42 protein-coding genes and 1 pseudogene (1 of these 43 running past the window's edge) are annotated in these 57,671 nt (G+C 62.8%); 8 read left to right on the top strand and 35 right to left on the bottom strand.

What is annotated here, in order from left to right:
• The 10 genes from G9U53_RS30990 to G9U53_RS30945 form a co-directional block, all read right to left on the bottom strand.
• Nucleotides 1–1,073, bottom strand: partial view of a glutamate synthase subunit beta gene (locus G9U53_RS30990; RefSeq protein WP_165639865.1) — the 5' portion only. Its footprint begins 430 nt before the window's first position; 1,073 of the gene's 1,503 nt are visible here — the first part of the coding sequence; the start codon lies at nt 1,071–1,073; its stop codon lies off the left edge, out of view.
• The gene (gene gltB, locus G9U53_RS30985) at nt 1,066–5,565 is read right to left on the bottom strand and encodes a glutamate synthase large subunit (RefSeq protein ID WP_165639864.1); all 4,500 of its coding nucleotides are present in this window, start codon (nt 5,563–5,565) and stop codon (nt 1,066–1,068) included. Before gltB ends, G9U53_RS30990 begins: the two co-directional genes overlap by 8 nt.
• Nucleotides 5,566–5,698: 133 nt before the next feature.
• On the bottom strand, nt 5,699–6,511 hold the full coding sequence (locus G9U53_RS30980) for a TM2 domain-containing protein (protein ID WP_165639873.1): 813 nt from the start codon (nt 6,509–6,511) through the stop codon (nt 5,699–5,701).
• 126 nt (nt 6,512–6,637) lie between these two features.
• Nucleotides 6,638–7,063, bottom strand: a complete 426-nt coding sequence (locus G9U53_RS30975; protein WP_030536756.1) for a TM2 domain-containing protein — start codon at nt 7,061–7,063, stop codon at nt 6,638–6,640.
• Nucleotides 7,060–8,133 carry a prolipoprotein diacylglyceryl transferase gene (gene lgt, locus G9U53_RS30970; protein WP_180279703.1) on the bottom strand — a complete coding sequence of 358 codons (1,074 nt, stop codon included), beginning with the start codon at nt 8,131–8,133 and terminating at the stop codon, nt 7,060–7,062. Before lgt ends, G9U53_RS30975 begins: the two co-directional genes overlap by 4 nt.
• The gene (gene trpA / locus G9U53_RS30965; protein WP_003944010.1) at nt 8,130–8,933 is read right to left on the bottom strand and encodes a tryptophan synthase subunit alpha; all 804 of its coding nucleotides are present in this window, start codon (nt 8,931–8,933) and stop codon (nt 8,130–8,132) included. The genes lgt and trpA overlap by 4 nt, the downstream gene beginning before the upstream one ends.
• The gene (gene trpB, locus G9U53_RS30960; protein WP_165639863.1) at nt 8,930–10,279 is read right to left on the bottom strand and encodes a tryptophan synthase subunit beta; all 1,350 of its coding nucleotides are present in this window, start codon (nt 10,277–10,279) and stop codon (nt 8,930–8,932) included. Before trpB ends, trpA begins: the two co-directional genes overlap by 4 nt.
• Nucleotides 10,280–10,353: 74 nt before the next feature.
• On the bottom strand, nt 10,354–11,163 hold the full coding sequence (gene trpC / locus G9U53_RS30955; protein WP_003944016.1) for an indole-3-glycerol phosphate synthase TrpC: 810 nt from the start codon (nt 11,161–11,163) through the stop codon (nt 10,354–10,356).
• Nucleotides 11,164–11,288: 125 nt separating this feature from the next.
• A complete protein-coding gene (locus G9U53_RS30950; protein WP_234552487.1) occupies nt 11,289–11,879 on the bottom strand; it encodes a TIGR02234 family membrane protein in 591 nt (196 codons plus the stop codon).
• 110 nt (nt 11,880–11,989) lie between these two features.
• The gene (locus G9U53_RS30945) at nt 11,990–13,576 is read right to left on the bottom strand and encodes an anthranilate synthase component I (RefSeq protein ID WP_007728697.1); all 1,587 of its coding nucleotides are present in this window, start codon (nt 13,574–13,576) and stop codon (nt 11,990–11,992) included.
• A gap of 57 nt (nt 13,577–13,633) precedes the next feature.
• On the opposite strand from G9U53_RS30945, the gene G9U53_RS30940 reads away from it, so the two are divergent.
• A complete protein-coding gene (locus G9U53_RS30940) occupies nt 13,634–14,092 on the top strand; it encodes a peroxiredoxin (RefSeq protein WP_007728696.1) in 459 nt (152 codons plus the stop codon).
• A 40-nt stretch (nt 14,093–14,132) separates the two neighbouring features.
• Here G9U53_RS30940 and G9U53_RS30935 read toward each other — a convergent pair whose 3' ends face one another.
• Nucleotides 14,133–14,915: a class III extradiol ring-cleavage dioxygenase gene (locus G9U53_RS30935; RefSeq protein WP_003944012.1), complete on the bottom strand. Its 783-nt coding sequence runs from the start codon at nt 14,913–14,915 to the stop codon at nt 14,133–14,135.
• 174 nt (nt 14,916–15,089) lie between these two features.
• On the opposite strand from G9U53_RS30935, the gene G9U53_RS30930 reads away from it, so the two are divergent.
• Nucleotides 15,090–15,599, top strand: a complete 510-nt coding sequence (locus tag G9U53_RS30930; protein ID WP_030536759.1) for a MarR family transcriptional regulator — start codon at nt 15,090–15,092, stop codon at nt 15,597–15,599.
• Nucleotides 15,600–15,627: 28 nt separating this feature from the next.
• Here the strand turns inward: G9U53_RS30930 and G9U53_RS30925 are convergent, their stop codons facing one another.
• Entirely contained in the window at nt 15,628–17,166 is a 1,539-nt protein-coding gene (locus G9U53_RS30925) for an FAD-binding protein (RefSeq protein WP_064689623.1), read from the bottom strand.
• 197 nt (nt 17,167–17,363) lie between these two features.
• On the opposite strand from G9U53_RS30925, the gene G9U53_RS30920 reads away from it, so the two are divergent.
• Nucleotides 17,364–17,954, top strand: coding sequence for a TetR family transcriptional regulator (locus tag G9U53_RS30920; RefSeq protein ID WP_003943994.1), 591 nt, complete (start codon nt 17,364–17,366; stop codon nt 17,952–17,954).
• Here G9U53_RS30920 and G9U53_RS30915 read toward each other — a convergent pair.
• From G9U53_RS30915 to G9U53_RS30820, 20 genes are all read right to left on the bottom strand, one after another.
• Nucleotides 17,951–18,409, bottom strand: coding sequence for a hypothetical protein (locus G9U53_RS30915; protein ID WP_207624740.1), 459 nt, complete (start codon nt 18,407–18,409; stop codon nt 17,951–17,953). The two genes, G9U53_RS30920 and G9U53_RS30915, sit on opposite strands and share 4 nt — an antisense overlap.
• A 5-nt stretch (nt 18,410–18,414) precedes the next feature.
• Nucleotides 18,415–18,951 carry a hypothetical protein gene (locus G9U53_RS30910; RefSeq protein ID WP_233405721.1) on the bottom strand — a complete coding sequence of 179 codons (537 nt, stop codon included), beginning with the start codon at nt 18,949–18,951 and terminating at the stop codon, nt 18,415–18,417.
• Entirely contained in the window at nt 18,918–20,237 is a 1,320-nt protein-coding gene (locus G9U53_RS30905) for an MlaD family protein (protein ID WP_042450461.1), read from the bottom strand. Before G9U53_RS30905 ends, G9U53_RS30910 begins: the two co-directional genes overlap by 34 nt.
• A complete protein-coding gene (locus G9U53_RS30900) occupies nt 20,234–21,367 on the bottom strand; it encodes an MCE family protein (protein WP_207624737.1) in 1,134 nt (377 codons plus the stop codon). The genes G9U53_RS30905 and G9U53_RS30900 overlap by 4 nt, the downstream gene beginning before the upstream one ends.
• Nucleotides 21,364–22,626 carry an MCE family protein gene (locus G9U53_RS30895; protein ID WP_165639861.1) on the bottom strand — a complete coding sequence of 421 codons (1,263 nt, stop codon included), beginning with the start codon at nt 22,624–22,626 and terminating at the stop codon, nt 21,364–21,366. The genes G9U53_RS30900 and G9U53_RS30895 overlap by 4 nt, the downstream gene beginning before the upstream one ends.
• A complete protein-coding gene (locus G9U53_RS30890; protein WP_050794052.1) occupies nt 22,626–23,639 on the bottom strand; it encodes an MCE family protein in 1,014 nt (337 codons plus the stop codon). The genes G9U53_RS30895 and G9U53_RS30890 overlap by 1 nt, the downstream gene beginning before the upstream one ends.
• A gap of 5 nt (nt 23,640–23,644) precedes the next feature.
• A complete protein-coding gene (locus tag G9U53_RS30885; RefSeq protein WP_165639860.1) occupies nt 23,645–24,667 on the bottom strand; it encodes an MlaD family protein in 1,023 nt (340 codons plus the stop codon).
• Nucleotides 24,664–25,833: an MCE family protein gene (locus tag G9U53_RS30880; RefSeq protein WP_064689619.1), complete on the bottom strand. Its 1,170-nt coding sequence runs from the start codon at nt 25,831–25,833 to the stop codon at nt 24,664–24,666. Before G9U53_RS30880 ends, G9U53_RS30885 begins: the two co-directional genes overlap by 4 nt.
• Before the next feature lie 9 nt (nt 25,834–25,842).
• A complete protein-coding gene (locus tag G9U53_RS30875; protein WP_003944051.1) occupies nt 25,843–26,715 on the bottom strand; it encodes an ABC transporter permease in 873 nt (290 codons plus the stop codon).
• The gene (locus G9U53_RS30870) at nt 26,712–27,425 is read right to left on the bottom strand and encodes an ABC transporter permease (protein ID WP_231915201.1); all 714 of its coding nucleotides are present in this window, start codon (nt 27,423–27,425) and stop codon (nt 26,712–26,714) included. Before G9U53_RS30870 ends, G9U53_RS30875 begins: the two co-directional genes overlap by 4 nt.
• Nucleotides 27,426–27,486: 61 nt before the next feature.
• Entirely contained in the window at nt 27,487–28,740 is a 1,254-nt protein-coding gene (locus G9U53_RS30865) for a cytochrome P450 (RefSeq protein WP_030536770.1), read from the bottom strand.
• A gap of 53 nt (nt 28,741–28,793) precedes the next feature.
• Nucleotides 28,794–30,431, bottom strand: a complete 1,638-nt coding sequence (locus G9U53_RS30860; protein ID WP_165639859.1) for an acyl-CoA synthetase — start codon at nt 30,429–30,431, stop codon at nt 28,794–28,796.
• Between the two features lie 26 nt (nt 30,432–30,457).
• A complete protein-coding gene (locus G9U53_RS30855) occupies nt 30,458–31,705 on the bottom strand; it encodes a hypothetical protein (protein WP_003944063.1) in 1,248 nt (415 codons plus the stop codon).
• A gap of 5 nt (nt 31,706–31,710) precedes the next feature.
• Entirely contained in the window at nt 31,711–32,262 is a 552-nt protein-coding gene (locus tag G9U53_RS30850; RefSeq protein ID WP_007728648.1) for a hypothetical protein, read from the bottom strand.
• A gap of 37 nt (nt 32,263–32,299) precedes the next feature.
• A complete protein-coding gene (locus G9U53_RS30845; RefSeq protein WP_020907945.1) occupies nt 32,300–32,491 on the bottom strand; it encodes a ferredoxin in 192 nt (63 codons plus the stop codon).
• Between the two features lie 2 nt (nt 32,492–32,493).
• The gene (locus G9U53_RS30840; protein ID WP_054782105.1) at nt 32,494–33,888 is read right to left on the bottom strand and encodes a cytochrome P450; all 1,395 of its coding nucleotides are present in this window, start codon (nt 33,886–33,888) and stop codon (nt 32,494–32,496) included.
• Nucleotides 33,885–34,691 carry an SDR family oxidoreductase gene (locus G9U53_RS30835; RefSeq protein WP_003944110.1) on the bottom strand — a complete coding sequence of 269 codons (807 nt, stop codon included), beginning with the start codon at nt 34,689–34,691 and terminating at the stop codon, nt 33,885–33,887. The genes G9U53_RS30840 and G9U53_RS30835 overlap by 4 nt, the downstream gene beginning before the upstream one ends.
• Nucleotides 34,691–35,896 carry a cytochrome P450 gene (locus G9U53_RS30830; protein ID WP_165639858.1) on the bottom strand — a complete coding sequence of 402 codons (1,206 nt, stop codon included), beginning with the start codon at nt 35,894–35,896 and terminating at the stop codon, nt 34,691–34,693. Before G9U53_RS30830 ends, G9U53_RS30835 begins: the two co-directional genes overlap by 1 nt.
• The gene (locus G9U53_RS30825) at nt 35,893–36,459 is read right to left on the bottom strand and encodes a TetR/AcrR family transcriptional regulator (RefSeq protein ID WP_024487471.1); all 567 of its coding nucleotides are present in this window, start codon (nt 36,457–36,459) and stop codon (nt 35,893–35,895) included. The genes G9U53_RS30830 and G9U53_RS30825 overlap by 4 nt, the downstream gene beginning before the upstream one ends.
• A 136-nt stretch (nt 36,460–36,595) precedes the next feature.
• Nucleotides 36,596–37,453: a mycofactocin-coupled SDR family oxidoreductase gene (locus G9U53_RS30820; protein ID WP_047272231.1), complete on the bottom strand. Its 858-nt coding sequence runs from the start codon at nt 37,451–37,453 to the stop codon at nt 36,596–36,598.
• Nucleotides 37,454–37,670: 217 nt separating this feature from the next.
• On the opposite strand from G9U53_RS30820, the gene G9U53_RS30815 reads away from it, so the two are divergent.
• The 5 genes from G9U53_RS30815 (at nt 37,671) to G9U53_RS30795 (ending at nt 42,878) form a co-directional block, all read left to right on the top strand.
• A complete protein-coding gene (locus G9U53_RS30815) occupies nt 37,671–39,137 on the top strand; it encodes an aldehyde dehydrogenase (protein WP_007728641.1) in 1,467 nt (488 codons plus the stop codon).
• 47 nt (nt 39,138–39,184) lie between these two features.
• On the top strand, nt 39,185–39,934 hold the full coding sequence (locus tag G9U53_RS30810; RefSeq protein ID WP_007728639.1) for an SDR family oxidoreductase: 750 nt from the start codon (nt 39,185–39,187) through the stop codon (nt 39,932–39,934).
• On the top strand, nt 39,931–40,866 hold the full coding sequence (locus tag G9U53_RS30805) for an NAD(P)-dependent oxidoreductase (RefSeq protein ID WP_064112562.1): 936 nt from the start codon (nt 39,931–39,933) through the stop codon (nt 40,864–40,866). The genes G9U53_RS30810 and G9U53_RS30805 overlap by 4 nt, the downstream gene beginning before the upstream one ends.
• 14 nt (nt 40,867–40,880) lie before the next feature.
• Nucleotides 40,881–41,324, top strand: a complete 444-nt coding sequence (locus G9U53_RS30800; RefSeq protein WP_042450544.1) for a carboxymuconolactone decarboxylase family protein — start codon at nt 40,881–40,883, stop codon at nt 41,322–41,324.
• 87 nt (nt 41,325–41,411) lie between these two features.
• Nucleotides 41,412–42,878 (top strand): FAD-dependent oxidoreductase, encoded by a 1,467-nt coding sequence (locus G9U53_RS30795; protein ID WP_165639857.1) that lies wholly within the window; start codon nt 41,412–41,414, stop codon nt 42,876–42,878.
• A gap of 10 nt (nt 42,879–42,888) precedes the next feature.
• Here the strand turns inward: G9U53_RS30795 and G9U53_RS30790 are convergent, their stop codons facing one another.
• The 3 genes and pseudogenes from G9U53_RS30790 to G9U53_RS30780 form a co-directional block, all read right to left on the bottom strand.
• The gene (locus tag G9U53_RS30790; RefSeq protein ID WP_003944042.1) at nt 42,889–43,710 is read right to left on the bottom strand and encodes a GNAT family N-acetyltransferase; all 822 of its coding nucleotides are present in this window, start codon (nt 43,708–43,710) and stop codon (nt 42,889–42,891) included.
• 102 nt (nt 43,711–43,812) lie between these two features.
• Nucleotides 43,813–44,835, bottom strand: a complete 1,023-nt coding sequence (locus G9U53_RS30785; protein ID WP_003944025.1) for an alpha/beta hydrolase family protein — start codon at nt 44,833–44,835, stop codon at nt 43,813–43,815.
• Nucleotides 44,836–44,921: 86 nt separating this feature from the next.
• A pseudogene (locus G9U53_RS30780) lies at nt 44,922–57,551 on the bottom strand (amino acid adenylation domain-containing protein); the annotation flags it as partial.
• Nucleotides 57,552–57,671: the final 120 nt, after the last annotated feature.

Genomic DNA, 57,671 nt, shown 5'->3' with positions numbered 1-57,671 from the left:
CGTTTGTCACTGCCCTCCTCGTCCGCCGGCGAGGTGCGCAGGACCCGCGGCCACAACGGCCATGGGTCGCGATCTCGATCGCGGCGTGCCGGAGGTGGGACGTGGTAGTCCAATTCCGTCACCGAGAGCGCACCCTGGCGATGCACCGTGCCGAGGCAGTCGGCGGCCGTGTCGCCGCCACCGATGATCACGACGTTCTTACCTCGCGCCGAGATGCTCGACGCACCATCACCCTCGCATTCGCAGTTGGCCGCCCGCAGGTACGTCATCGCAGGATGGATTCCGCGAAGACTACGACCCGGTACGTCGGTGTCTCTGGCACGATCAGCCCCGACCGCCAGGACTACCGCCTCGAAATCCGTCAGGAGGTCGTGCGCGCTCACGTTCACTCCGACGGCGCAGTCAGTGACGAATCGGGTCCCCTCGGCGGTAAGTTGGTCCAGCCGCCGGTCGATGAGGGCCTTGGGCAACTTGAATTCAGGAATTCCGTAGCGAAGCAGTCCCCCGATCCGATCGCTCCGCTCGAACACCGTGACACTGTGTCCGGCTCGTGTCAGTTGTTGAGCCGCGGCCAGTCCCGCCGGTCCCGAACCGACAACCGCAACACGGTTTCCGCTGTGAACTACCGCAGCCTGCGGCCCCAACCAACCCGACTCCCAGGCGTTGTCGACAATCGCCTGTTCGATGCGCTTGATGGTGACACCCCCCGACGTGTGCTCGTCGTCGAGTGCGAGAACGCACGCCGTTTCGCACGGTGCGGGGCACAGATGTCCGGTGAACTCGGGGAAATTGTTGGTGGAATGCAGATTCTCCGAGGCTTCGGACCACCGTCCACGCCGAACCAGGTCGTTCCATTCCGGAATGAGATTGCCGAGCGGACACCCTACGTCGGCCGAATGGCAGTACGGCACAGCGCAGTCCATGCAACGCGAGGCCTGTGCAGATACGTCTCGATTTCGCACGACGGGATCCAGCGACTCGTATACCGACGCGCAGTCGCCGACACGCACATCGGGCGGTCTGGTCGGTGCGTCGGATCGTTTCACGGTGAGGAACCCGCGTGCGTCAGGCATGAGCCGGCTCCACCAGTTCGTTCTCTTCCACGACCTTCCGGTAGTCGACAGGCAAGACTTTGGTGAATCTCGGACTCTGGCCAACCCAGTCGTCGAGAAGTTTCGCAGCCACCGGCGAGCCGGTCGCAGCCAAATGCTCGCCGAGAATGTCGACCAGCTGACGACAGTCTTCCGCCGAAGGCCGCTCCAGCACGACCATGTCGCGGTTGACCTTCTCTGCCTTCACATCGAGTACGAAGGCAATTCCGCCCGACATTCCCGCAGCAAGGTTCCTACCAGTTGGGCCGATGATGACGACGCGACCCCCGGTCATGTACTCACACGCATGGTCGCCGACGCCTTCCACCACAGCGACCGCACCCGAGTTTCGCACCGCGAATCGTTCCCCGACACGCCCCCTGGCATAGAGCGCACCGCTCGTAGCGCCGTACAGCAGCGTATTGCCGGCAATCACCTGCTCCTCGGCCACGAAGGGTGCGTCCTCACTCGGCCGAAGCACAATTCGTCCACCCGAGAGCCCCTTTCCCACGTAATCGTTTGCATCGCCGACAACGACCAGCGAGATGCCCGGTGGCAGGAACGCACCGAGTGACTGGCCTGCCGTTCCACGGAGCACGACGTCGATGGTGCCTTGAGGTAGCCCGACGGCGCCGTAGCGTCTGGTCACCTCTGCGCCCAGCCTCGTTCCCACCGCCCGATCCGTATTGTGTACTGGCAGTTCGATATGCACGGGTCGAGCGTCCTCGAGTGAGTTCGCGGCGCACTCGATCAGGGTGCGTTCGAGTTCGCTCGAAACAGGTACACACGGCGGGTAGGCCGCGCCGGTCGGCGCGGCCGGAACGTCGAAGAGTGGTGAGAGGTCCAACGTGCGGCTCTTCCAATGCGCCACCGCCGGAGACATTTCCAATACGTCTGCGTGCCCCAGCGCATCGTCGATACTTCGAAACCCCAGTTCTGCCAACAACCGTCGTACGTCGGCGGCGATGAAGCGAAAGAAGTTCTCGACGTACTCGGGCCGGCCGGTGAATCGCTCGCGCAGTTCGGGATTCTGCGTCGCTACTCCGACGGGGCAGGTGTCGAGGTGACATACCCGCATCATGACGCACCCGGCCGCGATGAGTGGCGCCGTGGAAAACCCGTACTCCTGCGCCCCCAGCAACGCGGCGACGACGACGTCCCGCGCCGTGCGCAAACCCCCGTCACACTGGACGACGATCCGATCGCGTAACCCGTTGAGCACCAGGGTCTGCTGAGTTTCGGCCAGCCCGATCTCCCACGGCGTACCCGCGTGGTGGATGGACGAGAGTGCCGCAGCACCCGTCCCACCGTCGTGACCGGAGATCAGCACCACGTCGGCGTGCGCTTTGGCCACACCTGCCGCAACAGTCCCGACTCCGACTGCGCTGACCAATTTCACGTGTATCCGCGCACGATCGTTTGCGCATCTGAGGTCATAGATCAATTGGGCGAGATCCTCGATCGAATAGATGTCGTGGTGCGGGGGCGGAGAAATGAGCCCGACCCCAGGCGTCGAGTACCGGGTTTCCGCGATCCACGGGTACACCTTGGACCCCGGAAGCTGCCCTCCTTCACCGGGCTTGGCACCTTGGGCCATCTTGATCTGAATGTCGGTGGCATTGACCAGGTAATCGCTGGTCACCCCGAAGCGCCCACTCGCGACCTGCTTGACTGCGCTTCGACGCTTGTCGTCACGCAACCGCTCCGGCGACTCTCCGCCCTCACCGGTGTTGGAACGCCCGCCGAGAGCATTCATCGCAACCGCCATCGTCTCGTGCGCCTCCGCAGAGAGGGAACCGTAGCTCATCGCACCGGTGTTGAATCGAGCGAGAATCATCTCGATGGGTTCGACCTGATCGAGCGGAATCGGCGGACGAACCTCACACCGAAATCGAAACAATCCCCGCGGTGTTCCGCCCTGCGCGCTCAGTCGATCGACTTCATCGCTGTAGCGGCGAAAGATTTCACTTCGCCCCGTCCGGGTCGCATGCTGAAGGAAGAACACGGATTCGGGTGTGAACACATGCAATTCACCATCGCGGCGATACCGGTACTGTCCGCTGTCGGTCAACTGACGATTGTCGAACTGACGATGCTGCACTGCGGACGACGAGAACGCAGCCGTGTGGCGCATCAGAACTTCGCGCGCGACTTCGGTGATACCGATCCCGCCGATCCGGCTCCGTGTGTTGCAGAAGTATTCGTCGACCAACTCTCGACCCAAGCCCACGGCCTCGAATACCTGTGCGCCCGTGTAGGAGTGAACCGTAGCGATTCCCATCTTCGACATCACTTTGAGCACGCCGAAATTTGTTGCTCTCAGGTAGTTGTCCGCCGCAGTCTTCGGATCTATCCCGGGAAGTTCGTCCTGCTCGCTGAGGGCTTGGACAGATTCGAGAGCAAGATACGGGTGGACAGCCGCCGCACCGTAGCCGATCAGCAGCGCGATGTGATGAACTTCGCGCGCGTCACCCGAGTCGACGACAAGGGAAACCTTGGTCCGCAGGCCATGACGAACCAGATCGTGGTGCACGGCTGATACTGCGAGCAATGACGGAATGGGAGCCTGCTCAGGGCCTGATCCACGGTCGGAGATCACCAGAATCTCGATTCCGGCTGCGGCGGCTGTTCGGGCGGACTCACGAAGCCTCTCGACGCCTTCGGTGAGACTGCCCCTCGGATCGAAACCTGCGCGAAGGACAGCGCTTCTCGGAGTTCTTGCGCCGTATAGTTCGGCGACCTTCGCCATCTTCCCCGGTCCGATCACCGGTTTGTCGAGAACAATCCTTCGGCACGACAGCGCCGACGCTTCGAACAAGTTCTGCTCAGCGCCGAGGGTGACACCAAGCGTAGTGACGACTTCCTCGCGAATCGCGTCCAAAGGCGGGTTGGTCACCTGAGCAAAGAGCTGAATAAAGTAGTCGTACAACAGCTTCGGCCGATCCGAAAGAACGGCGAGAGGCGTGTCGACACCCATCGATCCCAACGGCTCCGATCCTGAGCTTGCCATCGGGACAAGAATGTCCCGCACGTCCTCGGCGTGGTATCCGAAGAGCAACTGCCGTTGCAACAGCGGAGCCGGATCGCCTCGGGCAGGCGCAGTCTCGGGGATTTCCTCGAGGTCGACCAATCCCCCGTCGACCCAGTCCCGGTAGGGGGCTGTGCTCGCGAGTTCGGACTTGATCTCCGCATCGGAAACGATCCGATGGCGAGCGGTGTCCACGAGAAACATGCGTCCCGGTTCGAGGCGCCCCTTCTCCAACACCTCGGACGTGGGAGCGTCGAACACACCGCTCTCACTGGCCAACACGATACGGTCGTTCTTCATCCGCCACCATCGCCCTGGGCGAAGACCGTTGCGATCCAACACGGCCCCGACAACAATGCCGTCGCTGAACGTCACGGACGCCGGACCGTCCCACGGTTCCATCAGACAACCGTGAAATTGGTAGAAGGCCTTTATCTCGTCGGGCATCGAAGAATCGTTCTCCCAGGCTCCGGGAATCATCATCGCGATGGCGTGTTGCACACTGCGGCCCCCGAGCGTCAAAAACTCCAGTACTTCGTCGAACGACGAAGAGTCGGATCCTCCCGGGGTGCAGATCGGAAACAGGCGATCGATGTCCCCACCTAAAAGTGTGCTCCGCAGCATCGGCTCGCGAGCGCGCATCCAATTCCTGTTTCCCACAATCGTATTGATCTCGCCGTTGTGGGCGATGCAGCGATACGGCTGAGCGAGTGGCCACGACGGAAATGTGTTCGTGGAATATCGACTGTGCACGACTGCCAACGCAGTTCGCATTCGGTCGTCGCGTAGGTCGGTGAAGTAACCGGGTAACTGCGTCGGCGTCAGCATGCCCTTGTACACGATGGTTCGGGCGGACAACGAGGGGAAATACACTGCAGTGTTGGCACAGTGAATCCGCTCGACCTGTCTCCTGAGCGCAAACACTCGTCTGTCCAAGGCAATTCCGCCCACACTACGATCTCGCGACTCGGCGCACGTCACAAAACACTGACTGACGTACGGAGCGCACTGCGCGGCAACGGTTCCGACGCAGTCTCGGTCGACCGGCACCTCTCGCCACCCGATAATCCGCAGTCCTTCTGCCGCTGCGTACCGGTGTATCCGAACTACCGCGCGCCAACGTGCTTCCTGATCCACCGGGAGAAAGCAGTTTCCGGCCGCGTAGGTGTTCTCACCCATCGCGTTGGGTGGTGGAAGCTCGAACCCGGTCACCGCGTCGAAGAACTCCGTCGGCAGCTGAATCAGAATGCCCGCGCCGTCTCCGCTGTTGGATTCGCGCCCAACTGCGCCGCGATGGGAGAGATTGCCCAGGACCGCGAGCGCATCGTCGACAATGGAATGCAGGTGGCGTCCAGAGGTGTCTGCTACCACGGCTACACCACACGAATCGGTTTCCTGATCGGGGTCGTACAGGCCCCGAGGTTCAGGTATTCGAGAAAACAGCACTCGGCGACCTCCACGCGGACATGCAGCCGACGTGCGCTAGTTTATCAGCCCATAACCGCAGGTCGCGAGAGCAAAACGGTGACCCCCTGATACCGAGGCATCAGGGGGTCACACTTGCCGACGGTCGTTTCGATCAGCTACGCAAAGGGCGGTTGTACTGATCGCGCACACTGCCGGTCAACATCATGATTCCGTCGATGAGCGGCCAGATGCCACCGATTCCACACGTCAACCAAGTGACCGCGATCTGTGCGACAGCCATGCCGGGCTGGTTGAGATAAAAACGTCCTGCACCGAATCCGCCGAGCAGAATGCCCAGCAATCCGGCAGTCGTCTTCGACTTGTCCGAGTACGGTTCACCGGTCATCGGGTCACGTCCGTATGGTGCGGACGGGTCGACCAGGCCGTAGCCAGGCTGAGGATAACCCTGAGCTTGTGGGTACCCCTGAGGCTGACCGTAACCCGGCTGTGAGTATCCCGGCTGGGGGTAGCCCTGCGGCGGAGCCGCGTAGGGATTCGGAGTCTGATCTGCCGGTGCACCGTAGACGGGACCGTCCGTCGGGGTTTGGGTCGGGCTCGAGTAGTCAGGCGCCGGATAGTTCTGGGCGGCGTAACTTTCCTGCGACGTGTACGGCGCTGTCGGCTGATTCGGGGTGGAATCAGAATCGGCAGCGGGAAACGCTGTGGTCGATTCGGTTCCGGTCGGCGGCGGGTAGATGGGGTGGTTTCCCCACCCCGGACCGTTTCCGACTCCCGAATACGTGTCCCAGCCTGGACCGGTGCCGGTGGTCTCCGTCGACGGCGTCTTTTCGGTGGGTGCCGAGGTTTCCGTCAACGACGCATCCGCCGTCGCGTCGTAGTCGAACGGCGACCCGAACTGCGGTGGAACCGGCGGCTGTGATCCAGACGAGTCCCCCGACTCGGAAGGTTCCGGATTCTTGTTCAAGTTAGGCAACGTACTTTCCTTCGATTCGACGACGGTACGTAATAGCTTTTGTTATCGGACTTCGAGAAGGTTCGACCTTCTCGAGGCCAGTCCCCCACACATGTTTCCTCGGTTCGCGCTCGCGACTCATCCTCGCAATGGCCGGCGAGCACCGTCCCGCGCATTGCCCGAAAGTATCACGATGCCGTCGACGAACGCCCAGATCCAGATTCCGATCGCAAATGGAATTCCGATGAGGAACGCCGACATGAACAGCGCGAAGAACATGCCGAGCAGTTGGCACAATCCGATGCCGACACTTCCGATATAGAGGCGCCCGACTCCACAGATTCCGAAGAAGCCCAGCAAGATCTGCAACAGTCCAGCGGTGGCCTTCGACTTGTCGGAATACGGTTCCCCGGTTACCGGGTGCCGACCGTACGGGGCGTAGGGATCTCCGAACCCGTACATCGATGGAGGCGGCAATGGCTGCTGATATCCGTACGGATTGGGCGCGCCGTAGACCGGTCCCTGATCCTCGGGGAATCCCCCCTGCGAATAGGGACCTGTCACGGCTTGTCTTTCTTCGACAGCTTCACCGCGTCCGACGACTCATCCGACGCTGCCGTGGAGGCGCTTGCCTCACTGGAAGCGGATTCAGCAGCATCGGATTCAGAATCTTCAGCGTCGGCGACTTTCGCGTCGGCCTTCGCCGAATCAGTTTCGGTAACTGGCGCCGCGACTCCTGCTTCGCCGGCAGCTACCGCAGCGACGTAGTCCTTCGACTTCAAATCAGCCGGATCCTCACGACCCTTCTTCGCCAGGAAGAAGTAGGCCAGTGCGGCGAAGAACACGATCCCCGAAGTGAATGTGTTGACGCGAATGCCGGCGATCTCGTAGGCGAAATCGTCGCGCATCAGTTCGACGACGAACCGGCCCAGGCAATAGCCCGCGACGTACAGAGCAAACAGGCGTCCGTGGCCGATCTTGAATCGGCGGTCGACGAGGACCAGCAGGATCACGATCAGGACGTTCCACACAGCTTCGTAGAGGAACGTCGGGTGAACGACCCGAATGACTTCTCCGTTGGAGACACCTGCCAGTTGATCGAGCTGGCCGGAAGAGTTCACACGCTCGAAGATCTCGAGGCCCCATGGGACGGTGGTCTCGCGACCGTACAACTCCTGGTTGAAGTAGTTGCCGATACGACCGATGGCCTGCGCGAGCAAGATTCCGGGCGCAATCGCATCACCGAGCGCGGACACCGGAATGCCGCGTCGACGGCAGCCGATCCACGCACCGATGCCGCCGAGGAACACTGCTCCCCAGATTCCGAGGCCTCCCTGCCACACCTTGAGTGCGTCGAGTGGCTGACCGTTCTCGCCGAAATAGGCGGGCCAGTCGGTCAAAACGTGGTAGAGCCTGCCACCGATCAGACCGAAGGGAACGGCCCAGATCGCGATGTCGAGAACGGTCCCCTTCTCGCCGCCGCGGGCGACCCAACGACGATCTCCCCACACGATCGCGACGATGATGCCGAGGATGATGAAGAGCGCGTAGGCGCGAAGCGCCACCGGTCCGACGTACCAGACGCCTTGGGGCGGGCTGGGGATATAGGCCAGCAGGTCCACAGTTGAGGTCACGACGCCACGGTAGCCGAGCGGACGCCCTCGGCGAGTTCTTCGGTGAGCGAGCGAACCGCTCCCAGGCCGTTCTCGACCGCGGAGACCAGAGCCGAGCCGACGATGACGGCATCGGCGTATGCCGCGATTTCGGCAGCCTGTGCGCCGGAGCGAACTCCCAATCCGACGCCGACGGGAATGTCGGAATGCGCGCGGATTCGTGCGGTCAGTTCCGGAGCCATCGAAGACACGGCGTCGCGAGCGCCGGTGACACCCATCGTCGAGGCCGCGTAGATGAATCCACTACTCGCATCGAGTGTCATCGCGAGTCGTTCTTCCGTCGAGGACGGAGCGACAAGGAAGATCCGGTCGAGGTGGTGCTCCTCGGATGCTTCCATCCAGGCGCCGGCTTCTTCCGGAATGAGGTTGGGGGTGATCAGTCCGAGCCCGCCGGCGGAAGCGAGGTCTCGTGCGAACTTGTCGACGCCGTACTGCAGTACCGGGTTCCAGTACGTCATCACGACGGCCTTGCCGCCGACCGAACTGATCTGCTCGATCACGGTGAAGATGTCGCGAAGGCGAACGCCGTTGGTGAGTGCAGTTTCGGCTGCACGCTGGATGGTCGGACCGTCCATGACCGGATCGGAATACGCGACACCGACTTCGATGATGTCGCAGCCACCGTCGACCATCGCCTTGAACACGTCGATCGATTCGGGAACGGTCGGATAACCGGCAGGCAGGTAACCGACGAGGGCGGCACGCTTGTCAGCCTTGCAGGCGGCAAAGGTGGGTGCGAGGCGTGATGGTCGTTCGCTCACTTGTCCGAGCCTTCCGTGTTGTCGTTCTCGTCTGCTGCATCATCCGGAGCGGCTGCCTGACCTGGGGCGCCGTCGAAAAGACCGAACCAGCTTGCGGCGGTGTCCATGTCCTTGTCACCGCGACCGGAGAGATTGACGACGATGATCGCGCCCTCACCGAGTTCTTTGCCCAGTCGGAGTGCGCCGGCGACGGCGTGGGCCGATTCGATGGCCGGGATGATGCCCTCGCGGCGCGAGAGCAGCAGCAGCGCATCCATGGCTTCACTGTCGGTGACGGGTTCGTAGGTCGCACGCCCGATATCGCTCAGGTAAGCGTGCTCGGGTCCGACGCCCGGGTAGTCCAGACCAGCAGAGATCGAGTGCGATTCGATGGTCTGACCGTCTTCGTCCTGGAGGAGGTAGGAGTAGGCACCCTGGAATGCACCAGGGGTACCGCCGGCGAACGTTGCTGCATGCCTTCCGGTTTCGACACCGTCGCCGGCCGCTTCGTAGCCAACCAGCCGTACCGACAGATCGTCGATGAACGGGTGGAAGATTCCGATTGCGTTGGAGCCGCCTCCGACGCAGGCTGTGACTGCATCGGGCAGGCGGCCGGTCAGTGCCTGAACCTGGACGCGTGTTTCGAGGCCGACCACTCGCTGGAAGTCCCGAACGATGGTGGGGAACGGGTGCGGGCCTGCCGCGGTACCGAAGCAGTAATAGGTGTTGTCCGCGTGGGAAACCCAGTCGCGCAAGGCTTCGTTGATCGCGTCCTTGAGCGTGCGCGAACCGGTCTCGACCGAAACGACCTCCGCGCCGAGCAGGCGCATGCGTGCGACGTTCAGTGCTTGACGTTCGGTGTCGACAGCACCCATGTAGATGACGCACTCGAGACCGAGCAGTGCACAGGCGGTTGCCGATGCCACACCGTGCTGGCCCGCTCCGGTCTCGGCGATGATGCGGGTCTTGCCCATACGCTTTGCCAGCAGAACCTGACCGAGAACGTTGTTGATCTTGTGAGAACCGGTGTGGTTCAGATCTTCACGCTTGAGAAGGATGCGCGCACCGCCGGCGAACTCGCTCATTCGCGTTGCCTCGAAAATCGGCGACGGGCGCCCGGTGTAATCGCGCTGCAAGCGGTCGAGTTCGTTCAAGAACGTGTCGTCCGCTCGAGCCTTTTCGTACTCCGCAGTGACTTCGTCGATAACCGCCATGAGGGCTTCCGGCACATGCCGTCCGCCGTAGACGCCGAAATGGCCTCCGGCGTCGGGATCGTGGGAGCGCTCGGTGAGTCCCGCGCTGGCCGGCGGCAGATTGCCGCCCTTGAATATTGCACCGGAGCCTGGTTCCTGAGTACGTGAAGTCACCCCACCAGTCTGCCCCAACGGTGTCGCTGGTCACCGCCCGGGTGCATCAAAGCACGCCGGGCGGGTGAAGCGATTTATCGAGACGGTTTGGGGCAGGACGGGTGCGCACCTGCATTGACCAGATCTGCGACGGCCTTGCGAGGGTCGCCGCTGGTCACGAGGCCTTCACCGACGAGCACTGCGTCGGCGCCCGCCCCGGCGTACGCCAACAGATCGGCAGTTCCGCGAACACCGGACTCGGCAATCTTGATCGTCTCGGTCGGAAGACCGGGAGCGATGCGACCGAAGGTGTTCTTGTCCACCTCGAGAGTCTTGAGATTGCGGGCGTTCACACCGATCACCTTGGCGCCGGCTTCGAGCGCGCGGTTGGCTTCTTCCTCCGTGTGCACCTCGACGAGGGCAGTCATTCCCAGAGATTCGGTGCGATCGATCAACGAGGCGAGCGCCTGCTGCTCGAGTGCCGCGACGATCAGCAAGATGACGTCGGCGCCGTGAGCGCGAGCCTCGTGAATCTGGTACGGCCCCACGATGAAGTCCTTGCGGAGCACCGGAATGGTGACCGCTTTACGGACTGCGTCCAGGTCGGCCAACGAGCCGTGAAAACGGCGCTCTTCGGTGAGAACACTGATGATGCGTGCGCCACCGGCTTGGTACGCCGCGGCAAGCTCAGCGGGATCGGCAATGTCGGCCAACGCACCCTTTGACGGGCTCGCTCGCTTGACCTCGGCGATGACGCCGATGCTCGATTCCAGAAGTGCTGCTGCAGCATCGAGTGCAGGCGGTGCAGCGGCCGCAGCAGCCTTGACTGCAGCGAAGTCGAGTACGGCTTCGCGGGCGGCGACATCAGCGCGCACCCCGTCGAGAATCGAGTCGAGTACGGTCATCGTGGCCCGAATCCTTTCTGGGCAAGAGCCCGATGTGAGATACGTCATCAGGGTGGTCTCAGCCTAGTGGGACGAAATTTTGCTACTCCGTCGGGGTACCCACGCAGGTGAGGGTTCAGTCTTACTCAGTGGGACGACCCCGGTTTCGCGCCGTTGTCTCCCCCAACTCCGTCGTCCCCGTCAGTCGCTGTCGGGTCCTCTCCGGCGTCGAGCGCATCCCACAACATCCGTTGTGTCACAGGCTCGTCCGATGCGGGTTTGTCTCCCTGACCGAGCTTGGCTGCGGCCTCGCGGCGCGCGGCAGGGTTGTCGTATTTCGACGACAACCCGCCTCGCACTGGAGGTTTGCGCATCAGAAGTGCCGCCGCGCCGAGCGCCGCCACCGCTCCGACCAACGCAAGCAAGGCAGGCAATACCGAAACAGTCGTCGAGAGATCTTCCGGGTGACCGGACAACTCGGCCAAGTCCACCGCTCGGTCCGCAGAGGCTCCGGACACCAACAACTGCACTGCCGGAACCGCTACCGCGACGGCGACGAGGGCAACCAACAGTCCGACTACCCGAAGTGCCCAACCTCGCACCGCAAACGACGCCGCGATCGCCGCCAGAAGCGCGAGCGCGAGCGGAGTCATCGCCGCCGCCCAGGTGCTGCCGTCGAGATCCGTCGTCCTCTCCAGCGTCTTGCCGTCGCTCGAGGTCAGATGAACCCACGTCATTCGTGAGCTGCCCCACAGAGCTGCTGCCGACAACGCCAGCAGAAGCGTTCTCGGCACGGCGGTGCCACGAGAAACGCTTGTAGGCTCCGCTGCACTCGACTCGTTCTCACTCACTGATCGTCACCTCCGATGGTGCGCAGGGTGTGCGCCGACGCAATCGCGCTCAGCACTGCCATCGCCTTGTTGCGGGCCTCGGTGTCCTCGTAGACCGGATCCGAGTCGGCGACGACGCCGGCGCCCGCCTGGACGTATCCGATCCCGTCCTTGATCAATGCCGTTCGGATCGCGATCGCGGTGTCGGCGTCGCCGGCGAAGTCGAGGTAGCCGACGATGCCGCCGTAGATACCGCGCCTGGTCGGTTCCAGTTCTTCGATCAGCTGCATCGCTCGGACCTTGGGTGCCCCCGAGAGGGTTCCAGCGGGGAAGCATGCGGTGACGGCGTCGAGAGCGTGCTTTCCCTCGGCCAGATGTCCGGTGACCGTCGATACGAGATGCATCACGTGGCTGTACCGCTCGATGTGCCGGTAGTCGTGCACCTTCACCGTGCCCGGGCGACAGACACGACCCAGATCGTTTCGCCCCAGATCGACGAGCATGAGGTGCTCGGAGTTTTCCTTCTCGTCGGCGAGGAGATCTTTCTCGAGCAGGATGTCGTCCTCCTCTGTGGCACCGCGCCATCTGGTTCCAGCGATCGGGTGTGTTGTCGCGACGCCCTCGGCGACGGTTACCAGTGCCTCAGGGCTCGAACCGACGATCGAAAACGCCGTCTCTCCATCACCGTTCGGCACGTTGAGCAGATACATGTACGGGCTGGGGTTCGACGCTCGCAGCATCCGGTACACGTCGATCGGTGCTGCAGTGCAATCGATCTCGAATCGCTGCGAGAGAACTACCTGGAATGCCTCGCCCGCTTCGATGTCGCCGATCAACTTTTCGACATCGACACCGAAGCTCTCGGTGGTGCGCTGACGACGGTAGTTCGGAGTCGCTTTCGAAAATGTCGACACCGTCGATTTCGCCGGCGCCGCGAGAGCACGAGTCATCGCGTCCAACCTTGCGACTGCGTCGTCGTACGCCGTGTCGACGCGCTCGTCCGTGCCGTCCCAGTTGACGGCATTGGCGATGAGGGTGATCGCCCCTTCGTGGTGATCGACTGCGGCGATGTCGGCGGCAAGCAGCATGACCATCTCGGGGATCTGCAGGTCGTCGACCGCGGAGTCACCCAATCTCTCGAGGCGCCGCACCGCGTCGTAGCCGAGGAATCCGACCATTCCGCCAGTCAGCGGGGGCAGGTCGGGCAGCCGCTCCGAACGAAGCAGCTCGAGGGTGGCACCGAGCGCGTCGATCGGGTCGCCGCCGGCCGGAGCGCCGGCCGGAACGTTGCCGTACCAGGCCGCCTCTCCGTCCACGACGGTCAGTGCAGCCGGACTTCCGACGCCGATGAACGACCACCGCGACCACGAACGACCGTTCTCGGCCGACTCGAGCAAGAAGGTGCCTGGACGATTGCCGGCCAACTTCTCGTATGCCGAGAGCGGAGTTTCGGAGTCCGCCAACACTTTCCGAGTGACCGGAACGACCCGGTGCTCAGCTGCGAGGGCACGGAACTGCTCCCGGGTGGTGGTGGAATCGGACGCGTCACCGACGATCGCGGTGTCGGACGACCGTGCGGACATGGAGGTGGGCTCGCCGTGCATGCCTCCATCATCCCAGGCTCCCCCACACGGTCGTCGTGCGCGGGTAACCTCGGCCGAATGAAACCAGGCCAACTCGCTCCCGATTTCTCACTGCCCGACCAGGACGGGACTCCGCGCTCGCTGACGAGCCTGCTCGAGAACGGACCCCTGGTCCTCTTCTTCTACCCGGCAGCCTCGACGCCGGTGTGCACCGCCGAGGCGTGCCACTTCCGTGACCTCGGCAGCGAATTCGCCGCGGTGGGCGCTTCGCGAGCGGGCATCAGCACCGATACGGTCGAAGCTCAGTCCACCTTTGCCACCGCACAATCCTTCGACTACCCCCTACTCGCCGACACCGACGGCAAGGTAGCCGAACAGTTCGGCGTCAAGCGCGGACTCCTGGGCAAGTTGGCTCCGGTCAAACGCTCGACCTTCGTGATCGACACCGACCGCACCGTCCTCAAAGTCATCTCGAGTGAACTACGCGCCAACACCCACGGCGACCAGGCGCTCGAGTTCCTTCGCAATCGAAGCTGACCCACCTGGGCGACCTGATTCTCTGCGCGATTTGAAATCTCTAGGCGACCTGAATCGAGCGCTTCGCAAGCCCCATCCAGAATCCGTCGATCACCTGGGTGGGCACCTGTTCCGGATCGGATGACGCACCGAGCGTGACGAACAACGGGGCGAAGTGCTCGATGGTCGGATGCGCGTACGGCATCCCGGGAGCTTGAGCGCGGAAGTCGATCAAGGAATCGACGTCACCGGCAGCGAACCTCTCCCCTGCCCACGCGTCGAATTCCGCCGACCATCCCGGGGCCTGCGCCTCCGGTGACGGATCGCGCAGGAACGGTAGCCCGTGCGTGGTGAATCCGGATCCCACGATCAGTACACCTTGCTCACGGAGTGGCCGTAGGCGCTGTCCGAGATGGAGCAAACGCTCGGGATCGAGGGTGGGCAGCGAAATTTGCAGTACCGGGATGTCTGCGTCCGGGTACATCACCGTGAGCGGCACGTAGGCACCGTGATCCAGGCCTCGATTCGGCTGCTGAACCACGCGTTCGTTGTCCGGCATCAACGCGGCAACCTGGGCGGCGAGTTCCGGAGCGCCGGGAGAGTTGTACTTCGCGCGGTAGAACCTCTCGGGAAAACCACCGAAGTCGTAGATGAGCGGGGTGCCCGTGGTCGTCGATCCGATCGTCAGCGGTGCTGATTCCCAGTGCGCCGATACGACGAGGATTGCCGTCGGCCGCGGAAGGTCGCCGGCCCACGCCCCCAACTGGTCGACCCACAACGCGCTGTCCACCAGCGGCGGAGCACCGTGGCTGAGATACAGCGCAGGCATGGTTGTGGTGGACATACGGACTCCTCGGGATAGACATTCGTCGCAAGTTGAAGATTCAACCTAATATAGAACTCAACACTTGCGTCCCGCAACTATTCCCCGCAGGATTCTTCTGGACATGCGTCTGAGACGCTGTACACAAGCACGCTCCGTGCACGAAGAATGCTCGACCCGAAGGAGAAGTCACCGATGAGTGAACCGACCGCGCAGCCCGACGCGCAGTCTCAGACGAAGTGGCTCACAGCCGAGCAGCAAGAAGCATGGCTGACACTGATCGCTCTCGTGACACGGTTGCCTGCCGCACTCGACACTCAACTACAACGCGATTCGGCACTCACACACTTCGAATACTTCGTACTCGCGGCACTCTCGGACGCCCCCGACCACAAGCTCCAGTTGTCGGTACTGGCCCAGCGCGCGAACGCGTCCCTGTCCCGCCTCTCGCACGTGATCACGAAGATGGAGAAGGCCGGCTGGGTGAAACGGGAAGTCATTCGTGGCAGCCGCGGCTCCAACGCAGTGCTCACCGATGAGGGAATGGCAAAGGTGGTCGCGGCCGCACCGCCGCACGTCGCCTCAGTTCAAGGTCTCCTCTTCGAGGGCCTCGACGATCGCCAGGTCGCCCAGCTTTCGTCGTTGGGTACAGCAATGCTCACCCAACTGGACAAGGGAATCGCCGCCGGACTCGGCAAGGCCTGACCACATCCCCGAGACGAGCGACTGATGATCAAGACGGCAGCTTCGCGAGGTCGAGTGCAGCCAAGTGACTGAACAGCATGCTCGCTCCGATCGGGTTTCCACCGCCGGGGTACGTAGTCCCGCTGGCCGCTGCCATCGTGTTCCCCGCCGCGTACAACCCGGCAATCGCCGTACCGTCGGCTTTGAGCACCCTCCCGGTCGCGTCGGTCCGTAGACCACCTTTGGTCCCGAGGTCGGAGATGCCGAAAGCGGCAGCGTGAAACGGCCCTTGATCGATCGGTACGAGCGGCGAAGCCCCCTCGGAGAAGGCGCGGTCGTACGCAGTGTCTCCTCGACCGAAGTCCGTGTCGACGCCAGTCGCCGCAAACGCGTTGAATCGCTTCACGGTCTCCACCAGTTCCGCTGCGGGAACATCAATCTGGGCAGCGAGGTCTTCGAGTGTCTGTGCACTCTTCCACAACCCCGCAGCCACATACTGCTCCGTCTGGGCCATGGGTACGTTGGGTGCCTTCACCGGCGGCACTGCGCCTTCTCTGTTGTCGTAGATCATCCAGTACGGCGTGGTTACTTTCCCTGCCCGCATGTGTTCGATGACGGCGCGACCCAAGCGGTCGTACGGCGCTGATTCGTTGACGAATCGACGACCGTCGTCGTCCACGAAGATTCCGCCGGTGAACCACAGCGCAAACGCGGAGCGCCCATCTGGATGGGTGAGTCCCGGCGACCACCAGGCCTCGCCCATCAGGTCGGTGTCGGCACCCGCGGCGACCGCCGCCTGGTGCGCCTTCCCGAGGTTGCCGGGGCAGCCCATCGTGTCGAGAGCGGATCCGGGGACACCGAATTCGGCACGCATGGTCTCGTTCTGCTCGAATCCACCGGCGGCGAGGATCACTCCTCTGCGTGCCTGAATGGTTCGACGCCGACCATCTCGGTCGACGACGGCTCCGACCACCACCCCGTCCTCGACAACCAGTTCCTCGAGAGTGGTCTTCAGGTGCATGGTGGCGTTCGGGAGTTCCGCAAGAGCCAACAGGAATCGACCGATCAACGACTGGCCGCCGACGAGGTACTTCGGCAACTCCTCCCCCAGCCGTTCCGTCGCCAGCGGCGGACGAAGCGAATCACGAAGGGCACCCAGCTTGTTCGCGTTCATCGGCTTGGGAACAATGTGCCGTCCACTCGCTCGAGCCTTGGGCTCTTCACCGAAGTAGTCGGGCCACGGCAGTATCTGAAACTCGAAGTTCGAGTCCTCTTCGAGGTAGTCGATCAACCCGGCGCCACCTCGAACGTAGGCTTCCTGAACGTCGGCGGGCGTACGATCACCCACCACTGATCGGTAGTACTCCAGCGCATCCTCGATGGTGTCGTCGTCCCCGCCCCGACGAAGAACGGCGTTGCACGGGAACCACATTCCGCCGCCGCCCGAGTACGCCGTTGTTCCGCCGTACTTGTCGGTTGCTTCGATCGCAATGACGTCGAGGCCTTCGCGGGCTGCCGTGTACGCGCCGGTGAGTCCGCCGCCTGATCCCACAGCGAGTACGTCGCACGTCTCGTCCCACTTCGTCATCGTCAGCCTCTCTGATTCTGGGCACAGTTTCCGAACATGTTCTAGAAATCGTTCTAACACATGGACTTAGCGATCGCGGGGGTTCGAAATTCTGTCCCACCGAGCGGGAGCGAGACATGACGCCGAGCGGGAGCGAGAACGAGCGGAGATAGCGCACACTTTGCCCGCACGGGTCCGATCCCGTAGTGTCTGGACACATGTCTGGTAAGACCAAGTTCGAGTCCACTCGCCGCCGACTGACCCAGCAGCAAGCCGAAACCGTCGATCGATTGACCGCGGCAGCGATCACGGTCCTGCGCGACAAAGGGTTTGCCGATCTGACCGTGCGGATGGTGGCAGCAGAAGCCGGTGTCGCCGCGGCTACGGCATACACCTATTTCTCGTCCAAGAGTCACCTTGTGGCAGAACTGTTCTGGCGTCGCCTCGACGCGGTACCCCACGAGCCCTCCCCGGAGGCGGAACGGGAAGCGCAGGTCTGTTCGGTCCTGCGCAGCGTCGCACTGCTCGTCTCCGACGAACCGGAGCTGGCGGCGGCAGTGACCACGGCGATGATGGGCAACGATCCCGACGTCGAACACCTCCGCGGACGTATCGGCAAGAACATCCGCGAGCGGCTCATCGAGGCGCTGGGGCCGTCATACGATCCCGACGTACTCGAAGCACTCGAAATCTCCTGGTCCGGAGCGCTTGTCCGAGCCGGCATGGGTTACGAGTCCTATTCGCAGATCGCAGACCGGCTCGAAGTCACTGCCAGGCTGATCATGGCGGGCCGCGACAACCTTCACTAGACGGGGGTCATGGCACTCACCAGCCATGTGCCGTCGACTCGATCGAGTGTCACCTCGACTCGGCTCGACGTCGACGCTGGTGCCGGCCGCGCGATACTCGTCGTGATCTGATCGACGAACAGGAGCAATTCCGCTCGGTCTGCAGCAGCGGAGAGCACTCCCACGTCGACTACTCGCGCCTTCGTGCTGATTCCTTGCTCCTTCGACTGGGGTGCAACGGTTTTCGATCCGAATTCAGCGAAGCGGTCCTGAAATGTTCCACTTGCGCCCTCGGCAGCATGTGCAAGATCCTCGTCCACCGTGTCGCTGTTGTAGCTCAAGAGATTCTCGACGAGCATCGGCGCCACACCGATCACCTCGACACGTGCGGTTTCAGCGGCTGCCGAACGGTGGTGACTCCAGAGCAGAGTCCCGCCGACTCCCATCAAGACCAACGCTGCAAGCGCTATGACCATGCGCTTCACGGGACGAACTCCACACTCGACATCAGTACCCGCCCGTCGACGTCCTCGACACCGACGCGCAGACGGTAGGTTCGCGCCGAAGACTCTCCCGCTGAATTGGCGACCTGAGCCGATGCCGCGATCAGTACCACCCCCGAGGTTCCGGATTCCGATGCCAGGGCTGCGGTGTCGACACGCCCGTCGGAATCGACGGCAAAATCACGGATGGACGCGACGAACGCAGATTCGCCGGACTTCAGTTCGTCGGCAAAGGCTCCCGTACTCAGGGCCTGTAGCGTCGCGAGATTCTCGTCGACTGTGGCAGAGTGAACGTCGATCAGAGCGAGGGCTCCTGCGACCGCACCGTCGACGTACTCTTGACGCTGGGTCTCGCGCGCCCGGTCGGATTGAACTGCCAGAGCACCGAAGACCACAACGACGCTCAGAGCCGCGAGTGCGATCCATGCCAAGGCAGTGAGAACACCGCGTTTCCCTAGGACCGGCTCGAGCACCTCGCCTCTCAACGATTCGTCGGCGTCAGCAACTGTTGCCACGGCTCACCCTCCCCCGAATCGGAAGCAGCAGGAGCTAATTCCGTGTGTTGATAGTCGACACCGTCAGGCCCGGTGTACAACTCGCCGGGAGCATTGGTCCCCGACGGCACGTACGCTTCGGGGCTCCGACAGATCTCCGGGCTCGGTGCTCGTTTGCCCGGTACCTCCATACAGGGAATGTTCCGGGATCCACGAACTGCGAAGACCGAGTTCTGCGGAACTTTGCAGTACAGATCAGCCGGGGTGTCCGGCACACTCATCTGGGTCGGGTCCCGTCGCTGATCGGCCGGAAGGTAACCGGTCGAGCACGCCGCGGGGTCCTGCGCTTGGAGGTGGAAGTTGACGTTCGCGGCGCCGTCCACCTGCCCGCGTTGGACAACGGTTTCCTGTGCCGCAACCAGTGGCGGCAAGATGACGAGCACCTGCTCCAACCCGGCGTTGTACGTCAAAGCCACCTGAGCGGTGCTGGTGAAATTGGCAAGCAGCACAGGCAAAGTGGGCTTGAGGCCTTGAAACAGCAGGTCGGCTTCAGTCGCGAAGCCCGGTCCGGTCTCGAGGATATTGCGCACGGACCCGTCGGCGACCGCCAACTGTCCACTGAGTTGAGCGACACTGGACGCCCACTGGCGAATCTGATCGCCCGTCACCACCTGTGTCTGCAGGAGCGGATCCAACTGCTGTACGAGCGTCGTAGCCGGCGTTGTGGCAGCGGACATCTGATCGACGAACGAAGTGGTCGAATCCAGCAGACGAGCCAGATCCTCGCCCCTGCCTCCGAAAGCTGCCGCGGACTCGTCGATCACCGATCGCAACTTGTCCTGCGGTACGGATGCGAGCATCGCCTGCGCCTGATCGAGGACCGGTCCGATCTCGGTCGGGATCGTGACAGCGTCGGGGCCGATCACGTCTCCGTCGGTCAGAAAGGGTCCGTCCGCGGTGCTCGGTTGCATGTCGACGTATTGCTCGCCGATTGCCGACACGCTTCGCACCGCTACTGTGAGCCCGCTGGAGGGAACGGGAACCGCACTCTCCAAAGATAATTCGGCGCGTACCACTCCCGGAGACAGACGCACCGACCTGACCTGACCGATGGTGTCGCCGCGATAGGTCACGTTCGCGTTCCGATACAGGCCGCCGGCGTCGGGCAGTTCGACTGTCACCGAGTAGCGCCCGATGCCGAGCATGGTCGGAACTCTCAGGTACGAGATAGCCGCTGCGCTCATGCCTATCACCGCCAGGATCGCGAAGATCGTCAATTGCCTTCGCACCAACTTCGTGAGAATCATCGTCCACCTCCCTGGGCGGGTTGCGCTGTGCCAGGTGGGCCGGGCTGCCCTGTGCCGAGTGGGGCGGTCAAGGGATCGACCAGTACTCCGTTCTCCACGGGGGTTTGCGGCGCCCCGAACGGAGTGCCGAAGCCGAGCCCCGACTGGAGACGATTACTCGTGAGGTCGATCAGCGCCCACAGATTGGTGTAATCGCCGCGCATTCCGTCGTCGATGGTCGTCTGAGGGAAGGGAAAGGTACTCAGGTTGCCCAAATTGTTGATCAGGTCCGGCCCCGTTTCGACCACCTTCTGCAGCGTCGATTCCAAGGAGCTCAAATTGGCTTTCAGATCGTCGCGGGTCCGATCGACCAGATCGGTCCCGACGTCCCCGAACCTGCCGACCGCATCGAGGGCGGTGGTCAGGTCGACGCGTTGGGCGCTCAGTTCCGCCAAGGCTGGATCGAGGGTCTCCAACGCCTCACCGAGAACGTCTCGCTGAGCCGTGATCTCGCCGGCGAACACGTCGAGATTCTCCATGGTCGTGACTATCGCCTCGCGTTGACGGTCGAGTGTCTCGGTCACGGTGTCCATCTGGCTCAGCAGGTCGCGCGCCGCATCCGTCCGTCCGCCGAGAGCAGTGTTCAGCTCCGTGGTGATGCTGTGAATCTGGGCCAGCCCACCGCCGTTGAGCACCAAGGACAGTGCGGTCAACGCTTCCTCGGTGGTGGGATAGACACTGGCCGATGCAAGGGGAATCACGGATCCCTCCGACAACCGCCCTTCCGGCGCCACCTCGGTGGGCGGCGCGAGCGCGACGTGTTTGGATCCGAGCAGACTGGTTTGGCCGATCGTGGCAGTCGCGTTGGCGGGCAGCGACACCGAGCCGTCGAGCGCAACCGTCACCCGTGCGTGCCAGTTGTCGGTCTCGATCGCACTGATACTTCCGACTGTCACGTCGTTGACCATGACCGGAGAGTTGGGACTGATCGACGTGACGTCGGGCATCTCGATCACGACCGAGAAACTTCCCTCACCGCGGCCGGCCGCGCCTGGCAGCGACACCGAATTCAGCCCGCTCCATTGACAACCCGTCAGAACGAGCACGGCGCTCGCCGCCACACACACTGTTCCCCACCAGCGGGCAGTCATCGTGATCCTGTCGACGGCATGAGCAAGCCGGTCAGATCAGACGCCACCGGTACCGTCGGAAAGCTCAAGGCGCCAGTCGGTTCCAGATCAGGCTCGCTGTACACCAGTTGGTCCGGAAGAGCGCCGAGCGCCCGGGTCGGATTGATGCTCAGGTCCGGGTAGTTGGCCTTGATCGTGTTGAGCAACGGGCCGAGGTATTCGATGCACAAATCCGCGCCCTTCTTCGAGGTGTCGTTGGCCAGGCCGGCGATTCCGCCGCAGATCAAGTCGATCGGGTTGCCGACGTTCTGGAATGCGGGCACACCCACCATCGCTCCTTGGGCCGGCCGGTAGACGTTGTAGTAGTTCGACAACGCTGTCGGAGCCAGATGCAGTACCTTCTCGAGACCTGCGCGCTTGTCGACCAGTACCTGGGACACGTCGGCCAACTTCGCGATCTGCTCCGTCAAGCCGGTTCGGTTCTGTTCGACGAACCGCTGTACGTCGACGACGGCGGCGTCCAGATCGGCGAGAGCCGGAGCCAATTGCGTCCGGCTCTCGGCGAGCACACTCGAGACATTTGCCAGTCGTCCTTGGAACTGAACGATCTGTTCGTCGCTTGCGGCGAGTGCGGTCGTGAAGGTCTGCAGGCCGCGGATGGTGCCGAACAGATCGGCTCCGCCTTCGTCGAGTGTGCTCATAGCCTCCGAGAGTTCGGTCACCGAGCGCCCCAGCGCTTCCCCGTTGCCGGCCAGTGCGGATCCGGCACCGTCGAGGAAGTTGGCGGCGGGACCGCGATCGTCCCCGACGGGACCCAAAGCATCGGCAGCCCGGCCCAGCTGTTCCTTGATCTGGTCCCACTCGACCGGGACGGCCGTTCTGTCGAGTGGGATCTCCGCACCGTCATTCAGTGCGTCGGCGCCGTCCGTCACCGCCGGCGTCAACTGCACGAAGCGGGCCGAGACCAGCGACTGGGCAACGATCACCGCTTTCGCGTCCTCGGCGACGGGAACCTCGCGCGCCAGTTTCAGTTCGACGCGCATTCGATCTCCCTGTGGGGCGATCGCGGTGACGCGGCCGACGTCGACTCCCACGACACGAACGTCGTCACCGACATACAGACCGGTCGTCGAGGTGAAGTAGGCCGTCACGTTGTAGTAGCGCAGATGTTGCACCGCAAGGTATCCCGACACGACGACGATCGCCGCACCGATGACGCTTCCACCAACGACGGCGATTCGACGCCAGTTCACCGGTTTGCGAACTCGTAAGGCACCCATCATCGAACCTCCGGAATCGGTAGCGGCGCAGGTGGTAGCCCGAACATCGCGTTGATCAACGGTTGGGTGTATTGCGCTGGCACCAGGTTCTGAACGTAGGCGTAGTAGAAGGGGCCGCTGGCCACGGTGTCACCGAGCGTGCCCACGTACGTACCGAGACCGTCGATTCCCTGAGAAAGGTTGTCCTTGTTGTTCTGCAGAATTCCGACAACCGTGTCGAGTTTGCCGAGGACCGGCTGCAATTGCGCCTCGTTGTCGTGGACGAGTCCGCTCAGCTGGGTCGACAACGCCGAGATGTTCGTGATCACTTCCCCCAGCGCCGCCTGTCGCCGATCCAGTTCTCCCAACAAGGCGTTGCCGTCGACGAGTAGCGCGTTGACCTGTGGTCCACGCTCGGCCAGCGTCCCGGCGACGTCGTTTGCATCGGACAGCAAGGTGCGCAACATGTCGTCGCGTCTATTGACGCTGTCGGAGATCCGTGCGACACCGTCCAGCGCCGGCCTCAGGTTCGGCGCACTGTCGGACATCACCTGCCCCACTGCGTCGAGCGATTCGGAGAGTTGGTCGAGATCGATGTCCTCGACCGTCGTGGTGAGGTCACCGAGCACGTCGGGCAGCGAGTACGCCGATCTTGTTCGCTCGACCGGGATCTCGCCGCCGACCGCGATCCTTCCCGGACCGTCCAGATCGAGCGATACCGCTCGCTTGCCGAGCAACGACATCGTGGTGACGGCCGCCGATGTGCTTTCTCCCAAACCGATCGAGCCTTCCAGTGTGAAATCCACGCGCGCAAGTCCGTGCTCGACCTCGATCCGATCCACCGTTCCGATCTTCACTCCGGCGGCGTTGACTTCGTCTCCCGGCGCGAGACCGCTGGCGTCGGCGAACACCGCGCTGTACCCGACACCCGATTTCAGGAACTGCAGATTCTGATACTGGAGCGATGCCAATACGACGGCGGCCGTGACGACCAATCCCACGACCCCCACGCGTACGGCCTGGCTCTGTGCCATCTCTCTCATCGTGGTGCGCACCTTCCGGTCGTCTGATCCACCAGGTCGACAGTGAGCGGCGTACCGTCGGCACCGTCGACCTTCAGTGCGATTCCGCACAGATAGAAGTTGAAGAACGACCCGTACGAGCCGACTCGGATCAGCTGCTTGTAGTTCGAGGGCATGGACGCGAGAATCCGATCGAGCTCACTCTGTTGCTCGATCAGCGGATTCAGGCTTGCGTCCAGCTTCGACAGGTTTCCCGCGATGTCCGGGCGAACTCCGGCGAGGAGATCGGCGAAGGCGCCTGATGCGGTGTTCACACTCTCGACGGCAGTCCCGATCATCTCCCGGTCCGCCGCGAGCCCGCTGACCAGCTGTTGTAGGTGATCGAGAGTGTCACTGAACTGACCACCGCGGCTGCGCAATTCGCTGAGCACACCGTCGAGGTTGCCGATCACTCGACCGATCAGTTGGTCGCGGTCTGCGAGAGTGTTCGTAATCGATCCGGTGTGCGCCAGCACCGATGCCACAGTTCCGGACTGGCCTTGAAACACCTCGAGCAAGGACATCGACAACGCGTTGACCTGCTCCGGGTCCAGGGCTTGAAACAGCGGCTTGAAACCACCGAGTAGCGCATCGAGGTCGAGTGCCGGTGCGGTGCGATCGACGGGGATGCTCTCGCCCTCCGGTTGCGGTTCCGCGATCCCCGGATCGTCGAGCAGTTCGAGGTATCGATTACCCACCAGATCCTGATATCGAACAGCGGCTCTGGTCGATACGGTCACGGTGTCACCCGTATCCACACTGAAACTCACGTGGGCACGGTGATTCCCACCGAATTCGACGGAGCCGACAGAACCGACCGGTACACCGGCGATGCGCACCTTGTCGCCGGCTCTGAGCCCGGAGGCGTTGACGAACTCCGCCGAGTACGACCTCGCGTCGCCACCTCGCATCTGGCCGAACACGAGGATCAGCCCAGCGTTGACGAGGATCATCACCAGAACAAAAATTCCGAACTTGACGGTGTACCCACGAACTCTCATCGGATCTCCGTCCCGAACAGGTAGCTCATCAGATCCGGGACCGTGTTCATCGGTTGCCCACCATTCGGCTGACGCTCGGGCGCAAACGGATTCACCCCGGTGTCGGTCACCAGGTACGGAGCATTGACGTTCGGGTCGCGCAGTGGAAGGCCCATACACTGCGGGCCACCTGTTGCCGCGACCTTCGGGAGGTCGTCGGGATATCGGTACGGTTCGGTTCCGGCGATCAGACCGATCGACATCTTGATTCCTGGTTGTCCGTTGTAGGCGCCGTCGCCGATCTTCTTGCTCTCCTGCAGTCCGTGGAACATGCAGGGAATCACCGGGGAGTATTCCTCGAGCAGTGCGGTGGTCGGCCGCAGTAACGACAGAACGGTGTCGATACCGGCGGCGTTGGCTCCCAGTACATCTTCTCCGGTGCGGGCGACCCCGATCACGTTGAGCAAGAGGAGATCAAGATTCTGCTGCTCGTCGAGAACAGTGGTTCCCGTCGTCGTGAGCGAGTCGAGGGTGTCCATCAAGTCGAGAACAGCGTCGCGGTAGGTCTGTGTGACGGCTGGTAAATCCGTCAACACATGATCGAGAGCCTCACGTGCAGTGTTGAATTCGAGCAAGGAGGAATCTGCTTGTTCGAGTGCGACCCCGAGCCGTTCGCCGCGTCCTTGCAGAGCAGTCGAGAGGGCACCCAATGTCGAATCGAGTTTGCCCGGGTCCACCGTCCGGAGCACGGTGGTGAGTTTCTCGAACACCGTGTTCAGCTCGACGGTCACCCGGGATGCGTCGATCGTCGCTCCGGCGGCAAGTCGCGCACTACTCGGCTGCTCCGGCGAGGACAGGCTGACGAACTTCGCGCCGAAGGCCGTGTTCGACGTGATCGCCACATTCACGTTTGACGGAATCGACTCGAGCGCTTCGGGATCGATCGACAACGACAGTTGTGCGGTGGCGTCGTCAGTCGGCGTGATGGACTCCACCGAGCCCACGGTCACCCCGGCCATCTTCACCCGCGCGCCCGGATCCATCACGAGCCCCGCGCGCTCCGCGATCACCGTGATCGGGACGCGAGCGACAAACACCTGGTTGAAAGACGCGACCGACAACGCGATGACCCCGACGATCGCCGCAGCCAAGCCCAGAGCAGCCAACTTGTAGCCGTATCTGTGCACGCAGTCCCCCTAACCGGACAGATTGAAGTTGCCGGAACCGCCGTAGAGCGCGAGTGAGACGAGCAGGGTCACCGCCACGACGCAGATCAGCGAGAGCCGAACCCCGCGGCCCACTGCAGTTCCCACGCCCGACGGTCCCCCGGACGCGTTGTATCCGTAGTACGTGTGGATCAGCATCACCAGTAGTGCCATCACGAGCACTTGAACGAAGGACCATGCGACGTCGACCGGATCGAGGAACGTCGTGAAGTAGTGGTCGTAAAGACCGGAGGACTGACCGAACAGCACGACCGTGGTGAATCGTCCGGCCAGAAATGATCCCACGAGCGCCAGTGAGTACAGCGGCAAGATCGCGATCATCCCTGCGGTGACGCGGGTGCTGACGACGTACGGGACCGAACTGATCGCCATCGATTCGAGAGCGTCGATTTCCTCACTGATGCGCATGGCACCGATCTGCGCGGTCGAACCTGCGCCGATCGTGGCCGACAGGCCGATTCCCGCGATGACCGGCGCAGCGATACGAACGTTGATGAAGGCGGAGAAGAAACCGGTGAGCGCTTCGACTCCGATATTTCCCAGTGAGCTGAAACCTTGGATCGCAATGGTGCCGCCCGAGGCGAGAGTCAAAAATCCTACGACCGCAACCGTGCCGCCGATCACTGCCAAAGCTCCGGTGCCCATGCTGATCTCGGCTACCAGCCGCAGTACTTCTTTCGGGTGTTTGCGGATTGCCCACGGGATGTGAGCGATGGCGCGCGCGAAGAAGACAGCTTGTCGCCCGACGTCGTCGATCGAGCGTGACGTTCGAGCCACCCGCGCCCGCGTGCGTCCGAACTTGCCGATTTGTGCCAGCGAATCCGACAGCGTCACCTCGATCACCCCGCCGTCAATCGGATGCCGACCGCGGTGACGATGGTGTTGACGACGAACAACGCCATGAATGCGTACACCACCGTTTCGTTGACGGCCTCCCCCACGCCTTTCGGCCCACCCCGTACCGACAGTCCGCGATAGCAGGCCACCAATCCCGCCAGCATCCCGAACAGTGCAGCTTTGACCATCGACAACGCCACCTCGGGCAGGCCGGTCAGCAACGTGATTCCCTCGACGAAGGCGCCAGGGTTCACGCCCTGGAGAAACACCGAGAAGGCGTAACCGCCGGCGATGCCGATGACACAGACGAGTCCGTTGAGCAGCAAAGCCACCACGGTCGACGCGACCACCCGCGGAATCACCAGCCGAGTGATCGGATCGATCCCGAGCACCTCCATGGCGTCGATCTCTTCACGAATCGTTCTCGATCCCAGATCGGCGGCGATGGCTGTCGCGCCCGCACCTGCCACGATCAGCACCGTCACCACCGGACCGACCTGAGTCACGGCACCGAGCGCGGCCCCGGCGCCGCTGAGGTCGGCGGCACCGATTTCGCGGAGAAGGATGTTGAGGGTGAAACTCACCAGGACCGTGAACGGCACGGCTACCAACACTGTCGGCACGATCGACACCCGGGCGATCATCCAACTCTGCTCGAGAAACTCTTGCACCTGAAAGCGGTTGCGGAACAAGCCCACTGCGACATCGGCACCCATCCGGTAGAACTGGCCGAGTTCGCGCATCGGGCCCGCAAGTGCAACTCTTCCGCTGTACACGTCAATGCCCCGAAGGACATGACGTGGAGTTGCCGTAGTCGACCTTGAATTCCTTGATCCCGTTGAGCCAACCGGACGAGAGCCTGCTCGGATCGCCGAGCTTGCTGATGTCGGGCATGTGATCGGCGATCTTGCCGAAGATCAGATCGACCTCCATTCTGGCCAGGTTGGCGCCGACGCAGTAGTGCGGCCCGGTTCCTCCGAACGCGAGGTGCGGGTTCGGGTCTCGGGTGATGTCGAAGACGTCGGGGTTCCCGAAGACGGTTTCGTCGAAGTTCGCCGAGCCGTAGAGCAGTACGACGCGCTGCCCCTTCGCAATCGCAGTGCCGGCAATCTGTGTGTCCACCACTGCTGTTCGTTGCATCGACGTCAGTGGCGAAGCCCAGCGGATGATCTCGTCCGCGGCGGTGCGCGGACGCTCGCGCTTGTACAGTTCCCACTGATCCGGATGCTCGAGAAATGCCATCATGCCGAGTGTCGTTGCGTTTCGCGTCGTTTCGTTGCCCGCGACAGCCAACATGATGACGAAGAAACCGAACTGTTCCGGGGTGAGTTTCTGCCCGTCGATGTCGGCATGCACCAAGCGCGAGATGATGTCGTCGAGCGGTTCCTCCCGTCTCGCCTCAGCCAGTTGATAGGCGTAGCCCAATATCTGCGCCGACGCCATCCGAGACTCGCCGGCGAGTGACTCGTCGTCGTATCCCGTCATCTGATTCGACCATTCGTACAGCTGACGGCGCCCGTCCTGCGGTACACCGATCAGCTCCGAGATCGCCTGCATGGGTAACTCGCTGGCGACCTGGCTGACAAAATCACCGCTACCTTCCGCCACGGCAGCCGACGCTATGTCTTCTGCCCGCGCTTCCAACCCGGCCCGCATCGCTTCCACCGACCGCGGAGTGAACAAGCGTGCCACCAACTTGCGCAGCTGTGTGTGCTCAGGGGCGTCCTTGTTGATGAGGACGTGTTTTGTCGCCTCCAACTCCTCCGCCGAGATGTTGTCTTCATGCCGCGGAATGCAGCCGTTGACGTTGCTCGAGAACTCCTCGCTGCGCAACGAGACGTCGCGGACGTCTGCGTGGCGGGAGACAACCCAACAACCACCGTCGTGAAATCCGCCGGTACCCGGTTCCTGGGCGTTCCACCAGACCGGAGCGCATCGTCGTAGTTCGGCGAACTCGGCAAGCGGGACGCGCTCGCCGTACAGATGTGGGTCGGTCACGTCGAACCCGTCGGGAAGGTCGATCTCAGGCATTGCAGATGCTCCTTTACGGATGGGTGCCGGGTGCCGGGTGTTGCGTGTGAGCGCTAGTCGATCCGGTGGACCGGGTCGCTGTTCTGTGAGAACTCCTTGGCCCAGCGGTAGTCCGGCTTGCCGCTCGGCGCTCGAACGACCTCGTCGGCGATCCAGAAGGAACGCGGAATCTTGTAGCCGGCGAGGTGACTGCGGGCGTGCTTCTCGATGGATTCGAAATCCGGTTCCACACCGTCGCGGATGCGAAGCACTGCCGCCACCCGATTGCCCCACCGCTCGTCCGAAACACCGATCACTGTCGCGTCGTAGATGTCGGGATGGGCCTTCACCACGGCTTCGACTTCTTCCACGAAGACCTTCTCGCCGCCGGTGTTGACCACCATGTTTCCCCGTCCGAGGAGGGTGACCGAGCCGTCGTCCTCGATCCGCGCCCGGTCTCCGGTCACCACTGCCCGCGCGCCGTTCACCTCGCGGAATATCTCGGCCGACTTCACCGGATCGTTGTAGTAGCCGAGTGGAACGTTTCCGAGTTTCGCCAGCCATCCTTCGGCGCCCGAGCCCGGCTCCAACACTCGGTTGTCGTCGTCGACGACGACCGTGAATCTGTTGGCGCCCACTTTGGGTCCGCCACGCTGCTCGAGCCCCTTGGTTGCGAATCCGATTCCGCCGAAGCCTGTTTCGGACGATCCAACCGAATCGGAGATCATCAGATTCGGAAAGACGTCGAAGAACGCATCTTTGACCGATCCGGAGAAGAGCGCAGCGCCGGAGGCGAGCACAGCCAGGCTCGACCCATCCGGTTGCAATTCGTGATGGGCTTCGACCAGTGGACGGCCCATGGCGTCGCCGGTGATGACCATGACCTGCGGCCGATACTCGGCGACGACTTTCCAGACCTGTGCCGCATCGAACTTCGGTTCGAAGATGACGGTGTTTCCGGAGAACAGAGCGTTGAACGTCGGCATCAGTGCCGAGGTGTGGATCAGCGGTGGAAGCATGCACCACCGCATCGGTTCGGCTGCCGCGGCGCCACCGCGCGACTGCTGGTACTCGTCGGCGATCGGCTCACCCGAATAGAAGTCGTAACCGCCGGCCAATACGCGCCAGATGTCTTCCTGCCGCCAGACGACGCCTTTCGGTCGTCCGGTTGTTCCGCCGGTGTAGAGAACGTAGACGTCATCGCCGGAACGCTCGGGAAATGCATGTTCACCTGTGCGAAGCGAGGATTGGTTGCCGAGCGCATCCTCGTACGCCACTGCCCCCGGAATCGACGGTTCGTTCCCGAGAGCGAGTTCGTCCGCCGCCTCGATCACGTACTTGACCCGCGGCGTGGCCACCAAGGCCTCGGCGACCCGCTCAGCGAAACCACGATGGAAAACCAACGCCGTGAGATCCGCGTTCTCGTACAGATAAACCAATTCGTCGCTCGTGTAGCGGTAGTTCACCGTGATGGGAACGCCGCGGATCTTGAAGGCCGCGAGGACAGCAACCATCGCCTCGATCGAGTTGTGCAGTTGAATACCGATGTGCGAACCGACACCCAACCCGACGGACTGGAAGTAATGCGCCAATCGGTTGGCCCGCTCGTCGAGCTCACGGTATGTCACCTCCTCGCCGGAAACGATCAGCGCGAGGCGATCGGGCATCACATCGACGGAATGCTCGAACAGGTCTGCAAACGTGTACGCCATAGGTTGAGTCCTTCGGGTTCGGCCGGTCAGACGACGAAGAGAGGCAAGGGGATTCCGCGATCTTCGAATACGAATGCCGCGCCGGTACTGACCTTCGTGATGGCGACTTCGACGCATTCCGGAGCGGGAGCTTCGGTGATGTCGACGGCCAGAAGAAGCCCCGCGGCATCTTCGGCCACCACTCTCACGGTGAAGTGCGGATTCACGCCGCGGACCAAAGCTTGGAGAGGATCGAGGTGCTCGCTGCCGAGCAAGGTCGGCCAACCGCCGTCGCGGTCGACAAGAGCTTCTCGCGAGATCCGCAGCTCCAGAGCACCGCCGTCCTGTCGAATCTCGCTCTCCACATACTGCTTCGGATTCAGCAAGGGATGCACGGACAGGACCAATGCCAACGATTCCAGCGTCGAAGGAAGCCCGAGCGCATCTCGAATACGCTGTGCCGCAACTCCCGCGATTCCGGTCAATTGCTTTCGCGTGATCTCGCGAGCCTTGTCTTCGTCGGCACGGCGGCGAACCGCTGCCAGAAAGCCCAACGCCAACAGATGATGCTGCACGCAGATCTCCTCTGCGATACGAACCAAGGCTGATCGCGAGAAGTCGGAAAACCTCAGGTCGGACAACAACGGACCCGAGTAGTCCGCCCTACCGTCCCCACCGTGATCGATCGGGCTCAGCTCGACCGTCACCGCGGCGGTGCGTCCGATCTGCTCGGTGTGCGCGGTCATCACGGGAGGCGTGTGCGACGGGTCGATGGAAACGGTCCAGGCGCAGTGCGGATGTCGGTCGGCGGGCCTGCGCGGTGGTCGGTGAATCGGCCGGATCTGGGCGCGCGGGTTGGTCGCGATGGCCGTTGCATCGAAAGTCGGATCCTCGATGTCGTGACACATCGAGGTCACGAACTCATCGCCCAACGGCTCGACGTCCATGAGTGCTCCGCAATGGTCGAGCCAGAATTCACCGTGCAGCGGATCGTCGACCCGGTATCGGAAGTCCATGAACTGTGGAGGAGCGCCGATGTCGAGTTGTAATCCTTTGAAGATCGTCACGACGTCGTCGCCCTCGTATCCGAGAGCCTTCTGCATGCGGCGGGTGTACCAGGGGCTGGCCGACTCCCACTCCTCGACGGCCACCTGTGCCATACCCTCGCGTCCGAATTCGACGATCAGATGCGCCATGCCCGAGCGATCGATCAGCTGCCCGCACAGGAGCAACTCGGGCACCAGCACGGCAAGGTCGCGCTGAGAGAGTGCCTCGAAGGAATCGCGCACCGGCATCGGACTCACCACAGCGAAACCGGCGCGGTGCCCACCGGATACCAGCCCGGTAGCGGGTCGCCCGAGATCGATCGCTGGATCCGGCCCTGCATCCCCTTCGAGAGAGCGTTGTTGCCGATCATCTCCATGAACAGTGCCGACACGTTCCCGAAGTCGAAGAAGTCACGCTGCCACGACCATTGGAAATCCCCGCCGTAGCGGAACCAACTACCACCGATACCGTAGACGGAGTAGTTGCTACCGTCCTCACGCTTGGCATCGGAAATCTGCTTCCACAAGCCGATCACGTTTCCGCTACGGTCGTCGATCACAAAGTCTTGATACGGATACTCCCAGCCTTCGAGGCCCTTCATCTCGAGACCGAGCGCGACTTCGCGAATCTCCTCGCGCCCCACCGCCATGAAATCCTGCTTGGGGCCGTAGTTCCACCCGTACGTGGCGTCCTCGGTATACATGTCCGCCAACGGTTTCCAATCGCCGGCGGCTTCGGCCTTTTTGTTCGCCTCGATCCAGCGTTGGACCATCTCGTCGAGCTCTGCGCGGTCGAAACCCGTCATCTGAACTTCCTCCCTCGAGCACATGAATTCGCTGCAATCAATCGACAATTCTCAGGGCGCCGGTCGGGCAGTACCTGACCGCCATCTCGGCTTCACCGCGGAGCGACTCGGGTGGGTCCGAGTCCAGAAGACTGACCTTCCCCCGCTTCGGGACGACAAAGATCTCCGGTGCCTCCAGCTCACACGCCGCATGGCCTTGGCACAGGTCGAGGTCGACTTCGACGTGCATGATCACCCCTCACGCCCGGGACGTGTTCGGCGCCGGTACCTCACCGCGCACGGCTGCTGCAACTGGACGACCATCTTGCTGTGGTCGTTTCGGTAGGACTGCGACGGCTGCGCCATCTCGAACTCGAAGTCCCGCAGCAGGATCGAGAAGATCGCTTTGAGCTGCATCTGGGCGAACGCAGCGCCGACGCAGCGATGCCGGCCGGCTCCGAACGGAATCCACGTCCAGCGGTTGACGATGTCCTCTTGATTCGGGTCGATGTACCTCCCGGGATCGAAGGTGTCCGGCCGGGGAAAGTCCTCGGCGATTCGATTGGAGATCGCGGGTGTCGCGGCGACAAGATGGCCCTCTCGGATCTCGAAGCCGCCCACTTCGAAATCTCCACGTGCCACCCGCAACAGGATGATCAACGGCGGATGCAGTCGAAGGGTTTCCTTGACCACAGCCTCGAGAACCGGAATCTGGCGCAGGGCATGAAAACTGATGTCGGCGCCGTCGGAGTACAGATTGTCGAGTTCGTCGACGACGTCCGTCATGGTGTCGGGATGCCGCAACATCTCGATCAACGACCACGCTGCCGTGCCGGAAGTCGTGTGGTGGCCGGCGAACATCATCGAGATGAAGATGCCGGTGATCTCGTCGGCACTGAACCGGAGGTCGCCGTTCTCGTCCTTGACCGAGACCAACACGTCCAACATGTCGCGGTCATCCTTGCCCTGCGGAGGATTCGCGATGCGCCTGTTCATGATGTCCTGTACCAGAGCGACCAACGCCAACCGGGCCTCGTCGCGGCGGCGGAAACTCTCGATCGGCGCGTACGGATCCACGAAAGCCAATGCATCCGTTCCCTGTTCGAGCTCGTGATACAGCTTGGCGAAGCTATCATCCAGTTCGTCGCGGAACTTCTTGCCGATCAGGCACGCCGACGAGGTATAGATGGTCAGCTCGGCGAAGAAGTCGAGCAGATCGATCTCGCCTTCGTCTCCCCACTGCGCGACCATCGCCTCGACTTCGCGGCCGATCGTGGCGGCGTGCCCGCGCATCTGTTCGCCGCGCAGAGCCGAGTTGTGCAGCATCTCTTTACGCCGCTCCGGGCTGGCGTCGAAGACGACGCCTTCACCGAATATCGGCTTCATGAAGGGGTAAGCCGCTTGTTGGTCGAGATCCTCGTCGGTGGAGCGGAAGAAGAACTCGTTTGCCTCGGCTCCGGACAGCAAGATCACTGTGCGGTCGGCAAGTTGAAAGGCGCCGACGTCACCACATTCCTCACGCACCCGGCGCATGAGCGCTATCGGGTCGGTTCGCAGTTCCTCGAGATGCCCGTGCGGGAGATCCCCGCCGGACACCCGCGGCGGCTCGGGCAGTGTTCGCGACGTCTCTTGCACTCCGTGCGTCATGTCGTCTCCTGTGAGTTCGCAGTGGGAAGTTTGTCCAGTGGCGCCTCGGGCTGAACTTCGACGAGCACGATGTGTGCTCCTCGCGGCGCCGACACAACGGCGACGATGGCATTGGCGATGTCCGAGGCGCGCAGAAAGTAACCATGGCGGGCGAACCCCCACTTGCTCCACGATTCCCCGACCGGTCCGATGATCTCCGGCGTCGTGTCCATCCCCATGCCGGTCAGTGTCGGCCCGGGTCGCACGATCGACGCGCGAATGCCTGTTCCCTCGAGCTCCATTCGCATCTGACGCCCCATTGCCTCGAGCCCGGCCTTCGCTGCGTCGTACGCACCCATGAGTGGACGCTGGCGCTCGGCACAATCCGAGCCGATCAGTACGAAGTCACCGCGCTGTCGTTGCCTCATACCGGGGAGAACACGATGCGCCAATCGCTGCGCACCGACGAGGTGAACTTGGATCTGCCGTAGAAACGCCTCAGGATTCATCTCGTCCGCAGCCCCGAATTCGAGGTCTCCGGCACCGGAGACGACGATTTCCGCGGGGCCGTGGACTGCCTCTGCGGCCGAGACGAACCCGTCGACCGAATCACCGTCCGTGACGTCGAGGAAGTGGGCGAACGCTTCACCACCGTTGCTGCGGATCTTCTCGGCGATGGCTTCGCATTCGGCGACTCGACGCGCACCGAGTGCAACCGGATGCCCGAGTTCGGCCAGGGCATACGCGGTGGCTGTGCCGATTCCCGACGACGCACCACTGATCAGTGCCGGCCGGCGAACAGGATTGGGTTCGAAACGAGGCATCAGCGCACCTGCACTTTCACCGGCAGGGCCGCAAAGCCCCGGACATTTGTCGAATGAACACGCTCGATTCCGGACTCGACGACTTCGTAGTCGCTGACCCGACGCCCGAACTCCGCCAGGGCGATCTTGGCTTCGAGCTTGGCAAGGTGGGCACCGAGGCAGAAGTGCACGCCACCACCGAAACTCGCGAGTTTGCCCGACGAACTCCGGCCGATCTCGAAGCTGTCGGCATCGTCGAAGACGTCGGCGTCTCGGTTGGCCGATCCGATCAGGAGCAGGACCTTCTCCCCCGCTGGAATGGTGCGCCCGTGGTATTCGAGGTCGACAACCGAAGTCCGAGCCACGATCTGACTCGACGTGTCGTAGCGAAGAGTCTCTTCCACCCATTCCGAGGCTCGTTCGGGATCGTCGAGGACCGGTGCGATCTGCTCCCGGTGGTGCGAACCCCAGTACAGAGCGTTTCCGAGAAGCTTGGTCGTGGTCTCGTTTCCGGCCACGACCATCAGAAACATGAATCCGAGGATCTCCTGGTCCGAAAGCTTGTCTCCGTCGATCTCGGCGTCGAGCAAGGCCGAGGTCAGATCGTCCGTCCGCGATCGGCGACGCTGCGCGATCATCTCCTTGTAGTAGCCCATCAAACTGATCGAAGCTTCCACCGCAGGTTGCGGCACGTCGAGAACACCCGCCTCTCGATGCACCACCAGATCCGCCTTGCGCCGCAGTTCGGCTCGGTCGGGTTCGGGGACACCCATGAGTTCGGAGATGACGTCCATCGGCAGCTTTCCCGCCACCTCCGTAATCCAGTCGAACTCCCCCGCGCCCAGCGCGGGTATCAGATGTTGCTTCGTCAGTTCGAGTATCCGGCCGTCGAGCTCCGCAACACGCCGCGGTGTGAATCCGCGAGAAACCAACTGGCGCAACCGCATATGGCGGGGATCATCCATAGCGAGAAACGACATCACATAATGCGCGTGTGGACCGTATGCAGCGGGGTCGAGTGATACTCCGTTTGCGCTCGACAGACGCTTGTTGTCCTTGAATCCGTCGACCACGTCCGCATATCGGGACAATGCCCAAAAGCCCACGTCCGGATTGTGATACAGGGGTGATTCTTCGCGCAGACGCTTGTACGTCGGATACGGATCGTCGTGAAAGTGGTAGTCGTACGGATTGAAGACCACCGGATCGATCAAAGCTTCTGTCATGATTTCTCCAGGATCAGTAGAGCTGAGGCCTCGAGGCGTCCAGCGATTTGCGCGTAGGTTCCGTAGCCGATCCCTGCCCGCAGAAGCGCCCCGGCATAAAGCATTTCGAGCGCTTCCAACACTTCGGGTTCGCCATTCGGATCCAACGCCGAGGCGAGTCGTTGATGGATCTCGAGCCCGATCCGGCCGCGAAGATGTTCCACTTCAGGGTCGGATCCGAGCAGTGCATTGGTCACGGCGGCCGATACCTCCGGTTCGTCCGCGAGAAGCAGCGCGATATTTCGAAGTACAGACAGCACGTGCGCGGTGCGATCCAACCCTGAGCCATCAGGCGCCGACGAGTTCTGAAGTCTTCGCCAGAAAACCTCTGCGACGAGATGCTCCTTGGACGCGAAATACGTGTAGGCGGTCGCAGTTCCTACGCCCGCTTCGGCCGCAACCGAACGGACAGTCAGTCCGGAAAACTCTTGTTTGCGTAGAACTTTCACTGTTGCTTCGGCAAGCCTGGCCACAGTTTCCGCCTGTTTGCCCGTGAGGCGCCTGCGAGTGGATTCGTAGACAATCGATCCCCCGCCACTTGAATCGCCCCGTTTGCTGGACACGTGTCTGGACGTTACTACAGCGCCCTGTCCAGGGCAACGAAATGGGGAAACTTGGAAAATTCACCACGAACAGGCAGCAGCGACGCGAAAAGTTCTACTACAGACCGATCTTCATCCCGGCACCAGCGTCCACGCGCAGTTGCTGGCCGGTGACGAATCGCGACTCGTCCGAGGACAGGTACACGACTGCATGCGAGATGTCCGCGGGTTCGACCCACGGGATCGGCATCGCCTGCATGAACGGGAACGTCACAGCCGCATCCTCGGCGGTCGGATTCTCGAGGTCGGGACGGAACGTCCGGTACATCGGCATGCTCTGCAACATGTCGGTGTTCACATTGGTCGGATGAATCGCGTTGACGCGAATGGAACTCGGCCCGAGGGTCAGCGCCAACGAACTGGTGTAGGCCTGAATCAGCTTCTTGGCCAGGCCGTATCCGTCGCCACCCGGACCCTGGAGCGCCTGTTGCCCGTTGAATCCGGTCTGCGGCACCAGACCGGCAACAGAGCCGATCGCGATGATCGAACCCCCTTCGCCGAGGTATTCCATCGACGCGTGCACTGTATTGACGACACCGAGAAAGTTCACATCGAAGGCGTCGACGAAACCGGCGGTCGACACGTGTTTGCCCAGCGGACAGATACCGGCGTTCGCCACGACGACATGCAATCCGCCCAACTGCCCTACCGCCTCGGCAAGTGCTGTTTCGAGTCCGGCGCGATCACGGACGTCGACACGCGCCGTCACCACCTGCTGCCCGGCCTCCTTTACCAGGCGAGCGGTTTCCTCCAGATCGGCTGGACTGGCGAGCGGGTATTCGTTGCTGGCGATGTCTGCGCACAGATCGAAGGCGATGATGTGCGCGCCCTCCTGCGCGAGACGGACGGCGTGACTGCGCCCCTGACCTCGAGCAGCGCCGGTCACCAACACCACTTTTCCGTCAACTCTGTTCATTTCGACCTCTCTCCTGTGGATGTGAAGACGTGGTTGTGAATGTGCGGTGAACCGTAGCGGCGCCGCACCGGACACGAGGCGCTTTTCGTCGAAGCAGATCCGAGACCCTCTCGAGACCGCTGGGCTCTCGAAATCTCTTATGCCCCAGAAACCATTGCCTCAACCACAAGTGTGAACTAGAGTCCAGACACATGTCCAGAAAGAGAGGGTTTGCGCTATGACGCTTCGACCCGCAGACAGTTCTGCACTTCTCGTCGACGGAAAACTGGTTCCCGGATCCGGCGGGACCTTCGAAGTTTTCAACCCGGCGACCGAGGAACTGATCGGCCGTGCGGCCGAAGGCACCGCCGCGGACATGGACGCGGCCATCGCCGCTGCGCGCCGTGCGTTCGACGACACCGAATGGGCACGCGATCACGGGTTTCGCGCTCGCTGCCTGCGCCAACTGTGCGATGCACTCCAGTCCCACATCGAGGAGTTGCGTGAGATCACCGTCGCCGAGGTCGGCGCACCGGTCATGCTGACGAGCGGTCCGCAACTCGAAGGCCCGATCGAAGATCTTCGCTACTGGGCCGATCTGATCGAAACCTATTCGTGGGAACAAGATCTCGGGCACGCGTCACCCATGGGGATTCCGACCCATCGCCGACTGCTCAAGGAAGCCGTCGGCGTCGTCGGCGCAATCACACCGTGGAACTTTCCGCACCAGATCAATTTCGCCAAGCTCGGTCCCGCCCTCGCAGCCGGCAACACCATCGTTCTCAAACCCGCGCCGGACACGCCTTGGTGCGCCGCGCTGGTCGCCAAGGTGATTGCAGAAGAAACCGAGATCCCGGCCGGCGTAGTCAACGTCGTGACGTCGACGGATCACTCCCTAGGCGCGCAGCTGTGCAGCGATCCGCGCGTCGATCTCGTGTCCTTCACCGGTTCCACCGCCACCGGACGCACAGTGATGGCCACGGCCGCGCAAACTCTCAAGAAGGTCTTCCTCGAACTCGGGGGTAAGTCCGCATTCATCGTCCTCGACGATGCGGACATCAAAGGTGCATGCTCGGTTGCCGCGTTCTCCGTCTGCGTTCATGCCGGTCAGGGATGCGCGCTCAGTACCAGACTTCTGGTGCCGCGCGCTCGGTACGACGATGCTCTGGCCGCGGCATCTGCCGCGATGGCGGGTATCCGAGCCGGCGACCCCAGCGCGCGCGGAACGGTGTGTGGCCCGGTCATCTCGGCGCGCCAGCGCGCCAGGGTGGAGAGCTACCTCACCCTCGCGGTCGAAGAGGGCGGCACGATCGTGACGGGTGGGGGCCGTCCCGACGATCGCGAGAGGGGTTTCTTCGTCGAACCCACTCTCATTGCCGGGCTGGACAACTCGTCTCGCGTAGCGCAGGAGGAGATTTTCGGGCCCGTCCTCGTGATCCTTCCGTACGACAACGACGACGACGCTATCCGGATTGCCAACGATTCCCCCTACGGCCTGTCCGGGTCGGTGTGGGGCACCGATCCCGATCGCGTCGCGCACGTCGTTGCCGGTGTCAGAACCGGAACGCTGAGCGTCAACGGCGGCGTCTGGTATTCGGCCGACGCACCGTTCGGCGGCTACAAACAATCCGGGATCGGCCGCGAAATGGGCCTCGCGGGTTTCGAGGAATACCTCGAAACCAAGCTCGTCGCTTCACCTTCCTGACATTCCACACCCTCACCACAGGATCATCACCACGAAAGTAGGTCGACATGGGACGTTTCGACGGTCGCACCGCGATAGTCACCGGAGCAGCGCAGGGTATCGGAGAGGCGTATGCCCGCGCTCTGGCCGCGGAGGGGGCCAACGTGGTCGTGGCGGACCTCAATCGCGAACTCGGTGAAGCTGTCGCCAAGCAGATCACGGCAGACGGTGGAAGTGCCGTGTTCAAGGACGTCGACGTCGCCGACGGGGAGTCGACTGCGGCACTTGCCGACTTCACGATCGAGCAGTTCGGCAGCATCGAGCATCTGGTGAACAACGCTGCCATCTACGGCGGAATGAAGATCGATTCCCTGTTGACGGTGGACTGGGACTACTACCGAAAGTTCATGAGCGTCAACATGGACGGCGCACTGCACGTGTGCCGGGCGGTCGTACCTCATATGCGAGCGAAGGGCGGTTCGATCGTCAACCAGTCCTCCACAGCAGCCTGGCTGTACTCGAACTACTACGGACTCGCGAAAGCCGGTGTCAACAGCCTGACACAACAACTCGCGACCGAACTCGGCTGGTCGAACATCCGGATCAACGCCATCGCTCCCGGTCCCATCGACACGGAGGCGACTCGAACCGTCACCCCCGGCAACATCGTCAAGGACATGGTGAAGCGAATCCCGTTGCAGCGCATGGGAACGCCGGAGGATCTCGTCGGCATGTGCCTGTTCCTTCTCTCCGACGACGCAGGCTGGGTGACCGGGCAGATCTTCAACGTCGACGGAGGCCAGGTGTACCGGTCATGACGCAATCGGCGCCGAAAGCCAGCGCTTCGAAAACCAGACTGGGATACATCGGCCTAGGCAACATGGGCGCGCCGATGGCGCAGCGCCTCCTGGACTGGCCGGGCGGACTGGTGGTGTGTGATGCCCGCGCAGAAGCGCTCGAACCGTTCACCACTGCGGGCGCGAGCGCAGCATCGAAGCCCGCCGACGTTGCAGCGCAGGCGAGCATCATCTCCGTCACGGTGCTCGACGACGCGCAGGTACGCGAGGTTGTGTGCGGGCCGCACGGGATTCTGTCGACCGCACAGCCAGGCACTGTCGTCGCGATTCACTCCACTATCTCGGACACCACGGCGGTGGAACTCGCTGACATCTGTCAACAGCGTGGTGTTCTGCTGGTCGACGCGCCGATCAGTGGCGGTGCCGGCGGCGCAGCGCAGGGCAGGCTGGCAGTGATGATCGGCGGCTCCGACGAGGCGTTCGAAGCCGTCCGCGAGCCCTTCGGATCCTGGGCCGAGCTGGTGGTTCACGCCGGTGACGTCGGCGCGGGAACGCGAATGAAGCTCGCACGCAACCTTCTTCACTTCGTCTCGTTCACCGCCACGACCGAGGCCGCGCGACTCGCCGAAGCAGCAGGACTCGATCTCCGCACGCTCGGAAAGGTCGTCAGGCACACCGATGCGATCACCGGTGGCGCGGGCGCGATCATGCTCCGCGACACCACCGCACCGGTCTCGGAGGACGACCCGTGGTTCTCGATACTGCGGCATGTGCGCAATCTCGGGGAGAAGGACTTGGCCTTGGCCATCGACCTCGGTGATCGGCTGAATCTCGACCTGCCGCTCGCGCACCTTGCGCTCGCCGGACTCGGTGCCGGTCTGGGCGTCGGGAATGACAGCGAAGACAGGCCGGCCGAACCTTCGACGGCATCTACTACTCGGGAGCACGCATGACCGACACCACTCACATGACCGATGCCGGTGGAACCGACGAAAGCCGCATCTCCGAGGCCCGTGCTCGTGGCGTCGCGAAGATGAACGAGGTGTACGGCTGGGAGCTTCCCGCCGACGTTCCCGGCGACTTCTTCGCGGTCACCGCCGACCACCTCTTTGCCGACATCTGGACGCGACCGGGACTGTCGGTACGTGATCGACGACTACTCCTGATCGGTGCCATCACCGCCCAGGGGCAGAACGATGTGGCGAAGATCCAGATCAACGCTGCTCTCCACAACGAGGAGTTGACCGAGCAGCAGTTCGAAGAGGCCGCAATCTTCCTGTGCCACTACGTCGGCTGGCCGCTGGCCACCGGGCTCAACAATGCGCTGATCGCCGTGAAGGCCGACAGACGTAAAGCCGCGCGCGCCAAGGAGAAGGCCGCGGCCGATTCCGCGAAAACGGACACCGACTGACTTTCGGTCGAGATACTGCCATCAGGGCATCCATCACACCCACCGATTCCCCCACCAACCGACCAGAAGAACGAAGGATCCGAATCCATGGCCGAGGCCAGCTCAATCCGTCCGCAGTCCTCCGCAAACATCGAGCAGTGGCACTTCGAGGCTGACGTCGTCGTCGCCGGCTACGGCATTGCCGGAGTGAGTGCTTCGATCGAGGCCGCGCGAGCGGGCGCCGACGTGTTGGTGCTCGAGCGCACGAGCGGCTGGGGCGGCGCTGCGGCGCTGGCAGGCGGATTCATCTATCTGGGCGGCGGGACCCCGCTGCAGCAGGCACTCGGGTTCGAGGACTCCCCCGCCAACATGAAATCGTTCATGATGGCCGCACTCGGTCCCGGCGCCGACGAGGAGAAGATCACCGACTACTGCGAAGGCAGCGTCGACCACTACAACTGGCTCGTCGACAACGGTGTGCCGTTCAAGGAGAGTTTCTACGGCCAACCCGGCTGGGAAACACCCTTCGACGACGGACTCATGTATTCCGGCGGCGAGAACTCGGCACCGTTCAACACGATCGCGACACCGGCCCCTCGCGGGCACGTTCCACAGATGAGCGGCAAGCGCACCGGGGAGAAGGGCGGTGGTTTCATGTTGATGAAGCCACTGATCGAGACAGCCGAAAGCCTCGGCGTACGAGCAGAATACGACATGCGAGTCCAGCGCCTGGTCGTCGACGGAGATCGAGTGGTCGGCATCATCGCCAAGCAGTACGGCAAGGAAGTGGCAGTTCGAGCACGCACGGGTGTCGTTCTGGCGACGGGAAGCTTCGCCTACAACGAAGCGATGATCCAGTCGTACGCCCCACGGCTGATCGGGCGCCCCGGTGCGGCTATCGAAGAGCACGACGGAAAGTCCATCCAGATGGCGCAGGCTCTCGGGGCCGACCTCGCGCACATGGACGCCACCGAGGTCGCATTCTTCGGCGACCCCCAGTTGATGATCCGCGGCATTCTCGTCAACGGACGCGGCCAGCGCTACGTCAACGAGGACACGTACCCGGGAAGAATCGGCCAGGAGACGCTGCTGCGCAACGAGAATCAGGCCTACCTGATCATCGACGAAGCTTCCTACGAAGAGGGCTGCGCCGCCGACAGTTCCACCCCGTTCTTCAGATACCAGCCCAAGTGGGTGGCAGAGACCGTCGAGGAACTCGAATCCGACATGGGCCTGCCGGAAGGCGCCCTTCAATCGACCGTGGAGGTCTACAACCGCCACGCCGCCCGTGGTGAAGACCCGGTACTCGGTAAGAAGAAGGAGTGGGTCAAGCCGATCGGCTCACCCGTCGCTGCGCTCGATCTTCGCAATTTCACCGCCGGTTTCACGCTCGGCGGTCTGCGCACGTCGATCAACTCGGAGGTCATGCACGTCTCCGGCGAACCGATCCCGGGTCTGTTTGCCGCTGGACGATGCACCGCCGGTGTCTGCGCTGGAGGGTATGCCTCCGGAACGTCCCTCGGAGACGGCAGCTTCTACGGGCGACGCGCGGGAATCAGCGCTGCCAAGGGCTGAGCGTCTCTTCTCAGATGTCAGCGTCCTCGCTGCGACGTTCGAGGAACAACGTGTCACGCCACCGCCCACCCAGTTGAGCGATACGCGACCGAGTGCCGACGACTCGGAATCCGACGGCCTGGTGCAAGGCGACGCTTGCCCGGTTCTCCGGGAAAATCGACGACTGCACTGTCCAGATCTCACTGGCGTCGGCGGCTTGCACCTGTCGGCGAAGCAGCAGCTTGCCCACGCCGCGCCCGCGAGCGCCGCTACCGATGTAGATGGAGTTCTCGGCGACCCCGCGGTAGCAATCACGCGAGGACACCGGGCTGAGGCTCGCCCAGCCTTCGACGCGGCCGTCGATCTCGGCCACCCATCGATGATCGGGTAACCATTGCGCGTCGAGCTTCTCGGCGGATGGCACCGAGGTGGTGAACGTCGCGGTTCCGGTGTCGATTCCTTCGCGGTAGATCGAGCGGACGGCATCCCAGTCGCCGGATTCCATGCGGCGCACCACCACGTCATCGGGAAGAACTCCCAGTGTGTCTTCGACCGGACCACGAGCAGCCACGACGGCGGCCGCTGCCATCAGATCGGAGTATGCCGTTCCGGCAACACTGACAACCGAAGTGCCTTCACGCACCGAAGCCTCGACAAAACCGACCTCGATCAAGGCCTCGAGGTGGGCACTCAACGCCGACGGCTCGAGTGATGCGGCGTGTGCAATCGTGTCGACGTCGATCGGACCGCCGGCAGCAAGTCGGAGCACTCGCAGCCGCGTCGGATCACCCAGGCACGCAAACCTGCGCGCAAGTACGTCGGTGTCGAGGGGAGCGAGTGTTTCTGAACTCATGAGGCGACTATAACGCCGCTGACCTGCAGTTCGGTCGGCTAGGTTCGGCAAGAGTGTCCCGGAGTGAGAAACAACTCAGCCACCGACCCCAGGGTTCGCCGGCTAACGCGCACCGATCGACGCGGCAATCATCGACCACGAGTTGTGAAGATCGTCCTGCCAGTAACCCCAAGAGTGAGTGCCAGTTGCCCGGAAATCATAGGTGGCCGGGATGCCCAAGGAGTCGAGCCGCTCGGCCAAACGCTGGGTGCACTGGTTCGTCCCGGCCTCGATGACTCCACCCACGATCACCTGGTTCGCCAGAACGCCGAGGTCGCCGTTGACCATCGGTCCGCCCAGATTCTCGTGTGGGCCGGGCAGGCCCGATCCATTGCTGATGTAGAGGTCGACCCCCCGCAATCTCTCGGCGTTGACCACAGGATCGTTGGCTACCCAGCCCGGACCGCCGGGAGGACCCCACATGTTGTCCACGTTGCCGCCGCGGAATCCGACCACGAATCTCACGTAGTCCTGACCGGGTTGAGTACTCGTCTCGGCACACCCGCTGAAAGCACCGACGGCACGGTAAACGGATGGCGCCGCCTCGGCCAGGCTCAGAACCGAGGTACCTGCCATCGACAATCCGGCAACGGCATTCGTACCCGTAGTCCCGAGCGTGGCATCGACGATCGGTGGCAACTCCTGGGTGAGAAATGTGGTCCACTTGTTCAGTCCGAGAACAGGATCGGGCTTCTCCCAGTCGGTGTAGTAGCTGTAGGCACCGCCGATCGGGTTGACGACGTTGACGTTCTTGTCGCCGAAGAAGTCGACGACGTCTGTCCGTGTCTGCCACGTCGCCGTGTCCTCGCCTCCGCCGGCGCCATTGAGTAGATAGAGGGTCGGCCGGGGCGCACTTGTGTCTGCCGGCCGAATCACCTCGAGCGGAATCACCTTGTCCATCGCAGCCGAGTAGACGTACATAGTCAGCTGACGGGCGTTGATCTCCTCGACGTGATCGAGAGCTGAACCGCCTGAAGGGGATGTCGGGGCCGGGTCAGCCGAGGCCAACGCTGCTTCGCCGAACAGTCCCGTCCACGCGACGAGGGCGACGACAAGCATTGCCCGAGTACGTCCGATTCTTCTCATTGCCGCTCCTCGTGCTCGATTGCGGTGCCCGGCAACAGCTCGGTGGCGCTCGCTTCGCGGGCGTGCGGCTTGGTGGCTTGAAGTTGTCATGCCCGTTCGGAGTATCCGGAAAACATCGAGAGCACCCGGGCGAGCACCGGTCCGATGACCGCCATGGCCGGAGGTTCGATCATCTCGTTGTGTTCGCAGCGCACGGGCACCTCCACGATCCGGCCCGTCACGAGTGGGCTCCATTCCTGCGGCGACCTGTCGCGCGGAATCGTGTCGTCGTCTCCGGATGCCAGGAAGATCAGCAGATCTCCTTCGTAGACCTGGGGAACGAACTGGTGCGTGATTCTCTGCGAAGTCTCGTACCCTCGGGCAATCCGTTCGAGGTCCCGACCGTCGACTCCCGTCTCGGGCCCGAGCCTCCGGGCCAACACGGCCGCCGCCTCGTCGAAGGTCAGATCTCGGTCGGTCTCGATCTCGAGGCCGAGTCCTCGCAGTAGATCTCGGACGTCGAGTTCGGCTGACGCAGGGGCATCGCCGTTGTCGGGGTAGCTGTCCATCATCGCCAGTGTGGCGACGTCGCGGCCGGACGATTGCAGTTCGACGGCCATGGCGTGCGCGATGACTCCGCCAAGGGACCACCCGAGTAAGTCGTACGGCCCGTCCGGCGAAACGGCCTCCACCTCTTCGACGTAGCGATGGGCTAACTGTTCGATCGACTGATAGTCACCGTCCTCGCTGAGAGCGGGGAGCTGAAGTCCGTACACGGGTCTGTCCTCGGGCAGATACCGCACCAAGCCGGCATACCCCCAGGACAGGCCGATACCGGGGTGCACACAGAACAGCGGTCGCCCAGTCCCTTTCGTCCGCAGTGGAACAACCACGGCGAGAAGCTCTTCCATACCGGCGTCGGCTGTCGGCATGTCGAGGCGTCGAGCGATTCCAGCGGGTGTCGGGTCGAGGAACATCCACTGAAGCGGGATTCTCCGTCGGAAACGAGAGTGCAGTGCGCTGACGATTCGGGTGGCCACCAGGGAGGACCCGCCCAGGTCGAAGAAGCTGTCGGTAGTGCTCACCCGGTCGACACCCAGAACCTCGACGAACGAGTCGACCACGGCGCGCTCGGTGTCGGTGACCGGCTCGCGGAACTCGGCTGCAGCCGAACCGAATTCGGGTTCCGGTAAGGCCTTTCGGTCGAGCTTGCCCACCGGTGTCATCGGAATCCGATCGAGAAGCACCACTGCCGACGGAACCATGTGCGAGGGTAGTCGGTCGGCTGCGTACGCCCGTATCTCGTCGGTGCCGGTGGCGTCGGCAGCTGACGCACGCACGTACGACACCAGGACCGTTTCACCCGACGGTCCCGTGTGGCCGACAGTCGCGGCGAAGTCCACCGACGGATGGCGTGAGAGAACTGCATCGATTTCCCCGAGTTCGATCCGAAAACCACGGACCTTGACCTGAAAGTCGCTGCGCCCGATGTATTCGAGCGTGTGTTGCACTCCATCGCCGGAGCCAACGATTTTGGCACTGTCACCGCCGGATTCACGCCAACGCACGACATCTCCGGTGCGGTACATCCGGCGCCCCGGCGACCCGTACGAGCACGCGACAAATCGTTCCGACGTGAGCGACGCCCGATTATGGTACCCACGTGCCATACCTGGACCGATGATGTACAACTCCCCCGGCACGCCCACCGGGACGGGCTGCAAACGCTCGTCCAGCACCAGGAAGCCGAAGCCCACTGCCGGCGAGCCGATATTCACTCCCGCACCGGGTTTCATCGAATCGCTGACGCTCGCCTGCACGGTGGTTTCAGTCGGGCCGTAGCCGTTGTGCAGCCTCCGACCCGGCGCCCATTGCGCGACGACCTCCGGCGGGCAGGCCTCGCCCACCAGATCGAGAACACGGAGCGCCTCGAAACCGTTGTCACCCAACGCCGCCAGCGCGGTCGGTGTAATGGTGGCATGAGTGACCTGCTCGCGCCGGAAAACATCGGCCAATTCGGCGCCACCGTACACAGCAGGCGGAACGATCACGACTTGCGCCGAGGCGCTGAATGCCATCGTCAACTCGAAGATGGAAGCGTCGAAACTCGGCGATGCCAACTGAGAGACATGAGAGTCGTGAGTGACCTCGAACCTCTCACGAGTTTCGGCCGTGAAGCTCGCCAAACCTCGATGAGTAATGTTCACTCCCTTGGGTTTCCCGGTAGATCCCGAGGTGTAGATCAGGTAGGCCGGATGATCGAGGTTCAGTTCACCGGTTCGATCGTCATCGGTGATCGGTTCCGGCGACAGCGCGGCTACCCGCCGGGCGAAGTGTGGGTCGTCGAGTTCCAGCCAGGGAACAACGTCGGGTAGGTGAGTTCGGCTGGTCTGAACAGTCAAACCGAGCGAGGCTCGGCAATCGGCGAGCATGTATTCGACGCGCTCGCGCGGATAGGCCGGATCGACAGGCACAAAAGCCGCTCCGGCTTTGGTCACCGACCAGATCGCCACCACCGATTCGATCGAGCGAGGCATTCCCAGTGCCACGAAGGTCTCCGGGCCCACACCGCGACCGCACAACTCCCGGGCAACACGATTCGACCACTCGTCCAGGTCGCGATAACTGAGCTGCCGGTTCTCGAGCGACAGGGCCACCGAGTCAGGATCGATCGCCACGGCGTCCGCCAACAACTCAGGCCACAATTTCGGAGGTACTTCGGGGAGCCCATGCGCCGGCGTCAACTCGCGACGTTCGAGATCGCCGAGTAGGTCGATGCCACCGATCGGTACCTGCGGATTCCGGGTCACGGCCTCGAGCACACGAACGAACATGTCGGCAAAACCGCCGACCGTACCGGGGTCGAAGAGATCAGTGGCAAAGTCGACGGCTCCGCTCATCCCTCCCGGTTCACCGCGATCGTCGTACTCCTCGGCCAGAAGGAATTCCAGGTCTACCTTCACTACCTCGAGTTCAGGGTCGATCCCGCGGACTTCCAGTCCCGGTAGCTTCAGAATCGGTCGTTTGTTGTTCTGGAATTCCAGCGACACCGAGGAAATCGGTGCATAAGCGCTCGACCGTTTCGGCCCGACCGCGTCCACTACCCGCTCGAAGGGCACGTCGGAATGAGCGAACGCGGCGAGGTCGACTTCGCGGCAATGCTCAACCAACTCGCGGAACGATCGAGCCGGATCCACCTGTGTGCGCAGTGCGAGCGTGCCGACGAACATGCCGACCAGATCATCGAGGGGACGATCTCCCCGGCCGGCGATCGGCGTGCCGATCACGATGTCGTCGGTGCTGCCCAAACGTGCCAGCAAGAGCGCGAGCGCTGCATGCACAGTCATGAATGCAGTGGACTCGTGCTGCCGCGACACGTTCAGAATACGGCGGTGAAGATCACTGCTGATCGAGAAGTGAATCCGCGAGCCGTGAAAACTCTGTTGCGTCGGCCGGTCTCGATCGAGCGGAAGTTCCAAGAGGTCGGGAGCACCTGACAATGCACGTCGCCAGTAAGCCAACTGCTCACTGATCACCGACCCGGGGTCGTCGACTGAGCCCAGAATCTCCCGTTGCCAGAGCGCAAAGTCGGCGTACTGGACTGGAAGCGGCGTCCACTGGGGATCCCCGCCGTACGCGTGGGCCTCGTATGCAATCATCACGTCTCGGGTCAACGGAGACATCGAGAAGCCGTCAGCCGAGATGTGGTGCACCACTACGGCAAGCACGTGTTCGCGCTCATCGATGGTGAACAACGCTGCCCGCAGGGGAATTCGTGCGGCGACGTCGAAACCGGCCGAGACCATCCGGGCAAGCTCGTCACGGAGATGATGTTCGTCGGTCACCGATGTCTCGGTCAGTTGCGGCAGCTCGGCGCTCTCGGTGGGCAGGATGTGCTGGACCGGTCCGTCACCGTGGACCGGGAACATCGTTCGCAGCGATTCGTGGCGGGCGATGACATCGGACATCGCTGATCTCAAGGCCGGTTTGTCGAGTTCACCGCTCAACCGCACCACGAGCGGAATGTTGTATGCAGGAGAACTGGTGTCGAGTTGATTGACGAACCACATCCGCTGCTGAGCAAACGACAAGGGGATGTTGTCGGGTCGGGGGCGCGGTCCCAGTCGCTCCGCCCCTTCGGCAACCGACTGGCCGATCACCGTAGCCAACTCGGCCACCGTCGGCGTCTCGAACAGATCCCGCACGCCTACGGTAGCTCCGAGCACCGCCCGTAGCCTCGCCGCGACCGAAGTGGCGCTCAGAGAATTTCCACCGAGCTCGAAGAAACTGATGTCGGTACCGACTCGTTCGAGGCCGAGCACCTCGCCGAACACGTCCGACACTGCCTGTTCGACCGGGCCGACCGGGGGACGGAAATCCCCTGTGGTCGTCTCGATTTCGGGTCTTGGCAACGCCGAACGGTCGACTTTTCCGACAGCGGTCAACGGAATATTCTCCAGCACCGTGAGAACGGCAGGCACCATGTGCGAAGGCAAGCGCCGGGCCACGGCGCGACTCAGGATCCTGGTGTCCAGTCGACCCGCCGTGGGCACGACGTACGACACGAGTCGGGTGTCTCCGGTGGGGGCGGAATCGGCAACCGTAACGGCAAAACCGACGTTGGGCTCCGACATGAGCACACTGTCGATCTCACCGAGTTCGACACGGAAGCCTCGAACCTTGACCTGGAAGTCGCTTCGCCCGACGTACTCGACACACATGTCCGCCGTCCATCGCACGATGTCGCCGGTGCGGTACATCCGCGTTCCTGGGTCAGCCGGGTTGGCAACAAAGCGTTCCGCCGTCAACCCCGCCCTTCGGTGATATCCCCGTGCCACGCCTGGTCCGGCCAGGTACAGCTCGCCGGGGACCCCGACGGGAACCGCTTGAAGTCGAGTGTCGAGCACCAGTTCGCTGACGCCCGTGACGGGTCCACCGATGGTGATTGGTTCTCCGGCGGTCATCGGCGGGCTGACGTTGGACATGATCGTTGCTTCGGTCGGTCCGTACGCGTTGTACAGGCGGCGGCCAGGTGCCCAGCGAGCGACGAGGTCGGGCGGGCACGCCTCGCCCCCGAATACGACTTCCGAAAGTTGTTCCAGCCCAGCCGGGTCCACCGATGCCAATGCCGCCGTGGTGACGAACGCGTGCGTGACGGCGTGCTCTGCCAGAAGTTGCGCCAGGTCCTCGCCCCCGTAGATCCCGGGTGGAGCGATAACCATCGTCGCCCCGGCTCCGAAAGCCTGCAGATATTCGAAGAGCGACCCGTCGAAACTCGGAGTGGAGAAGTGCAGCGTGCGTGATTGTGGAGTTGCGCCGTAGCGTTCGAGCTGGTCTCGGGCGAAGTTGCCGAGCCCTCGCTGCGTGACCACGACGCCCTTGGGCACGCCGGTCGACCCCGAGGTGTAGACCACGTAGGCAGCTGAATCCAACCCGATCGGACGGAGTCGGTCGTTGTCGGTCAACGGGCTCCCCGAGAATCCCTCGCACTTCTTCGTGAAATGCGGATCGTCGATAATCAGCCACTCCGCGATATCGGGCAATCGATCTCGGCCCGCGGTGGTGGTCAATCCGAAGCTGACCTTCGAATCGATCAGCATGTGATTGATCCGCTCGTCCGGATAGTCGGGATCGATCGGCACGAACGCAGCGCCTGTCTTGGCGACGGCAAGTATCGACACCACGGACGCGAGAGAACGTGGGATACCGACCGCTACATAGTCCTCGGTTCCCAGGCCGTGCGAGACGAGCATGCGAGCAATGCGATTGGAGAGGATGTCCAGCTCGCCGTAGGTCATGCTGCCGTCCGCCGATTCCACGGCCGGTGCGTTCGGATCACGCTGGGCTGCCTCGTCGAAGATCTCTGGGAAGACGCGCGACGACCCGCCGGCCGTGCCACGGACTGGCACCAATTCAGCATGTTCGGAGACTGCGAGCACCGACACCACAGCCAAGGGGCGATCCGGCTGGGTACACGCTTCGAGTACGCGCCGCAGTCGTCCGGCGATCTCTTCGATGTCGGCGGCACCGAAAACCTCGGGTATGTACTCGAATTTCAGGCGGAGCCTGGTGTCGACCGATGCTACGAGGCTGAGCGGGTAGTGGGCAGCGTCCTTGGCTTCGACATCGGTGATCCGGACCCCCGCAATATCGGCATCGGACGAAAGCCCCTGACGGTCAACGGGATACGATTCGAAGACAGTCAACGTGTCGAATCCGATCTCCGGCCCCGCGCCTACGTGGATCTCGGAAAGCCCGAGACAGTGGTGATCCGACAGCTCTGCTTGCTCGGCCTGGATCCGCGCGAGGAGTGTGCCGATACTTTCACTCGGGCGCAGCGTGATTCGGACCGGAATTGTGTTGATGAACAGCCCGACCATGGTTTCGATCCCGGTCAGCTCGGGAGGTCGACCCGACACCGTCGCTCCGAACACCACATCGTCTCTCCCGGTCAGTGCAGCAAGGACGATCCCCCACGATGCCTGAACAATCGTGTTGATCGTCAGCCCGAGTTCACGCGCCATCCCGCGAAGTGAGGTTGTGAATTCCTCGTCCAGATCGAACACCCACTCGGCCGCCATGGTCGAGAGTCGACGCGATCGAACCGCTGGAGCCAACAGCGTCGGTCCTTCGACTCCGCTCAGCGTCCTCGCCCACACTGCTCGGGAAGCTTCCTGATCGCGGCGGCTCATCCAGGTCAGATAGTCGCGATACGCGCGCGCGTGAGGCAAGGCCGCCACTTGACCGTCGGCGGCATAGAGCGTCGCCAATTCCCGGATCAGCAGGGGCATGGACCAGCCGTCCAGAAGGATGTGATGATTGGTGAGCACGAGCGTGAACTTTTCGGGGGCGAGAGCGATCAGGGTGAATCGGATCAACGGCGCCCGTGCCATGTCGAACGGGCGCGCTCGGTCCTCGGCCAGCGCTCGATCAATTTCCTGATCTGGTGCACCAGTGAGGTCGATTTCCTGACACGGCGCTGCCACGTTGCTTCGGACCACCTGGACGGCACGGCCGTCGGCGCTGTGAAGGAAGGCGGTACGCAGGTTCTCATGCCGGCCGAGCAGCGCGTCGGCGGCGCGGCGCAGGCGCTCCGAATCGACTGCGCCGGCTAGATCGAGAGCCACTTGTACGAGGTATGCGTCGACAGATCGTTCGGCCAATTCGGCGTGGAACAACAACCCCGCTTGCAGTGGAGAGAGTGGCCAGACATCGCTCAGGTCGGGACACCGACTTTCGAGGTCGTCGATCGCCTCCTGTCTAAGATCGACCAGATCGAAGTCCGAGGGTGTGAATCCACCGCCGCCCGCCGCGAACTCTGCGAGCCCGGCCAGTGCGTCGAGCCACCACTGCCCCAGTTGCTGAACGTCGTCCGCACCCAGAATGTCCGGTGGGAACGTCCAGCCGGCAACGAGCTGCGGACCGTCCTCGGTATCGCTGTCGACCGTCATCACGTTGACCTCGAGGACGCTGGCGAGTGGAAGATCGACGGCCGCAACCGTCCGCAGGTCCTCGTCACGGATCGGTACCCATCCCGCTGTAGCGTCGGCCTCGGATCCACCGACGCGTCCGAGGTAGTTGAAACTGATCTGGGGCTCCGGAAGTTGCGAAAGTGTTGGTGCCGTTTCGCGGTTCAGATAGCGCAGCAACCCGAAGCCGATGCCGCGGTCCGGCACCGCCCGGAGTTGTTCCTTGACGGCCTTGGCAGCGACGCCCGCAGCCGGGCCGCCGGCGAAGGCGTCGCTCGGATCCACTCTGCTCAGATCGATCCGCACCGGGAAGATCGACGTGAACCATCCCACCGTGCGAGCGAGATCTGCCCCGGGAACCACCTGTTCCTCGCGTCCGTGCCCCTCGAGACTGATCAATGTCTCCGGATTGTCGATGCCGCGGTCCATGCGCCAGCGGACCATCGCAAGTGCCAAAGCCGTCAACAATCCGTCCTCGACGCTCCCGTGAATCGCCTGCGGAACTGTCGTCGACACGGCCTCGGTCAATCCCGTGGGAACTCGTACTTCGATGTCAATGGTGGCCGAGGCGGTGTCCCTCTTCGTCAGGGCGCGCACACCCAGAGTCGGATCCGGGCCCTCGAGCACCTCTCGCCAATAGTCGATTTCAGCGACCCGATCCGGCTCGCGCGCGGCGTCGACGAGGCCATGTGCCCATCGACGCATCGAGGTTCCGACCGGAGCAAGTGACGGGTCGACGCCTGTCTGCATCTGCGCACAGGCAAGTGCAAGATCGGGGATCAGGATTCGCCAGGAAACGCCGTCCGTCACGAGGTGGTGCGCCACGATTAGCAACTGTTTCCGGCTCTGCCGGTCCTTTTGAATCTGTCCGTCGGTGTCGAGCAGGACTGCCTGCACCATCACACCTGCCTCCGGGTCGAGCCGCCCCAGAGCTGCGTCGAGTTCTGTCGAGACCGTCTCCGCGGCAGAACCCCCGAGGCTCACGTGGCGTACGACGGTCTCCGCCCGCACCGTACCTACAGGCGCAACGTCCATCCGCCGAGCGGATTCAGGATGATGCGTCGCCCGGATGCCTGCGCGGAGGATGTCGTGGTGGTCCAGCACAGCCTGCATGGCCAGTGTCAGCGTGACCTCGTCGAGCGTGGCAGGAACCGAGAGCAGAACAGATTGGGAGTACCGGCGAAAATCTCCACCACGGTCAAGCATCCATTCGACGATCGGCGTCAATTCGATCTCACCGACGCCGCCGCCAGGTAATTCGTCGACGACGACCCGGTTGCCAGCCGTTCCGGCCGTCTCGGACAGCGCCGCAACAGTTTTGCGTTCGAACACCTCGCGCGGTGTGATCAGAACTCCGGCAGACTTGGCGCGCGTCACCAACTGGATGGACATGATCGAGTCACCGCCTAGAGTGAAGAACGAATCGTCGACCCCCACCTCTTCGAGTCCCAGAACTTCGGCGAACAGACTCGCAAGGATGTTTTCCGTCGCGGACGCGGGGCCACGACTTACGGTTGCCTGTCGCCCGAAGTCAGGTTCAGGCAATGCATTCCGGTCGAGCTTTCCGTTCACCGTCAGCGGCAAACCCTCGAGAACCGTCACGACAGCGGGGACCATGTGGGGCGCCAACCTCTGTGAGACATACTCGAGCAACGCCGCCGGAGAGATAGTGGCACCGGACTCCGGCACCACGTAGCCCACCAACCGGTCTCTGCGGGCTACCACCGCCGACTGAGACACGCCCACTCCGGAGAGCAGTGCAGCCTCCACCTCGCCGAGTTCGATTCGGTACCCCTTCACCTGCACCTGCAGATCGTTTCGTCCGAGGTACTCCAGCTGCCCGCTGTCGTTCCAGCGCCCCAGGTCACCGGATCGATACATACGCGCACCACTGACCGCGAGGTCGGGAATGAACCGCGCGGACGTCAGACCGAACCGGCCGAGGTATCCGCGTGAAACCTGATCACCGGAGACATACAGTTCACCCACCACACCGGGCGGCACCGGGTGCAACCGCTGATCCAACACATACACACGCAATCCGGGTAACGCCCGACCAATCACCGAGGCCGATCGTTGACGCACCAGCACACGATCGAGCGGTAAATGGCTGACGTGCACAGTGGTCTCCGTGATGCCGTACATGTTGACCAGATCTGGTGACGAAGTCCCGCGACGGGCGTACCAGCGCGTCAACTGTCCGAAGTCGAGCGCTTCTCCGCCGAAGATCACGTAGCGCAATGACAGGGCCGCACCCCCGGTAAGCCGGTCGGCTTCCGCCAATTGATAGAAGGCGGTGGGAGTTTGATTGAGCACCGTGACACGTTCGTGCCGTAGCAATTCGAGGAATGCCTCTGGTGAACGGGCCGTGAAGTAGTCGACCAGTACCAGTCGGCCACCGTGTGCGAGTGCGCCCCACATTTCCCAGACCGAGAAGTCGAATGCCTCCGAATGGAACATCGTCCACACATCGCCGCTGTCGAAGCCGAAGAGCGCTCTGGTGTTTGCCAGCAACGTCACTACGCTGCGGTGAGAAACCTGCACCCCCTTCGGGCGCCCGGTGGACCCCGAGGTGTAGATCACGTAGGCCACCGATTCGGGTCGGAGCGGTAGCAGCCGATCTCGGTCGGTCACCGCAAGCGGAGAAAACCTGTGCAGCGCATCGAGAATCACCGGGTCGTCTACCGCAATCACTGGAATCTCGCTGTCTGCGATTTCGTCACTGTCTCGTATGTAGTCGCCGTCGGCCCGGGTGGTCAACACACACTTCGGCCGGGCGTCACGCAGCACGAAGTCCACCCGGTTTACCGGAGAAGTCGAGTCCACCGGTACGTATCCGCCACCCGCCTTCACCACCGCCAGCAATGCCACCATCAGGTCGATCGAGCGGGCCATCGCGACTGCCACCAAGGTTTCCGGCCCCACCCCCTGCGCCACCAACAGTCTAGCGAGGCGGTTTGCTCGCTCGTCGAGTTCGCGGTAGGTAACCGACAATCCGCCGCAGCGCACCGCCACGGCATCACCGGACGTCAGCGCCGTGCGATCGAAGAGATCCGACAACGAATCCTCGTCTGTTCCGGCGCCAGAGGGCGTGGGCGCAACCAGCAACCCGCTGAGTTCGCCGGCCAGAATCATGTCGATATCACCGACGACCACCGACTGGTTCTCGGTCACGGCGCCGATCACTCTTTCGAAGCGCGCCGCGATGCGCGCCACCGACATTCGATCGAAAATATCTGTTGCATAACGGAAACCGGCGCTGATACCAGCGGGCTCACCGTGCTCGTCGACGTGCTCCATCACACTCAGTTGCAGATCGAATTTCGCAACCGCGAGATCGACGTCGAGCGAGCGAACCGTCAGTTCCGGCAAGTCGAAGCGCAGTCCCGTATCGGTCTGGAATTCGAGGAGTACCTGAAACAGAGGTGAATGCTCGGTGGAACGGTCGGGCGAGAGGTAATCCACCAACCTCTCGAAGGGGATGTCTGCATGGTCCAGAGCACCGAGATCCGTTGACCGCACCGCGGCCAACACCTCGGCAAAGGTTGCTCCGGATGAGACAGGTGTGCGAAGGACGAGCGTGTTGACGAACATCCCGACCACATCGTCGAACACCGATGCACCGCGACCTGCGACCGGAGTCCCGATCACTACGTCGTCCGCTGTAGTGAGCCGTGCCAGCAATACCGCCAGAGCCGCATGCATCACCATGAACAGAGACGAACCGTTCTGGTGTGCGAGTTCGTTCAAAGCTCGATGGATCTCGGGCGAGAAGTCCATCGAAACCACCGCGCCCTCGGCAGACCGTTTCGAGGTTCGTGGTCTATCGAGAGGGAGCGGCAAGACGTCCGGAATACCCGACAGCTTCGCTGTCCAATAATCGAATTCGGCCGAGGGCGAAGTTTCCGGACCAACGTCTGCGTCGACGATCTCACGCTGCCAGAGGGTGTAGTCGGCGTACTGAATCGACAGCGGCGCCCAGTCCGGGCTCCGACCTTGCGTGCGCGCGGTATATGCACTCATCAGGTCGCGTGCCAGTGGTCCCATCGAGAAGCCGTCTGCGGCGATGTGGTGAACAACGATCGCGAGTACATGCTGCTCCGGTCCGGTTCGGAGTAACCTCACATGCAGCGGGAACTCTTCGGACACATCGAATCCGATGTCGAAGAACGCGTGCAAGTCCGTGAAAAGCCCCTCGCCGGGAATCGGCACGGGGTGGATTCGAGGAGCAGCGACCGCGGGTTCGGCGATCACCTGGTAGGGCCCGTCTGCGGACGCAGGAAAGATCGTTCGAAGGGATTCGTGCCGTTCCACCACATCACCCAGCGCGGCTTGGAGCGCACCCGAATCCAGGAACCCGTCCAGTTGTAGTGGGACGGGGATGTTGTAGAGCGGAGACGACGTGTCGAACTGGTTGACGAACCACATCCGCGATTGCGCGAACGACAGCGGAATACGTTCTGGCCGTGCCCTACTCGTGAGGGGCACACGAGTAGCTTCCGCGGGTCCAGGCTCGCCCGGCGCGGAGTCGATTGGATCTATCGAGGCCGCCAGGTCCGCGACCACGGGGGCGTCGAACAGTGCATTGACCCCCATATTGGTGTGCAATGCGGCGTTGATGCGGGCGATGACTCGAGTGGCGCTGAGGGAATCCCCGCCGAGTTCGAAGAAACTGTCGTCGGCACCCACCTGGTCGAGACCGAGAACGTCGGCAACAGCACGGGCGATTCCGATTTCGGCAGGAGTGGCGGGAGTCCGAAATGCAGCGCTCGCAAAATCAGTGTCCGGGAGGGCTTTACGGTCCAACTTCCCATGCACCGTCACCGGAAACTCCCCCAACACCACCACCACCGACGGCACCATGAACCCCGGAAGAGACCTCCGCACCCCCTCCAACACCACCACCTCATCGACCACCACCCCCACCTCACCCACCACAAACCCCACCAAAAAATCCCCACCCACACCCGACCGCAACACCACCACCGCACCAGCCACCCCCACCTGAGCAGCCAACACCGCCTCCACCTCACCCAACTCCACCCGCTGCCCCCGCACCTTCACCTGAAAATCCTTGCGCCCCACAAACTCCAACACCCCACCACACCCCCACCGCACCACATCACCCGTCCGATACACCCGAGCACCCACCACACCCGACACCGGATCCGCCACAAACCGACCCACCGTCAAATCCACACGACCCTCATACCCCCGAGCCACCTGCACCCCACCCACATACAACTCCCCCACCACACCCACCGGAACTCGCCCTCACCGTTCGACTCAACACCTCTGCCGCCGACCTACGCCGCGGGGTAGTGCGCTTGCACCCCGAAGCGTTGGCGGCGTTGGGCATCCGCGAATGGGATGCCATCGCACTCATGG

The organism is Rhodococcus sp. D-46, assembly GCF_011290655.1.
In the GTDB taxonomy this organism is placed as follows: domain Bacteria; phylum Actinomycetota; class Actinomycetes; order Mycobacteriales; family Mycobacteriaceae; genus Rhodococcus_F; species Rhodococcus_F qingshengii.
This window is presented reverse-complemented; position numbering and strand designations above follow the sequence as displayed.

What these genes read in the sequence shown, in the direction of transcription:
- G9U53_RS30830 (WP_165639858.1), bottom strand. Translation starts at nt 35,896, where the DNA reads ATGACAGAAGCTTTGATCGATCCGGTGGTCTTCAATCCGTACGACTAC.
- G9U53_RS30885 (WP_165639860.1), bottom strand. Translation starts at nt 24,667, where the DNA reads ATGAGAGTTCGTGGGTACACCGTCAAGTTCGGAATTTTTGTTCTGGTG.
- G9U53_RS30850 (WP_007728648.1), bottom strand. Translation starts at nt 32,262, where the DNA reads ATGACGGGTTTCGACCGCGCAGAGCTCGACGAGATGGTCCAACGCTGG.
- G9U53_RS30790 (WP_003944042.1), bottom strand. Translation starts at nt 43,710, where the DNA reads ATGAGTTCAGAAACACTCGCTCCCCTCGACACCGACGTACTTGCGCGC.
- G9U53_RS30935 (WP_003944012.1), bottom strand. Translation starts at nt 14,915, where the DNA reads ATGTCCACCACAACCATGCCTGCGCTGTATCTCAGCCACGGTGCTCCG.
- G9U53_RS30860 (WP_165639859.1), bottom strand. Translation starts at nt 30,431, where the DNA reads ATGGCGTACACGTTTGCAGACCTGTTCGAGCATTCCGTCGATGTGATG.
- G9U53_RS30845 (WP_020907945.1), bottom strand. Translation starts at nt 32,491, where the DNA reads ATGCACGTCGAAGTCGACCTCGACCTGTGCCAAGGCCATGCGGCGTGT.
- G9U53_RS30840 (WP_054782105.1), bottom strand. Translation starts at nt 33,888, where the DNA reads ATGACGCACGGAGTGCAAGAGACGTCGCGAACACTGCCCGAGCCGCCG.
- G9U53_RS30925 (WP_064689623.1), bottom strand. Translation starts at nt 17,166, where the DNA reads ATGACGAAGTGGGACGAGACGTGCGACGTACTCGCTGTGGGATCAGGC.
- G9U53_RS30905 (WP_042450461.1), bottom strand. Translation starts at nt 20,237, where the DNA reads ATGATTCTCACGAAGTTGGTGCGAAGGCAATTGACGATCTTCGCGATC.
- G9U53_RS30890 (WP_050794052.1), bottom strand. Translation starts at nt 23,639, where the DNA reads ATGGCACAGAGCCAGGCCGTACGCGTGGGGGTCGTGGGATTGGTCGTC.
- G9U53_RS30815 (WP_007728641.1), top strand. Translation starts at nt 37,671, where the DNA reads ATGACGCTTCGACCCGCAGACAGTTCTGCACTTCTCGTCGACGGAAAA.
- G9U53_RS30870 (WP_231915201.1), bottom strand. Translation starts at nt 27,425, where the DNA reads ATGGGTGCCGATGTCGCAGTGGGCTTGTTCCGCAACCGCTTTCAGGTG.
- G9U53_RS30810 (WP_007728639.1), top strand. Translation starts at nt 39,185, where the DNA reads ATGGGACGTTTCGACGGTCGCACCGCGATAGTCACCGGAGCAGCGCAG.
- G9U53_RS30805 (WP_064112562.1), top strand. Translation starts at nt 39,931, where the DNA reads ATGACGCAATCGGCGCCGAAAGCCAGCGCTTCGAAAACCAGACTGGGA.
- G9U53_RS30855 (WP_003944063.1), bottom strand. Translation starts at nt 31,705, where the DNA reads ATGCCGGTGCGCGATTCCTTCGAGGCACTCTCTCAGCGCGACCTTGCC.
- G9U53_RS30835 (WP_003944110.1), bottom strand. Translation starts at nt 34,691, where the DNA reads ATGCCTCGTTTCGAACCCAATCCTGTTCGCCGGCCGGCACTGATCAGT.
- G9U53_RS30785 (WP_003944025.1), bottom strand. Translation starts at nt 44,835, where the DNA reads ATGAGAAGAATCGGACGTACTCGGGCAATGCTTGTCGTCGCCCTCGTC.
- G9U53_RS30820 (WP_047272231.1), bottom strand. Translation starts at nt 37,453, where the DNA reads ATGAACAGAGTTGACGGAAAAGTGGTGTTGGTGACCGGCGCTGCTCGA.
- G9U53_RS30795 (WP_165639857.1), top strand. Translation starts at nt 41,412, where the DNA reads ATGGCCGAGGCCAGCTCAATCCGTCCGCAGTCCTCCGCAAACATCGAG.
- G9U53_RS30895 (WP_165639861.1), bottom strand. Translation starts at nt 22,626, where the DNA reads ATGGGTGCCTTACGAGTTCGCAAACCGGTGAACTGGCGTCGAATCGCC.
- G9U53_RS30800 (WP_042450544.1), top strand. Translation starts at nt 40,881, where the DNA reads ATGACCGATGCCGGTGGAACCGACGAAAGCCGCATCTCCGAGGCCCGT.
- G9U53_RS30950 (WP_234552487.1), bottom strand. Translation starts at nt 11,879, where the DNA reads ATGACGTGGGTTCATCTGACCTCGAGCGACGGCAAGACGCTGGAGAGG.
- G9U53_RS30940 (WP_007728696.1), top strand. Translation starts at nt 13,634, where the DNA reads ATGAAACCAGGCCAACTCGCTCCCGATTTCTCACTGCCCGACCAGGAC.
- G9U53_RS30930 (WP_030536759.1), top strand. Translation starts at nt 15,090, where the DNA reads ATGAGTGAACCGACCGCGCAGCCCGACGCGCAGTCTCAGACGAAGTGG.
- G9U53_RS30915 (WP_207624740.1), bottom strand. Translation starts at nt 18,409, where the DNA reads ATGGTCATAGCGCTTGCAGCGTTGGTCTTGATGGGAGTCGGCGGGACT.
- G9U53_RS30945 (WP_007728697.1), bottom strand. Translation starts at nt 13,576, where the DNA reads ATGCACGGCGAGCCCACCTCCATGTCCGCACGGTCGTCCGACACCGCG.
- trpC (WP_003944016.1), bottom strand. Translation starts at nt 11,163, where the DNA reads ATGACCGTACTCGACTCGATTCTCGACGGGGTGCGCGCTGATGTCGCC.
- G9U53_RS30900 (WP_207624737.1), bottom strand. Translation starts at nt 21,367, where the DNA reads ATGACTGCCCGCTGGTGGGGAACAGTGTGTGTGGCGGCGAGCGCCGTG.
- G9U53_RS30920 (WP_003943994.1), top strand. Translation starts at nt 17,364, where the DNA reads ATGTCTGGTAAGACCAAGTTCGAGTCCACTCGCCGCCGACTGACCCAG.
- G9U53_RS30865 (WP_030536770.1), bottom strand. Translation starts at nt 28,740, where the DNA reads ATGCCTGAGATCGACCTTCCCGACGGGTTCGACGTGACCGACCCACAT.